The organism is Nitrospira sp. CMX1, assembly GCF_054902215.1.
Map to the genome: position 1 here is coordinate 1 of NZ_JBUBKD010000033.1, position 57,671 is coordinate 57,671.

Here is a 57,671-nt window from a genome sequence, read left to right on the forward strand (position 1 = left end):
CGATGGATTGCACGAGATTGGCCGTGTCGATGACGGGAATCCCTCCGGCTTGGGATTTCGGCTCCGGACCAACGACGACCATCAGGGCCAAGCTGATCGTGATCACTGTTCGTTTCGTGCGAGACATGTCTTACTCATTTCGCGAGACGCTGTTGCGTAACCGCTCCAATGAGGCCCGTTGATAGAGGTCGCTCCCTGGCTGGGGATTCCCGGCAGGCAGCGCGCTCAGTAGGCGGGCCGCCCCGGTTCGCGGCCCACTCAAAGATCCGCCGGTTGAGGCCACGGCCAACGGGACCAATCGACTCAGACCGGACGTGACGCTGTGCACCAGCAGCATTCCACTTCTGGTGGCATCGCCGCCTGGGTTTCCCAACGAGAGTCCTCCGGCCAAACTTGCCCCCAGCGACGCGACATGGAGCAAGACGTAGGCGGCCGTGATGGAGAGGAACAGCAGGCCGACGACATCTGCCAGGATCGACGCTGCGGAGTAGGCACTCAGGACATGCAGACAGGCGTTCCGCAGCAGACTCGCAAGAAATGTGATGACTGCCATGATGAGGACATTGGTGAAGACGGCGACCAGCGCACTGGACAGCCAATTCTCCGCATAGCGCTGTGTCACGGGAAACATCGCGCAGAAGATGAACGCTGGCCCGACTGCGAGTAGCAGGGCGAGGCTCACTTTTGCGACGAGAAAGAGCCCCATGGCGACGAAGGCCATCACGATCGAAGCCGTGGCACAGATGGCTCCCGCGATGAAGAGCGAGAATTGCGGGACCAGTCCCGAACTCGCTTCAGTGAACAGGGTCTCCATGAGCGTCGTGAAGGGGTCTGCCATCTGATCGATCGTTCCTCCCATCGAGAGTACTCCACCAAAGGCGGACGCGAAGGCTTCTTGAATCCCGTCCAACCCTTCCTTCACAAGGCTCCGATACTGTGGCCCGTTCAACGTCAGCCCGGTGATGAGCGCCACACGGAACCAGCGCCAGACAAGGGCCGTGACCGGTTCCTGCACGTCGCCGCGCATGACTTGAAAGCCGGTCCTCATCACATAGATCGTCATCGCCGTCACGGCGACCGGCATGAGCACTCCGATAACGGCATCGCTGGAGGTCACGACATAGTGGTCCAATGCGTTGTTCACCGACTGTTCGATGTAGGTCGCCATCCCCATAGGTTGCTCTACGCGACTCCTCTTCCGTTCTCGTGCCGGAGACGTTTCCGCGCCGCAATGCGCTCATGAAACAGCGGCAGCCAGTCTGTGGGATCGTCGCCTACTTCGGCTCTGATCTGGTCCAGCAACGTCACGTTGTCGGTCGTGCCGGAGAGGACATTCAACAAATCCGTCATGCCGCCCAGGTCGAATTGCACGATCGCAGAGCTGTGGCCCTGCTTCACCAGAAACAGACGGCTCGCTTCGCCGAGATTTTTGATGATGTGAAATTCCGCCTCCGTGACTTTGAACCCCTGGACATAGTCATCATGGTCGGCGCGAGGATTGGGCAAGAAGATCTGCGTCACGCTCTGTTCCACCATCGTTTTTCCAATCGGGTGTCGCAGCACGTCGGAGGGCGATTGCGTCACAAAGACGCCGAGGCCGGATTGTTTGCGGATGGTCTTTTGCTTGTTGAAGGCGAAGTCCGCGAACAGCGGGTCTTGCAGCGGCTTCCAGAATTCCTCCATGACATAGATGAAGGGCTCGCCCGTGATCAGCCGTTCGGTCAGATGGAGCAGATAGGCCATGATCGGCGTGCGCACTTCGGGATCGTCCAGAAAGTCCGTATAGTCGTAGCCAAATAATCGTGCGTCGCTGATCTCGTGGGTATCGTGTGGATTGTCGAAGGCCCAGCCCAGCGCGTGACCGCGGGTCCATCGCTTCAACCTGGCCCGCACACTCTGCTCGCCGGTGGCCGGGAGGTTCTGGCGGAGGAGGGACAGACCACGCAGGTCCGGTGAGACCGATTCACTCATCACGGTCCGCACGGCATGGCTGATCTCGCTCTGCTCCTTCGCGGTGAGCAATGGAATCTCGTCGCCGGGCTGCTTCAGGAGTTGGGCCACGAGCTGTTCACAGAATTGCCAGTTGTTGGGGTTCGGTTCGAGCTGCAGGGGATTGAAGCCGGTCGGCATGCCGCGTTTCAGGGACTGATAGGTCCCGCCCATCGCCCGGATGCCGATCTCCGCACCGCGATCTTTGTCGAAGACCACACAGCGGAGTCCCTGGTACTTCGTCGCGAAGGCCAAGAGGCTCAGTTCCAACGCGGTCTTGCCCACGCCGGTGCTGCCGCAGATAAAGGTGTTGCCGGGATACTTTTCATCGCGTGAATCCCGGTCCTCCGGGGACGCGTGAAAATTGAAATAGTAGGGCTGCCCGCTTGGCGTCTTGAACAGGGCGAGGGCTTCGCCCCAGGGATTCCCGGCTCGTTTGCCACGGGCGAAGTTGTGAAAGGGACTGAGGCAGACAAAGTTCCGGCTCGTGATGACGGCTTCGCGCGGCCGCAGACTCCAGTTGCCCGGGATCTGCGCGAACCAGGCACATTCGGGGATCACATCGACCCGCGCCATCTTGAATCCCGGCCCGTCCTGAAAGACGGCCCGGGCATCGGCGAGCGCCGTGCCCACCGATTCCATCGAGTTGCCGAAGATGGCGAGACTGTAATGGTACTGGCCCAGATCGATGAGTCCGCTCTGCAGATCGTCCGCGGCCTGGTCCATCTGTTCGATCTCACGTGTCGCTGCGTCTTCCGACGCGATCAAATGCCCTTTCTGGGTGGCGAGCGATTTGAGGGCTGCGCGCTTGTTGAGGCACGAAAAGCTCTGGGTCTCGATGTACTCGGCATCGCTATAGAGCAGACCGTTGTTCATGCCCGGCTCCGAGAACGGCGGATACTCCTGCATGTCGAGAAATCCTGCGAATTTCCGCTCACGCGGGTGCCAGATCTCCATCATCCCGGTCCGGTCGCCGAAGTGCAGGCGAGAAGAGGGGAGGTACGAGGCGAGCGGTGCCCGGCGCAGGGGGATTTCTTCCCACACGCCGTTGATGAGATAGCTCAGAAAGGCCAGCTGGTCGGAGTACACGATGTCCTGTTTCGTATAGGTGCCCAGGCGTGAGGGCCCATAGCGGCTCAGACTCGCTTCGAGCTGTTTGCCCATGTCTTCCAGGATGGTCAGCTGTCCGGTTTCGTGCGCTCGTCGTTGGGCCAGGGTGCGCGTGGACATGCGAGTGAAGAAGCTCGCGACTTTGGAAGGAAACGGTCGGTACAGCAGGGACAAGTACAACTCCGTCGCCATTTGTCGATGCTGGGTGAAGGACTGATAGTAGCGATCGCTCAAGCTTTGGCAGAACGGATTGGGCGAAGTCCCGTACAACCGCTCAGTCACGACTCGCCGAATTTTGTGCGACCAGAGGGCGAAGGACCCGCCGCCCAAGGATCGGAGAAACTGGTGTAGCGCTTCTTTGCGCAGCAGCACCTCGGAGCGGTCGGCTGTTTCGAATGTGATCCCTTCCATTTTCCAACAGGCCAGGTATTCGCCACCGGTCAAGGTGATGACGGTGGGGGTGATCGCCGTGCCCAGCGGGATATAGTCACTCGCGGGAATCTGCGCGGCTGCAGCTTTTGTGAGGGCAGCTCTGGTTCTCATGGTCATGGGTCTCTTGGAATACTTAGCCGTTCAATCCTTCCGCTGTGCCCGTCTGGTCTTCCAGGACAGGGGGCTATAGGAAATGGCGCCCCACGTCGCGCGACTTGGTCCGTGCCGGAATCGCATGCGCGCCCGCATCATCACTTGGCGCAAACGCTGATCGTCCGTCTTCGTTGTCTGGCGCATCCAGAGCACGATGGGAATCGTAATCAGGACAATCCCAAGCGAGACGTAGCCGCTCACGAGGTAGTACAGCCAGACCGCCATCAACAGAGTCAGGCCACCGATCAGAATCAGCGGCACGATCGGTACGCCACCCAACATCGCGGGCCTCGTGCAACCGGTGAAGATGGGATCGCGAAATCCGTCCATGTTAGTTGATCAACCAGGCCGCGATCCCCGCCGCGCCGCCCACCAAGATGCCGCCGATCACGACATTGCTCACGTCGGACCATTGGGCGTGGCTGAAGGCCATCTTGAACCCCGCCCACATGATGGCGACGGTAAAGAGGGTCACCGCCACACTCGTCAGGACGGTTTGCACGTTCTGCATCACCGTATTCACCTTGGTGATCTGAGCCCAGGCCGGGTCTGATTCCAATAGGACCGCCACACCGAGGAGCCAAGAGGCGGCGGCGATCAAACGTCCATTCCCTCGGCTGACCCCTCCCAAGGTTGTAGTCCCTGACGTACATTTCTGTGTCACATCCGCACCCGTCATCACCTCTTCCATCTTCCCTTCCTTTCTGTGAAGTGGCCTCTGTGGCGAGTTTGCAGAGCCTTCTGCTCGCACTCATCGCCAAACGGGGGTGACATGTAGTGAGGTTCAGTTTTTAGTGCAAGCCTGTTGGAAGTACGTAGGCGAGGAGATCACATGATTGAAGTGGGCTCGTGAGAACAAAGCGGCATGCCGGTGCCGTGATGGCAGAGAGCGTTCTCCGCCATCGAACGGTCAGCTCGCACTTCTTTCTGAGGCTGAACGAGGCAGCGCTGAAGGAAACGATGCGACGCACATTAGCACGTGACGATGTAGTGAGCCGCTCAGTGCCGCTCGTGCTCGAGAAGTAATGCCCGCACTATTTCCCATCACTCTAGAACAGGCGCGTTTATCGGTCATCGTTGGTCGGTCGGAATTGTTCTGCCATGTGAGGCCGCTGGCCTGCCGCGCATGGATCGTCTGAAGCAGCGTCCGCGCCAGCGCGAGTCTGTCATGGCCGCCGCTGAGTGCTCATCCACCCGTGCTTCTTCGGCAGTCCTCGTCCTGTCACCTCCGTTGTCCTGCCCTGGCGCTTCGGTTTCTGCGAAAGCGCCAGTTCGTTCAACATGCAGGAGGTGCCACCATGGCCAAACAATCCGTCAACCGACTTCCCGTTCCACAGTTCATTCCGCGCTACCGCGTCACGCTCGTCGCTGAGGGTAGTCATACCGCTCCATGCGGCGTTCTTCGCGATTCGGTTGCCGCAGCTGCGGCGTTGCGCCCATGCTTTGTCGGACTCGATCGCGAGCAGTTCCTGGTCTGTTGTCTCGATGCCAAGAATGCCAGTATTGGCGTGAACATCGTGTCGATTGGCTCGCTTACGCTCAGCATTGTCCATGTCCGCGAAGTGTTCAAATCCGCCATCCTTCTCAACGCTGCTGCGATCATTGCGGCCCACAATCATCCTTCCGGAGATCCCACGCCGAGCCCTGAGGATCGGACACTCACCACACGACTACGGGAAGCCGGAGACCTCCTGGGAATCCGGCTCCTGGATCATCTCATTCTCGGTAACGACAGTCTCTATAGTTTTGCCGATCAGGGCTGGCCGCTGTGAGGCGACTGCGAAAGTCCTGTCGCACTTTCCGTCGATTATTCTTTTGAGCAGATGACGCATGTCGAAGATTTCAGGTCCCTACCACAAGTGGTGGTCTGCTTCTGACGCACCCGACGCCTAAAGAATAGGCAATATGCTGAAGGGGCCATGATGCGCTGTCACTGGTGCGCTCAATGCGACTTGTGCACAAAGTTATCCCCAGAAGATGGGGACGACAAGCTGAGCGTGATGGCCTCGCTCTCGTGCTACTGGGTGCTGTATAGGCGAGTGGTGGCGACCGGGTGTTCGCGGCGCGGATCTGTATGGCTACGGAGGGTCTCCTCTTGGCGCGCGTGGAGAAACCGGGGATTGTGGTGCATAGTATGCGGTATTCGACTCCAACGTTTGCGCTGCTCAATGAGGCGAATCCAACGCGGGTGCAGAAGATGAAACGGCATCAGCACGATGCGACGACGGAGATGTATCTCGAAGAAGTGCAGCGGCTGCTCGAGATGGCTGAGGAGGCGGTCACGAAGATTTAAGGGGCAGCGTCCGTACTCGTTGGCGCAATGGGTGAAAGTGCAAAGCTCTACTCCCCAATAGGTATGACCTGCAGATCTTCCACTCGCGGACTCTCACCTCCGCCGCATTTTTCACTTGACTACCGGCAGGCACTCCATACTGTCGATGCAACGGCACGCCGCCTTGCGTGTATCACTTTGGAACAGGTCATCTCCCTCTGATCGCCGTATCTTTTTAGATTCAGCATGAATCGAATTGGATTCAGTGGAGCCTCTAGGCTCTTTACTTCAACAGCCATTACGTTGAATTCCACAGTAAATGCGGGCCGTCGTGAATAGAAATAGATCTGACGGCGTAGCATCAATCTTGCTGACAATCCTGCACAAGACAATACGGGGTTAGCTCGTGAAACGGACATTGACGTACGCCACGAGGTGATAATGCTCTGTTTTCACTCACCCAGCCAATGACATCGCGTCATCTTTGACGGCCGCTCGCTACGCTTGATGGAAGCGGTTGCAATGACCTGTGAATCGTATCGTTGCCGTACGTGGTACTCCGAATCTTGAAGAGACTCCACATAGACCCGTGGGATGTCATAGTTTTTGCCTCGCAGGCGGAAGTAGTGGAGGTGAACATCCGTCCAGCCGAAGACAATCTGGATCGTCCAGTGGAGATCGGCGAGGGTACAGTCCCTATGCACCCAGAAACGGGGCTAGCTCATTGGACTGATCTGCCGGATCAAGGCATGCGCTTGATAGATCATGCGGATCACGCCAGACGGCAATGCCCCCCAGCGGTTTGAAATGCTCCTATGGCATCTCCTGGCAAAGTTGACGAAAGACTCTATGCGCTATAGAGCCAAAAGGATCTGTCATGATGATCCGAACTCAATCAATATTATTGGCCAAATTCTCTTGCGATGCTAGGTCCGGTCGCAAGAAGAGACCTTGTCGCCTTCCCTGCAGATGAGGCGGACATGATTCAGGCCCTTGGACGATCACTTGGCTGGTAGACGAATGTGCAGGTTGGGGTCGTCCAGGTCGTAGCGGTACATAAGTCAATGTGTCAGGCCTGACATCATTCGGTTGGCAACGCGCGACAAGCAGACCGGATCATCGTGACAAATTGTTCGCCGCACATGGCATATTGCGATAGTGGTCACAAAAGACGGAACAATTTTGCCAGGTATCCGGTGGGGAATCGTTGAAATTTCGTTGGAGGATGGAGGGGCCAGACCGGTGTATAAAGCGGAATCTGGTTTGGCATCCGGCTTCCATCCCGATGATCAGTGACGGCGGTTGCCCAACGGGAATATGCTCGATTGCATGAGTCGCGGGAGCGGGTGATTCTTCAAGCTGAGGCAAGCTAGCTTCGTCTGGTTCACCGGCTTCGGTGTTAATCGAGCTCGCCTTGTTGGAGACATGTTGAACTTGTCTTCGGAGTACAGGATCGGATGGGACTTAACGGGTTGCTCGAAGAAGTCGGCAAACTGACGAGGGGGCAAGCTGCTGGCCCCCTTGCGCGACCTGCACGCGTCCTGGGTCCGCGCGCGTGGCCTGGACGAGGGCACGGCATTCGGGCACTTGACGATCTTCTGGCGCATCTGCGCATCGTGGAGAATTTTAGCGACCCTTTTCCGGATCCCCCCCTGCGGCCCGTGTCGCCCTTCACCCGCGAAGAGCTCGCGCATCGCCTGCGTCTGGTGGCGCGTCCGTTTCAATGGGGCACCCACTTCCTGAATAGCGGCGTGAGTAATACGTGGGCAGAGTCGCCCGAGTGGTACTGGGATCCGCCCAACCCCGACCACAAACGGGTAGAGGCGAGTGTGAGCTGGGAAGCGGTGGCGACAACGGGATACCTGGATATACGTGACGACGCAGCCCCTTCAGCCCGCGTCGGGGTGTGGCCGCTGTGGCTGATACTCGGAGTTCCCAAGCTCGACTTCCACAATCCGATACTCGGCAACTACGGGCCGTTACCTCCCGGTCTGCCCCAGCCCTCTGTACTGCCTGACGAAAACTTGCGGATCACTGTCCTCGGACTGGTTGCGCGCGCGTGGATTGATTGGAATCGGGTTCGCCGTGTTGCGCGTCGCGGCCTGCCGCTGTCCACGTGGGCATCTGAGGAGTTGGGCCCGTTCGATCAGCAGCCATTGCGCGCCGCCGTGGCGCGCGTCGCCCCACTCGAAGACGTCCACGGCTGCATTGACGCTGTGGTGATTGGCCGGCTCAAATCGAACAGCCCACTCAGCAGCTTGTTGCAAGGCTATTACAGCTCGGGTGGCCTGGCGGGAGCCCCCCCCCGTTCCTGGCACAACCGCATCCGCATGCAAGCGTTTTTCGAGACGTCCCCCGCTGGGAGTGCCTTTCACGGCCTTGCTCTGGGAAGCCCAGGTTTTGCCCAAAGTCTCAGGTCCACGCTGTATCCGCTGCTACACTGGACCTTGCGGCTGCTCAGCCTGCTCGAGCCCTGGTGGAACCATTCAGAAATCGAGACTCCCTGGGGCAGGGCTGCACTCGACATGCTGACCGACGAGTTGGCAGCCTTGCTTGCGGAGCAGCCCAGCTCTGGATTCGGGGCATGGCCCAGCGCGGGTTTCGGCGTTCGCCGGTTCGACGCCACGCACAGGCCTGAGCCAATGTACGGCCAGTGGGACTTGCAGTTTGGAGACAACGACGGAGAACGCCGGTATGCAGGGAGAGTCCGCGCCGGCGATCCCGGTGGTCACGTCGCCGCCCTCGTTGCCGATCTGCGAGAACTCGGATTCACCGCGCCGGTAGACGGCACCACACGCTTCGACGCCCGTGTGGCGATGGCCGTACGCGAGTTCCAGATCGAGGCCAACCAGGTGGACCTCTCCATCGACAGGGGTGGCGTGCAGAAAGTCCGCTCGCCGCGCCGCTACTTTGGTCGCGTGCACGGGATCGTCGATGGCGAAACCCGCCGCCTCATTCAGCTTTGGTTGAACCGGCCCAGGGTTGAAGGCGACCCACAGCCGCTTGGGCCCTCTGTCGATCACGCGCGCAACGGCCTCCTGGTGATCGCATGTGTTGCCCAACCCGGTCCCGATCCTTTAGCTGCTCGCCCAGTGCACCCGCAGGGAAGCGACGTTTGGGGGGCAATGGGTGAACCAGATCAACCACCACCCGGAGTGGCCGGGGTAGTGCAAGGAGACGACTTCGACTTCATGTTCTTGCATTGCCGCCACTGGGCTATTGATAGGCTCTCGCGCTGGGATCCCCCGGTGGCCGAGGAACCTCCAATCCTTGCCAACTTCGGTCCTCCGGTGCCCTTTGCAGGCGTCGATGCTGTGCCGCTCGGCCGCTACACAAATGCGTACATCGGTGGCCCTTCGATGGCGTTCTTTAGTCGGCGGGATCATTGGCAGTCCACACTCCTCACGTGGAATCGGTTCCAGGATTCGCCCTCCCCCGACCTGCCTCCACGCCCCGAAGACTGGAGGGTGCTGTATGGCATGACATATCCCGAGACCTTCGGATACGAAGACGTGATCAATGGATATGACCCTGCGCTGCTCTCTATCGGGTGGAGCCATTGGACTTTGGCGACGCATCGGTGGGAGGATGATCCTCCCCCTCTGCACCGAGAGGCGGATGTCCGCGAAATGGGTGCTATGCTGGCGTGGTATCGACACCGCGATCCCGAAGGGTTCCACCGAGATTTAGGCCAATTCGGCCTGCACACGCCTGCGTGGGGTACAGCTGCCGTGCAATTCAATGGCCCAGGCTTGCACAATGGGCGCATTTTGATGTGGGGCGCAGGCGACTCGAACAACCGCCTCAACTTGGTGCTGCCGCAGGAACCCGACGTCACCCAGTGGCATCTCGAACACACCTGGATGCGGTCGTGGCGTTGGGTTTATCGCTTCCTCCAGGTTGCACGGCTCTCCACGAGTTTTCGCCGTGCCAATCGCGAGTTCTTGCTGCGTCGCATCATCACATTCCTGGCTGCTCCTTATCGAGGTGGCGGCTTTGCAGGGGAGCCCCCTCCTTCGATTGGCGCGCTGGCCTGCAGTGAGCAGGCGGTGATCGCCCTGATGCGCTGGCACATAAACCTGCCCGGTTATGTGATTCGTCGGAACGGCCATCCCGGCGCCCGCCTGCGCGAAGCGGTTGACGCTGCGGCAAATGCCTATCGAAAACTCCCCGGTGTACCGGAACTTCCCGATGCCCACGCTATCGTAGTGGCAACGCTTGCAGATCCGGGAAATCCTCGAGCTGTCGCCTTTCAGGAAAAATTGATCGAAGGACTGCTTTCTCAAACCGAGCCTATACCCGACCCAGGCGAACCACATGACCCTGATCACGTGTGCCACCCCTACGAAGGTGATTTCGGCACGGTGCGTGCGTGCTACGCAGTTCACAACCCACCCGCTGGTGTGCCCATTTTTAGAAGGCTACCTGGTTCCTATGCGCCGCCTCCCTTGCCGGCGGCCTGGGCGTAAGGCTTCAAATGAGTAGTCCCAGCCCAATCGAAGAGCAGCTCGCACATGCCGCTGTTGAGATTGCGGCACCTTTGCGCGCTGCGGCCGAATCGTCTCAGGCTCTACGCGCATACGCTCAGAGCCTTGGGTGGCAGGTGACCGCCATCGATGGCCTCGACGACGCCCTCGCTCCGCTCGCCCGCAGCGTGATCGCACTCGGGGCGCTCGCGACACGCCTGCAGCAGCAGCCGCTCGACGCTCTTCCCACACTCACTGGCCTAGTGACACTGGGTGTCGAGTTGGGCGAGTCCGCCAAGTCACTGGCACGTGTGCGGTTCCCGGGGGCGACATCCGATGAGGCTGCGACCCTCGCAAGTGAACTCGCTCTGGATGTGACGGCGTCGCTCACATCAGCGTGGCTGCGCTGGCGCTGGCCGCTCCCGCGACTGGTGCTCATAGCACTCGGCGTGTTGGAGCGCCGCTCGCTGCCCGCTTTGATGATCAGCGGAACGGTCGTCCGCGATGCCCGCGTGCGCGAACAACCCAACTTCGAGCAACTGGGCCGTTGGCTCACCGACCCGCGGGCCGCGCTGAGAGCGCTGGGCGAACAGCATGCCAGCACGGGTGTTGGCGGTGCCGTGATGGCCGAGGAGGTTTGGAACGCTGTTGGCCCAACACTAGTTGATGCTCTGTACGCGGCTGGGCTGACGTCCTTCTGGCTACCGCCCGACGCAGTACGAGCAATTCCCGGCAGCCTGTGGGTCTTTACCGCGCCCGATCATCTGGGTACCGTCGGTGCATCCTCGTCCCCGGCACTCCCTGGCGAGAGCGGGCAAGCCGATGCATGGCTCGTGCTTGGCCTCGAAGCAGTGGGATCGGGCGTCGAACTGCACGTCGTGCCCGGTGGCCGTTGGCACCTGGACCAACAGAGTGAACGCTGGCGCGCCAATCTCCAGGCGTCAGCCACGGCAGCCATCACGTTTGCCGGCCCCGTTGTCCGTACAAACGGAACAGCGACGGCATCCGCCACGCTGGCCACTCGTACCACGCCGACCTTGCGGTTCGGGCCCGTGGGCGGACCCGGCTTGTCCGTTGGCAGCCTTGCGCTCGGTGTGGCGAGCACCATGCCGGACGCACAGGCTTGGACTCTTGAGCTGTCGCTCAACGTTACTGGCATCGCGGTACAGCTCGGCGCTGACGGCGGCGACGGCTTTCTCGCCAAGGTCCTGCCCAGCCTATCGCTGCCGCCGTTCGACCTCAGTCTGCGGTGGAGCCCGCAGAACGGGCTACGGCTGAGCGCCGGCGCCCACGCCTCGCGGGTGGTACTGGTCAGAAGTCTGTCTCTTGGGCCGTTGGAGGTGCGCGAACTAGGCCTTGCCGCCGAGGCCAGCGCTGGCGGTGTCGCGCTCACGCTGGACAGTATCCTGCGCCTGGCGATTGGCCCGGTGAACTGCACCGTCACCGGGCTTGGCCTACGTTTGGGCCTGGGTGCGAAACCTGGCGCAGCCGGCTTTGCCAGCCTGCAAGCCGGCGTTCAGCCGCCGTCTGGGGTCGGACTCAAGATTGGTACAGGTCCAGTGTCGGGCGGTGGCGACTTGTTCTTCGACTTCGCCACAGAGCAGTACGGCGGAATGATCCAACTTTCGATCAAGAAGAAGATCGCACTGAACGCGATCGGGCTGATTACGACGCGGCTGCCCGGGCTGCCGCCGGGGCAGAAGGGCTTCTCGATGTTACTGATCATCACCGCCGAGTTTCCGCCGCTGCCGCTGGGCTTCGGCTTCACGCTCAACGGTATCGGCGGGCTGATCGGCATCAACCGCACGATGATGCTTGAGCCACTTCGCGACAGCGTCCGCGACCGATCGATCGAGGGGATCCTCTTTCCACGGAATCCGCTCGCCAACGCCACGAGCCTGGTCGCGTCGCTGCAGCGCATCTTCCCGCCGGCCGAAGGTCGCTTCGTGTTCGGACCGATGGTCAAGGTCGGTTGGGGCCCGACGCAGCTCATCACGATCGAGGCGGCGCTGATCCTCGAGTTGCCCTCGCCTCTACGCCTCGCGCTGCTCGGGCGGATGCGCGCGGTCCTGCCCGACAAGGAGGAAGCGGCCGTCGATCTCCGGCTCGACGTTGTCGGCATTCTCGACTTCGACCGCGGCGAGGCGTCGATCGACGCTTCCTTCGTCGATTCACGCATCGGCGGCTTCACGCTCACCGGCGACATGGCGCTTCGCCTGGGCTGGGGGGCCACCAAGGCTTTTGCGCTGGCGGCTGGCGGTTTCAACCCACGTTTCTCGCCTCCGACGGGCTTTCCCGTGTTACGTCGCCTCGCGCTGGCGCTCGCCTCCAGCGACAACCCTCGCTTCCGACTGGAGAGCTATCTGGCGCTGACGTCGAACACGATCCAATTCGGCGCACGCGCCGAGATCTCGGCCAGAGTCGAGACCGAAATCGGTAATCTCGGCGCCACGGGGATGATTTGTTTCGATGCGCTCATTGAGCTCAAACCATTCGGCTTCATCGTCGATCTCGGCGCGACGATCGAGGTCACGCTCAACGACCAGCCACTGATCCAGGCGCAACTGATGGCGACACTTATCGGGACCAAGCCGTGGCATGCCATCGGCTTTGTCGAGGTCGTCTTCCTCGGCCGTCACCGCATTCCGTTCGAGGCGCGAGTTGGCGATCAGGAGCCGACGACCTTGCCAACGATCGACCTGCTGGAAGAACTCACCAAGGAAATCGCGCGTCCGGAGTCCTGGTCGACGTTGCCGCCGGAGGAGGCTGCAGATGTGATCGTGCTGCGACATACGGGGGCGAGCGGCGCGGGTCTGCTCCACCCGCTCGGGCGCGTCGCGCTGCACCAGCGCCTGCTGCCCTTCGGCAAGCGGCTCGCGCGCTTTGGCTCCGCCGTGCCGAAGGACGGGGCAACGATGTTCACACTCACGGGGATCGCGCTCGGCGCGCGTGCCGACTCCGTTGCGCCGTTGCTTGATGATTTCGCACCCGGCCAATACGAGGTTCTGAGCGAGGACGAGAAACTTACGTGCCCGGCCTTCGAGCGTATGCAGGCCGGCGGCGAACCGGTCGAGTCGCTCAACATCAGGCTTCCAAACGCTGACCCGCGGACGGGCCTCCGTGGTATGCAAGTCGCGATGGACTACGAGGAGGCTGTCATTGATCGGGTCACGCGGCCTTCGCGCAAGCCGAGCCGTGGCAAGGAATCCGTGATAGAGAAGGGCCTGATCGCCGCGATGGCCGATGACGGAGTCACGGGTGATCTTGAGTTCACCGGCCCGGAGGATCGCGCGATTGCGGTGCCAGGAGAGCGCTGGCGGGCGGCCGATGCCGATCATCTTGGCGCGCTACCGAGCGCGACGGCGGGCAGCGCCGCCGAGGCACGCGATCGCCGCGCCTTGAGTCGCCGGCCAGCGGATCAGACTACCGTGATCGCACTTCACGAGGTTGCCTGAGCGATGAGCAACCGATTCCTACGTCATCTGCGGCTCGGCGCCGGCACGCTGATTGGACAGCGTGAGGGGGAAGCTGTGGCCGTCGCGCGACCGTCGATGCCGGTTGCGGCGAATCTCGACCACGTGAGCTGGGTCGATCCCGTGGCGATGTCGGTAGCAACCCCAAGAACGCTGCCCGGGCCTGCGTTGTCTCTCTACGGACCCGGCGACGTCGTCGCGATCGACCGACGCCAGATTCTGCGCATGACGCCGGCACCCGAGGCGCTCGACGCCGATCCCGATCTGCTGTGCTCGATCGAGTTCCGTCACGCTGGCTTGCCGTGGCTGATGACGCCCTTCGCCCCCTCGGCGACGACCGACACGCTTCGACCATGGATCGCCCTGGTCGTGGTGCCCGTCGAAAAAAGCACGCTCACGCCAGCGACGCCACTGCCTCGTCTCGCGGTGGGCGATGTTGGCCAACTACCCAAGCTCCCCGAGGCTCATGCATGGGCCCATGTGCAGGTCTCTGGTGTCGCAGCAACCGATGACGTCGGCGCACTGATTGCGAGAGAGCCGACACGGGCCCTTTCGCGCCTACTCTGCCCACGACGCCTGGAGCCGCGCACGCGTTACCGCGCCTGTGTCGTGCCGACCTTCGAAGCAGGCCGTTGCGCCGGGCTCGGTCTCGATATCGATGCGAAGAGTGCGCTCGCGGACGCTTGGGGATCCAGCGGATCGGTCGAGCTGCCGGCCTATCATCATTGGGAATTCACGACCGGCGAGGGAGCCGACTTCGAGGCGCTGGTGCGTAAGCTGCAGCGGAGATCGGGCCTCACTGGCATCGGAACACGGCCGATCGATGCGACCGCCCCTGGTGGCGGCGTCATGCCCTCGACGACAAAGGTGTTGCTGGAGTTGGATGGTGCGCTCCGGCCGACGAAGCCGCCCGCACGCCCGCCGGTGCCGCGGACGCTTGAGCAGCAGATCACGGGCCGCCTCGACCAGGTTGATCGTGTCGGCCCACCGTGCTACGGTCGTTGGCACGCGGGCGCCAAGCCTGCCGCGCCTGGCCTAGCCTGGCTCGACGAGCTCAATCGCGATCCCGTGCGCCGCGTCGCCGCCGCGCTCGGCACGCGTGTCGTCCAACGCCAGCAAGAAGAGCTGATGGCGGCGTGCTGGGAGCAGGTTGGCGAGATCCTCCGCGCTAATCAAATCCTTCGCCAGGGTGAGCTTGCAGTGCTTGCCTCGGCGCGCCTCTACGCGAGGTGTGTCATGCCGCTGATGGCTGACGGCTCGGCCTTTGCCTTCGCAAGTCCCGCCGCGGCACGAGTGCGCATCAACCGGGCATTCACGCTGCGCGGGCTTGCGCGGAACTCCTGCCTGCCTCTGGAAGCGCTGACGGGTGCGTTCCGCAAGGCGATGCGCGCGACCGGGCCAGTCGGTCGCCGGCTGACTCGTGCGAACGACGTGTCGCCTCATATTGGAAAGGTTTTGAGCGCTCTCATGCAGGGCACGGCGCACGCCTTGCCGCGCCCACTGCCGCAAGGTACGCGGTTGCCCACCGCGTGGACGCAGGGTGTTACCCCAGACCAAGACCTGATGCCGGCCTTGCCGCCGGAGCTACGTGCGCGCGTCAAGGCCGCCGCTGCCGTTGCAGCGAAGCTCGCACGTCGAGCCCCACAGCCGGACTGCAATCCCCTCGATCCGATCACACTCGCGGCTCATCTCGCGACGTCGCTCGATCCACGTCGCACGATTCCCAAACGCGTGCGCGGCCAGCTCACCATCCCCACTGGCGTTTGGGAGCCAGTCGATCGCATCGATCCGGTGATCGCGGCCCCTCGCATCGACACGCCCATGGTGCGACCGCTGATGGAGTTCGGCACGCAATGGCTGATGCCGGGCGTCGACGGCGTGCCGAAGGAGAGTGTGGTCGCTGTCTCTGCCAACCGTACGTTTATCGAGGCCTACATGGTCGGACTCAATCACGAGATGACGCGAGAGCTGCTGTGGCGCGGTTTCCCGACCGACCAGCGCGGCACGGTCTTCGCGCGGTTCTGGGACACGACCGCGACCGCCATCCCCATGAACGCGCCCGCGCGCGACATCACGCCGATCCACACGTGGGGTTCCGCCAGCGCACTTGGTGCGCACCCCGACGGTGGGGCCGCGACCCAACTCGTGGTGCTCATCCGTGGGGAAATCATCCGTCGCTTTCCCAAGGCCACGATGTTTCTGCAGAAAGCGCTTGCGAGTGGGGGTGTACGCACGCCCGACGCGCTCATTGGCGGTCCGTCGAGCGAGTTCCCGGTCTTCCGCGGCGAGCTCGGCGACGACCTCGTCTACCTAGGCTTTCGCGTCACGCCCGACGATGCCAGGGGCAATACGGCAGCCGCGCCCAACGGCTACTTCCTGGTAATCCAGGAGCAACCGCGCGAGTTGAGTTTTGGCTTTTCGACCTCCGGGGGCAACGCAAAAGCCGAAGATGCCACGCGCTGGCAGAGCTGGAACGATATCGTCTGGGAATCACTGCAGTCGACATCGACCGGTCACATCGATCTGGCGGCGCTGGAGGCTGATGGCTTCGGCGGGAACGCGCAGGCGCGGCCGTCTGGCTTCACGTTCGAGCCTCGCTGGTTCGCATCGAGTGACGTGCTCGCCGCGATCGCATTGCGCCGGCCCTTTCGGCTGTCGATCCATGTCAGCGAGGTAATGGTCTGATGCCCATTGATCCTCTCACCGCAATCGCCACGGCGCGTGCTGCCCTGCAGGCGGCGGAGGACGGGCTCTCGAACGCGACGGCGCTGGGTGGCGGTCTCAGCGCCGCGCATAGGGCCGTGGACGTCGCTCGCGCTGCGCTCGATGAGGCGCGGCGCCTAGTCTTCGACGCCGATCCGGGCTTCGGCCTTGTCGATGCGGAGTACCCGCTCCTCCTGCTGCCCGTGCGCCTAGAAACGCGCTACGCATCGAACCCTCGTCGGCTATTGGTCCGCATCTACCCCGATGATATCCATGCCGACAGCCATGAGCCCCTGCTGACCCGCGAGGAGCGTGAGCTCCAGAAGAACTACCTGTTGGCGATCGAAACCGGAGGCGGTGAAAATGTCTGGCTGCCAGCCTGGCGAGAGCTCGCGCGACGCGTCGGTCCATTACGGGCACTGTGGCTCGCGACGGGCAAGTCATCAGCATATCGGCGGCCACCGGGCTGGACGCGTGCCGCCATCGCTCGGCTGCTGCCCGATCGCTTCGTGGTGTTTGCCTGGACACATCCCGACAACGCACCGATCCGCGTGCTGGCGCCGCATCCGGTGCGCGAGCCGCTGGCGCTTGGCTCCGACCCGATGCGCAACGATGCCGATAAGAACCAGCCATTGGGCGGCGACGCGCGCTGGCTGCACGACTTCGACGCGGCGCTTGCCGCTGGCATGGCGTTGGAGATCCCGCTGCAGCCCAACGAGAACGTGACGCGGCTGGTCACGCTGGGGGTGCGCCCGAGCGTCGATCCGGCAGCACAGGCCGCGGAGTTCGCGCGGCTGATCGATGCGCATCGCTGCACGAGCGGCGTATCGCTGCTCGCGCCGGGCGAGTCCACCAACGCACTTGGCGAGCAGCGCACCGCGTATCGCGCGTGGCCGGATACCGATCAGCTCTATCGCGACGAGCTTGCCTATTTCGAGAGCGGTGGCCCACCGACGCGCCGGCGCGCATCCTGGGAGCCTGGTGATCCGACACGCCACTTCGACGGCTGGGAGTCGGCCGGCTTCCGGCTCGATAGCGCACTCGGTCTAGCGCCCGGCACGCTCGGCCGTCTTGCTGGCTCGGACGACGAATGGGCGGGCCAGGAACGCCTCCTGCGCAACCTGCTTGCCCGCGTCGTCAATGAAGGGATCGAGCACATGCTATCACCGTCCGTCTCACCTGAGGCCATCGGTGACGCGCTGCTCAAGATGCGGCGGCAGGTCAGCGCCGGCGGCCCCTTCGCGACACTGCGAATCGGCCCGCAGCCCTACGGCGTGCTGCCGGTGCGGTTGCCTGATCGCACTCTCCTTCAGCCAGCGGAGGCGGGACTGTTGGATTTGCTCGACCGGCTGCGCACCCACGTCTTCGAGCCAGCACTTAAGGAGGTGCTGCGCGTGTCGGAGCGGCCGGGCAACGACTCGATCATGCGCGACCCCGGCCGACGCCTGCTTGAGATCCTACGCTTCGACGCACACACGCGCGCGCTCGGCGTCCGCGCTGTTCTCGATCCCGCTCTGCTCTCTGCGGTGCTGCCGAGCATGAGTGCCGACGATCGCGGAGCAATAGACTTGGCGCGTCAGCAGGTCCGCGGGCTGCTCACCGCCCTCGGTGACCCCGCGCCGCAGTCAACAGGAATCGGCAACGCCGGGCTGTTCGACGATGTGGCGCCCGTTACGCTTGCGATGGTTGGCGATACGGCTGCGGTGCAGCAGCTTCACGCGCTACGGCGGCCCGAACCGACAAACGGGAATCCGACGACGCCGATCCCACTGTGGACGCGTGAACTGCTCGAGGGCATCGATGGTCCGCAACGCCCGTTCACGTTGCTCTACGAACTTGCGCGTCAGGCGGTTTTGCGCACCGCCGATCGCGCGGCACGGGAGTGGTTGACGCAGGACGCTCGCGACAACGGCCGACCCTTACCAGACTTCGAAGACCCCACGGCGTCATTCGGAACTATAGAGAAGCGACTGCGCGCCACCGCCCCTGGTCCTGGTGAGCACCGCGTCAAGATTGCCACAGAGCTCGATTATGGTCCCGACTATGTCGTTATTGGGCAGCCCAGATCAGCGGTTTGGAAGATAGACGCCGCGTATGATTACTGGAATCTGCGAGAAGATCTTCGCCTCCTCGCCAGGTTGCCGCCAGCACGGATCGAGGCGATACTCGGCGCGGTACTGGGCCTGCTCACTCATCGGCTCGACGCTTGGTACACGGGTTTTGCTAATGCACGGCTAGACGACCTACGAGCGGATGGGCCTTCGGCGGGCGGAGCCCCTAGTATCAAACAAGGCCTCACCGTCGGCGCCTTTGGTTGGCTCGATGCGTTCCCAACGGGCGGCGCGAGCACAGTCGCGGGCTACGTGCATGCGCCGAGCACGCAGCATGCACTGACGGCGGCTGTGCTGCTCTCTGCCGACAAGGCCCATCGTGCACAGGGGCACGCCAACGCCTTCGCGGTCGATCTATCCTCGGCACGGGTGCGGGGGGCGCTGGAACTACTCGAAGGGTTGCGCGCCGGGCAACCGCTGGGCGCGCTCCTCGGCTATCGCATCGAGCGCGCTCTCGCGGCAGCCGCGCCCAAGCTGATCGCGCACGTGCGCGCCGCCGCCCCGCTGGTGGCCAACAAGCGAGAAGCGAGCGGCCTGCCGGCGGAGAGCGTCGCGGCTGACAACGTCGTCGACGGCCTCGCACTGCTGAAGCTCGCGGGCTACGACGGGACGAATCAGCCCAACGCAGGTAGCATCATCCCGAAGCTCGACCCCATAGAGCAGATTGCGATTACGCCCATCCTCGCCGACGCCGTAGACCGAATCGACGCACTCGCCGATCTGCTGCTCGCCGAGGCGGTGCATCACACGCTGGCCGGCACGCCGATGCGCGCGGGGGCAGTAGGCGATCTGCTTGCGGGCGGCCCGGTCGGCGTGCCCGATGAGATCGAGGTCGCGCGTATCGGACAGCGTGGCACAGCGACGACACACAAGGTCCTGGCGCTGTTCGAGGCGGATGCGACAAGGGCATCGCACTGGATGCGCACGCCTCGCGCGGCCGCCGAGCCTGCGCTCGAGGCATGGCTCGCACGCCAGCTCCCCGATCCGTCCTCGATCGCAATCGTCGCCACGTTCCCCCTGGCCGACGGGACCACGACACCGGTCACGACGACGCTCGCGGATCTACTTGCCAAGGCGAAGGCGCCTCGCAGTCTTAGCGCGATCGATCTCGTGCTGTTAAAGACACCGGCTGTCGAGCGACGCGTCGTAGCACTCCTCGAGCCGATGCGCCCCACTGGCAGCATCGGCGCCTTGACATTGCTGCCCGACGGGAAGCGCAAGGACACGAAAGGAGACTGGTCGTTGGCAGAGGTCGCCGAGCTGGCAGCGACCCTACGCCGTCTGCTCGGCGGTGCGCGCGGCCTCGTTCCGGCGGATCTCGACGCGCTGGGGCAGGCGGCGGGCGTTACGCTCGACACGCGCGAGCTCGAGACGCGGCTGGCCACTCTTCGCGGTCACGTAGTCGCGGTACGCGACGCCCTCGCGAAGGCACGCAACGACAAGGCGCGACTCGCGGCGCTGGAAGAGGCGGAGAGTCTGGGCCTCGACGCGATTCCGAACGCTGGACCACTCGACGCTGCCGTTACTTCGGTGCGGCGCACGCTCGATCGGCGGATCGCCGAAGGCGACGACACGTCGCGGCCGCTCGTCGAGCGAATGCGCAGCCTCGGCGGGCCCGAACTGGTGGTCGTGCAACGGGTTGTCTTCAGCAACACGGCCGTGGGCGGCGCCTTCGCGGCCAGCATCGGTGCGACGCCGCCGGAGATCCGTGCCTTCGTCGCCCGCGCCGCCGGGGTGCGCGATTCGGTGGCGCGGCTCGACGCCGTGCTCGCTCAGAACGAGGCGCTGGCCGGCACCAAAATCCCTTTCCACGCCTTGGCGGTGGCGCAGCATCCCATAGCGCCTGGCGAGCGCTGGACCGCGCTGCCTGGTCCAACCGCGCCAGCGCGCACGTCCTACGTTGTCGCCAAGCCCGCTACGTTCGATCTTGTCCGTGCCAAGCATTGTGCAGGCCTATTCCTCGACGCCTGGACAGAGGTCGTGCCGCAGGCCGAGCTCGACACCGCGATCGTGTTCGATGCGCCGGCAGCCACGCAGGCCACCCCCAACGTGATGCTGTTGCTGGTGCCCGAGAAGGGGCGCGAGGCGTGGACCGAGGAGGATGTGCTCGCCCATGTGCTCGAGGCGCTGGCGCTCGCCAAGCTGCGCGCGGTCGATCCCGACCTCGTCGTGCGAGCAAGCCAACTGTTGCCAGCGCTGCTGCTGCGAGACGGCGACGGACCGAGCAGCCTCGCCGACCTCTGGACCACACCGGTGGAATTATGAGCGACCTGTTCCTCCGCATTGAGCCACGCACGCGCACGGACGACCTGACGCCAGGCCTCATAGCCGCGGTGCACGATCCCGCTTGGCTGTTGGCGCGCCAATGGGTGATGGGCGAGTTTGACGGCGAGGATGCCGGTACACCGGTCCAGGTCCGTGCAACACTACGCACCCATGAGCTCGCGGATCTCGAACTGAGGGGAGGTCAGCGCGTGCGGCTCGATCCGGCAGGGCCCCCACTCGACACAATGATCGAGCGCGAACCGGGCTTTTCGGCTAAGCGCTGGACGATGCGCCGGCGCATCGATGCCGGACGCGAGCTCGTGCACCAGCTGCGTGAGGCCGGGCTGTCGGCTTTGATCGGCGACGTAGTGCGAGAGTATCCGCTTACCGTGCCGATGGAAGAGGAAGTACGTCTCGACCCAAACGCAGTGGTACTTGCGAGCGTGGCGGTGGGGCGGTTGCCAGACGGCCAGGCCTGCTATGACGACCCCAAAGCACCCTACTTAATGCTGAGCCGTCTGCAGCTTCATGATACCGACGTGCTGTCCCTGCGACCAGTGCTCAAGACGTGGCGCCTCTGGCTCGCCTCGGTACAGGCCGAGCCGGAGAAGGACCACGACACGTGGAACCCCGCGCGCTTCGAGCATCGTGCGCGGCTGCTCGCGCCGAGCTGGTCGCACGCCCTGATCGCGGAGAGCGAGCGCGGAGGGCGCATCGGCTGGTCGAGCTTCGATGCCGTCATGGGGGCCCCCAGCGCTCCGGCGCCAGCGCCCGTTACGATCACGACGCTGCCCACGCCGGTACGCTTCCGCGGCATGCCGCTTGCGCGCTTCTTCGAGATGGAGGATGCCGGCATCGATCTCGGCGCGGTCGACGCGTCTGCGGCCGATCTCGCGCGCATGGCGCTGCTCGAATTCGCGCTTGTCTACGCCAACGACATGTTCATGGTACCGGTGCGCCTTCCGATCGGTACGGTCACCGAAGTCGAGAGGCTTGAGGTCAAAGACAACTTCGGCATGGTCATCAGCATAAACAGCGCCACTCGCCCGCCGAACGTGGGCATGCCAGGCTGGAGCTTCCTTGCGCCGCAGACTCCGTCAGGTGGGCGGTTGAAAGCGCTTGTGCTACCGCATGTCGCCGGTCATCCGCTCGTCGGGCCGGTGATCGAGGACGTACGGCTGATGCGCGACGAGATGGCCAATCTCGTGTGGGCGATCGAGCACTCGACCGAAGGCGGCGACGGCCGTGCTCAGCGGCGTGCGGAAACAGCGCCGCCGGCATCTGAGCAAGTACCCTCGACCTCGGCGGCACTCGCCTACCGCTTGATGACGGCCGCGCCGCCGCATTGGTTCCCGTTGGTGTTGGAAACCGACTTGCCACGGCAGCTACGCCTGGCGCTGCTCGATCCTTCGACCGAGACGCCCCGAGGCCGCCTGCTTCCCGCCGTAGGCGGCCTCGTGTACGAGGAAGAGGTACCTCGCGAAGGCGTGCGGCTCCTGCGCGAGCGCGTGCTGGCACGCAGCAGCAACGGGAGTACGTATCTATGGACCCGGCGTCGCCGGATGGTCGGCCGTGGGGAGGGATCAAGCGGGCTCGAGTTCGACATGGCCGAGACGAAGCCATGACATTGATTCTTTGACCGATGAATCCCCCAGCTTGTCTGACGATAAAAAAACATTGGTCTCTGCCGCGCCAGCCAAAAGCGAAACCAGTGGGACACGGGGCAATGGAGGGGTGTCGTGCGCCGGCGAGCGTCTGCGCGAAGCCGACATGCTGAGGCGTTGGATCGGTGGCACCACCGCCAGCTGGCGCCGCATCGAGCGCACGGTGGGGCGAGGTGAAGGTTCGAGTGGATTTCAGTTCGATCTCGCTACGACGCAACGCTGAACGGCGACCTGCCTTCTCCGTAAGGAGCAACACAATGGCCCCAATAAGCGCAGGCAAGTGGGAGGGTGTCATCATGAGCGGAGCGAGTGTTGTTCTCCTGGAGTTTGATCCTGAACTCAATGCCTTCGGGAAAGACAAATCGCTGAGAGATGGGCTGTCCGTTGCCCTACAGATCGGGGATACCCTCTGGGTTGCCAACGACGAAACCATCAGTCTGGAACGGCTTTCGCTCGTCGCGGGAGGGAATACTGGTCCCTACAGCTATGCCCGCCATCATAAGCAATTCTCGCTCAATGACTACCTTCGATTGCCAGTACCGCCTCGAGATGGTGCAGACGTGGAAGAGGTAGATGTGGAAGGGCTGGACTACAAAGAAGGCTACCTCTGGCTGGTGGGTTCACACAGCCTGAAGCGCAAAACGCCGAAACTGCAGGATGGAGCCAGGAAGGCCCAGGTGCAGATGGCGCAGGTGAGCGGTGACGGCAACCGATACCTCCTGGCTCGCATCCCCGTGGTGGAACGCGACGGAACGTACACCCTGACGAAAAAAGAAACGCGGAACGGAAAGGAGCGTACCGCGGCCCAACTGCATGGTAATAACCAGAGTAACGACTTGGCTAAGGCACTACGAGAGGACGAGCATCTCGGGTCGTTCATCGGGATTCCAGGCAAGGACAATGGGTTCGATATTGAAGGATTGGCGGTGGCAAGCGACCGTCTCTTTATTGGGCTACGCGGACCAGTCCTGCGTGGCTGGGCGGTGATTCTGGAAGTGGAACTCAAGGAGGATAACGACCAGCCATCCACACTGAAGTTGAAGGCCATTGGACCGAATGACCGCCGGTATCGAAAACATTTTCTCCACCTGGGTGGTCTCGGAATTCGCGACCTGTGCATACAGGGCTCTGATCTGCTGATCCTTGCAGGGCCGACCATGGATCTCGACGGCCCGGTGACCATTTTCCGGTGGCCGAAGGGTACAGATCCGAAAGGGGAGAGCGTGGTTCCGGCCATCGAGTTGGAACGCGTGCTGGATGTGCCCTATGGCCAAGGTGTAGACCATGCCGAAGGCATGACGTTGTTCTCGCCGGAGGGGGGTGCAGCCCGCTCACTCCTAGTAGTGTACGACTCTGCGTCCAAGAACCGTCAGTCGGGAAGGAGCACAGTGGCGGCAGACGTGTTCCGCTTACCTCCAACTTCCGAGTAGGGTATGAGATCAACTCGGAGTGTAGGACAAACCGGGGGCAAATCGGTAGGACGTCAGCGGAGATGTTGGTTTGGGTAGCTGAAATGCTACGGTATCTCCATGGATGAGGTCATCGTCACAATCCACGTTTAACAAATTCACATCCTGTTGCGTGAAATCAGCCCAGAGATCTGGCATCAGGTATGGGTTCTTTTTGACAGTACGATCGCTAACCTGCACGACACGCTCCTGTTCGCGATCGGCTGGAGCAATTCGCATCTTATCGGTTCATCATCCATGGGAAAGCATACGGCGTCTCCACGTCGGCGAGATCGCTCCTCGAACGACCCAGGTATGGTTAGCTGATTTTCGCCTTCAGGACAAGCCCAAATGAAAGGGTCAACGCTTACTTCTCCGCGACTTGGAGCGCATTCCGCAGGGCTTGAATCGTCAGGGGCGCATTCCCTTCGCTGCGGTTATTCACCAGGACATACGCCTGTCGCTGCTCTCCCACCGCTTTTTTCACCAGGTCCACGGTATCTCGCCGCATCTCTGGAAGCTCTTCCACAATCTTGGTATACGGCTCCGCTCGTTTCTTCGCAGCTTCATAAGACATCTTGAGCGGCGTCAGGAGGCGCAGGACCGTGAAAGGCGTCGTGAAGCAATCCTCCATCCGTTGATGCTGCTCCCGTAATGGCGGCATGTAGGACCAATGATTATAGACATGGGCGACGCCATGATGCTCTAAGACCTTGCGATAATCAGGACCTAGCAAGCCCGCATTCCTGATCTCGACCGCATAGCGAAAATCCTTGGGGAGTTGGCTGAAGAAGGTATCCAGTCGCGAGCAGAACTCCTCGCTCGACATCCCGTGGCGTTGGAACTCAAACAAGAATGGGCCGGTGTGTAGTCCAAACTTCGCTTCTCGGTAAGGTGTGAGCACGAAATCATTAAATAGCTTCGCATCAAGAAATCGAGGATTCGGTTGTCCGGCCTTCACGCCGTAGCGCGACTGTTTTGCCCATTGAGGAACCGTGATCTCCTCCCAAACCTTGAAGCACATCTCGAAATCTTCAGGAATCTGGTTCAGATAGTGCCGAAGTTGATTCGCGGTCGGCGGCCGATAGAAGGTGGAGTCATTTCCGACCGTGCGAAAGCAAGGTTCACCGTTGTGGAGATACTGACAATATTCACCCAGACATTCTCGCGCAAAGGTCGTCTTGGCGTACTTCTTGAGATAGACCTGGCCTTGCCAGCCTTCATAGGTCCAGGTGGAGGTTCCAAAGCGAATCAGGGGTGAGAGGGGCATGGAACGGGAGTGTACTGGCTACACGCGTAGCTCCTCAAGAGGCTCACTCGGTGCCGGGATTCCACCGGTGGTCAGGAGTTGTAGTGTTCTCACGGTGACCGTAACGGTCGAAAAATGCTCTTCGACCAAGCCTCTCACTACATAGGCCTGATTTGTCGCCAGCAGATGGCAGTATTCCCGATAGGCGGCGGGAAACACGGTGGCATCATATATTCCGGTCTGATCCTCCAGGGTCATGAACTCCATCGGCTCACCTTTTTTCGTGGAGACGATCTTCTCCGTGAGGAGCCAGCCGATCAGGGTGACATGTTTCCCCACATACTGATCTAAATCCTTCGCGAGCATGTGTGGGGTCTCAGCCAGTGCTTCCGTGAACAGATCGAGCGGATGGCAGTGGAGTGGAAAACCGAAGAGGGCCAGTTCATGCTGCAATTTCTTCTGAGCTGAATACTGCGTGGGGATTGGGATGGAGCTCGGTGGCTTGGCCGCTTGCGCGGCAAAGACGCGCCAGAGTAGGGCCGGTCTGGTCAGTTCACCGGCAATCGAATCCAAGCAGCCGGCTTTGATCAACAATTTCGCTTGGGCGTAGTCCAGCTTCACGCGACTCAGAAAATCTGACAGCGATTGGTACGGACCATGCTTTTCCCGCTCTGCGATGATCCGCTTGGCGAGGTCTTTTTGAAGGCCTTTGATCTGCATGAGTCCCACCCGAACGGTGGTTCCTGATCCGGTGTAGGCCCACGCACTCGCATTGATGTCCGGCGGCAGGATGGTGAGGCCCATCCGTCGTCCCTCTGATAGATAGGCGAAGGCTGAATAATAACCGCCTTGATTACTCACCACGGCAGCGATGAACTCGGCGGGATAGTGCGCGCGCAGGTAGGCCGACTTGAAGCTCACTTGGGCGTAGCTGGCACTGTGTGGCTTACAGAAGCTATAGCCCGCGAAGCTCATGATCATGGCCCAGATCGCATCGATCACACGACATTCCACACCACGAGCCATGGCTCCCTGATAGAACTGGCGTTGATAGTCTCGCAGTTGCCGTTCCTTGTGTTTCTTGCTCAACACCTTCCGAAGCTGATCGCCGTCTTCAACCGAAGATCCACCCAAGGCAACTGCCACTTTCATGACATCTTCCTGATACACCATGATGCCGTGCGTCTCTGCCAGGACCTCATCGAGCAGCGGATGAAGCGACTGATATCGCTGCCCATGGGCTCGACGCACGAATTCATCGGCGAACACATTCGCAGCGGGACGGATGATCGACGATACCACCACGAGATACTCAAAGACATCGGCCACGGCACGTCGAGCCGGCGGCATCCCGCCCCAGAGCTTCTTGAGTAAGAGCCTCGTTGCGGGAGACTCGACGTAGAAGCAGCCCATCGTCTCGCCGCGCCGAATGAGGTCCTTCGTGGCTGGATCAGTGATCGGGTCCCAAGTCGCATAGTCGATGACCCGGCCAGTGTTGCGGGCGACGGCCGCGATCGCGTCACGGATGACCGCGAGCGAGCGATTGCCCAAGAGGTCGATCTTCACGAGCCCCGCGTCTTCTGTCTGATCCTTCTCCCATTGAATCACCGGTAATTTGGAAGCCGAGATTTCCACCGGCACATAGCGTCGGATCTCATCCGGGACCAGTACGACGCCGCCAGGATGGAGACCTAGATTCCTGAAGTGGCCGTCCAATTGTATCGACCAGTAGAGAATCTCCGGCCAGGGATTCCTGAGGTTCAACGCCCTGCAGACGTCCCGCGCCCAGTCTTGCACCGTCATCCCTGGCCGCACATCAACGAAGTCGGCTCGTCGCTGCAGAAAGTTCAGCGCCTTGCCGATTTCAGCGGCGGGCAGGCCATAGATCTTCGCGATCTCACGCAAGGCGGCGCGCGTGGCGAGGGTGTTTTGATTGGAGACCATGGCTGCGTGTTGGTGCCCATAGTGAGCGAACACCCAGTTGAGAATCTTCGGTCGCTCATCCCACGGGAAATCAATGTCGATATCCGGCGGATCGTGACGACCGGGATTGAGAAACCGTTCGAACAACAGATGGTGTTTGATCGGATCAACGTGCGTGAGGCCTAGACAGTAGGAGACGATTGATGCCGCGGCGGACCCTCGACCACATGTCCGTGGCGCTTGACGGACAATTTCATCCACCACAAGAAAGTAGTCGGCATAGCCCTTGTCACAGATCACGGTGAGTTCCTTCTCGATACGCTCTCGGACGACGGGAGACAAGGCACCATATCGCCAGATGGCGCCGTCATAGGTCTTGCGGCGCAGGGTTTCGAAGGCGGCGTCCGAGGAAAGCTGACGGAAGGAGGGAAAGATGGTCTGTTTAAAGTCCCAATCAGTGTGGCACTGCTCGGCAATCCGCCACGTGTTCGTCATCGCTTCCGGCACGTGAGGCAGATGTCGCGCGAGCACGGGTTCCGGCATGAGCCAGTGAGATGGGAGCGCACAGTGATCGGGCTTGAGTCGTGAGAGTGTCGTGTTTTCAGCGATCGCGCGTAGCAGCCGATGGGCCTGATAGTCGGCTGGGTGGAGGAACGCGGCACGGGTGGTGGCTACCGGCGGCAGTCTGAGTCGGCGGCTCAATGCCACCGTGACTTGTAAGGTGGGACCCGGTGTGAGTTCGACATAGAGATCCTCTCTTGAGTCTGTCTGCCAGGCGGTCAGGGCGACAGGATCATCGGATAGCAACACCAGTCCCGTGCGATGCTGAGCCACGGTCGCGATGAAGTTAAAAAACTCATCGCAGTGGCGGGCGGATAGAATCCGACAGAGATTGGCGTACCCTGTGGGGTTCTTCGCGAGTAGGACAGCCCGGTGCTGACCTGAGACAAGTTCTGCCCCTATGATGGGTTTGAGTCCATGCTCTCGCGCGACCTCCAGAAAGCGGATCGCGCCGTACAGCCCGTTGGTATCTGTGAGGGCGAGGAACTCCTGCCCTTGATTCCTGATCGCCTGGCAGAGGACCTCCACCGTCGGCACGCCCCACATCGGCGAAAAGGACGAATGTGTATGCAGGTGGACGAAGGCCACTCAATCACTCCTCCCATACCGAATGGCCTGCTCACCGAATCGAGCATGGAGCTGATCGAACGCGACGGAGAGCTTCTTAGCCCGCTCCTGCCGACGCTGTTCCTCGACAGGCCGAGCATCAAACAGCACGCCTTGCTCGGCAAAGCCAGTCAAGCCAGCCATGCTGAGGGTCATCGCGCGGAGTCGAATTCGCCGACGCATACATTTCTGAAAGAGCGACAGCACCACGGGGGACAGATCACATTCCCAGCAGGTCTCAGGCCTGACGCTCTCGTATTTGGTCACTTCAAGGCGGTCGCTGTACCGGATCGTCAGGGTGAGATGGCCACAGACGCGACCCTGACTCCGGAGCGTCCGGCAGAGCCGTTGCAGCGTGTCGAGTAATCGACCTGTGAGAATAGAATCATCGATCTCATCTGGATCGAGGAGGACCGTCTCTTCGAGATGGGGCTGACTCGCTGGTGGCAACACCGGCAATGAATCGATCCCTTGCGCCCAGCGGGAGAGTTGCCCAGCATAGTCTCCCAACGCCATTTCCAACGCGTCAACGGGACTCTCCGCCACGTCACCGAGCGTATCGAGGTTCAGATCATCGAGCCGCGTCAGCACTTGCCGCATGCAAGGCCGCTGCAAGCCCGGCAGGGTGCGCACCGACAGCGGTGCCATGAACATTGGCTCCGACCCTGGCCGGACATCATACAGTTCTGACGGCTGAATCAACGTGGCCGCAGTCTGAGCCACCAGCTTGTTGCTCCCCACACCAGCGACCCCATCAAGTCGATATTGAGCGAGGACTTCATGCTGGACCTTCGCCGCGACATCATACGCTGGTCCAAAGAGTCGTCCAGTGCCAGTCAGATCCATCACGAAGGAGCCAGACTGAACCGGTTCCCAGACCGGAGCATAGCGACTCACGATTTGAAGCAACGACGCTTCCGCCGTACGGATTCGAGAGAGATTCGGAGACAGGACGTGCAGGGAGGGACAGACCCGTCGCGCTTGCTCAACGGACATCCCGATCCCAAGGCCTGCTTGTTCAGCTTCGGATGAGACTTCACGCAGAAGCGCACGCGAAGTATTTAACGGGGCGATCGCCAGTGGTCGCGTCGAGAGGCTGGAATCATGCAACCGCGCGACAGCAACTTCGAAGGCAGGAATCGCAAAGCAGACAATTTGGCGGTCCATGGTGCCAACAGCCGAGGCCTCACTTTCGGAGATGACGGATGACGCCGACGACAATGCCTTCGATCTGGAAGCTGTCCGACGGCTTGATGATGATCGGCTGCATGGCGTCATTGGCGGGATGGAGTTCTACTGTACCGGCCTTACGGAGGTACGTCTTGATCGTGGCCTCGCCGTTTACCAAGGCGATCACGGTCTGGCCATTGCTGGCAGACGAGTGTTTCTGCACCACGACAATGTCACCTGGAAAGATGCCCTCATTCTGCATGGACGTGCCTTTCACACGAAGGGCGAAGGTCTCGCCACGACCGACCATGCTTTTCGGCACCTCGACGCGTTCCATCTGAGGAATCGGTTCAATGGGCGCCCCAGCCGCAACCACTCCCGCTAGCGGAATCTGGGCGGAGCTGAGCTGCATGAGGGCTAATTCCACCGTCATGGGAATCGGAACAGTGCCATCTTCATAGCGGATGATCGATCGGCGGGTGCAGTGCAGCGTCTGAGCGAGGGTCTCCTGAGTCATCCCAAGGGTCTTTCGGGCTTCCCGTAACGATCCAGGCCGCATGTGACATAATGTCACATGCTTTCGTGGATCTGTCAAGAGACGTGTCTCGTGGCGGATCTTGCCGCTGGGCGCGTCACCGACTTTGATCCGAGAAAAATTATGGCGCGAGGGAGGAAATTATTAGCCAAACCCTGACCCTTCGTCTCACGGACACGGCGGAAGCCGACCTTGCAGAAATCTGGGCGTACCTTGCAACGAAGGCGACAAATCTGGATTTGTCCAAGGTGGAGAAAAAATCGCACTTACCGCATGGCCACATTCCAGGGCATCACAAATGTATTGATGAGCTAACGGGGCAGCTCAAAGTGCCAAATAGTTCAACCTCGGACTAGTATTCCAGGCTTAGCGGACCTGCCCGAACAGACACATGGGCTGGACTCTCCGCTCCTACCGGTCTGCATGGACTCCTGGTCTGTAGCGCGTTCGTGGGTTGAAATTGGGGGGAATCCCGTTTGTAAGCGGTTCCGTGGCCATTTTTGTCCTGGTGGGGCAAACCCCAAATGGGACCGATTGCCAATGCCAGTGGGGGGGTGTGCCGGTTGTAAGAGAGCGGCATCGGAGTTAGAGGAAGAGAGGTAGGGAAGGTAGGATCAGCAGGTAAGAATGTACGTCGTTAGCGGGGTCCACTTGGGGCGCGGAAATGAGAACAGGATGAGCCACAGATGACCCATCCTGTCCAATCAGAAGCCGCTGTTTATGCGGTTTTCGGAGGTTCTTGAGGGTCTAAATCTGTTTTCAAGACCGGCACGTTCGGCCGCTCCGTCACCCCTCCAAACCGACCTTTGGTTGTCCTGGCGACTGTTCACCATTTTTTCGTTATGGCGTCGCCGGATAAAACCTAATTGAGTTCCTTAGAAGCGTACCAAGCTTGCTTACCCCAAAGACGATATTGCTCATCAACCCTTTAGGAGATCGCGCAGTATACGGTGTTCCGGTGGGTTTGGTAAACACCCATTCGCTTTTTGGGGGGAGTCGTCCCAACGCCTCGCGCACGAGTGAGCTCATCGGAATTGTTCGGGGCTTTGAGCTTTTCAAGTAGGCCACTTGGACGGATACCGTCCCTCGTCCAAAATCGATATCGCTCCACCGCAACGTCAATCCCTCGCTTTTAAGTCGCACGCCACAATAGATCCCGATCAATGCCATCGTTCGCAGCGGTTCCTCGCACTCGGCTAACAGACGGGTCTCCTCGCCGGAACCTGACGGTTAGATGGTCGATTTGGGAGGATGAGATGGGCGTGGGTCAAGCCTTCATTTCAAGATTCACGGTGAGAATGCACCCCGGCACGAGGGCTTCGACAATGTCTTGTTGCTCTGTTGGGAGGGCAACGGTTTCTACCTCGGGAGGCAGGACGATATCGGGGAACGGGAGAGCACGCCGGGAGACGTTCAAGCATATAAATCGCAAGTCTTCAGGTGCGACGGGATTACTCGCCAACTCCTCAATGATCGTCAGCAGCATTCGACTTGGGAGCAGGATTTGGTCGCTCGCAGTCCGACTGAATTGGATGGGTGACGGTTTCCGTCGAAGTTCCTCATCATACGGATCTGTTGGCAGCGGTGACACGAGCAATAAAGAGAGCTTCGGGCTTTGGGAAGGAAGCAGGAGAAATCGGCCTAGAATAACATCCCCAAGATCATTCACATGCCCTTGCGAGTGCAAAAGATCCATAATGTCCGCTGCGAAGGCTTCAGCATCGTCCTGAGGTTCGACCAGGCCATGTTCCAGCATAATGTCCGCGACGTGGGCAAACATCGCTTCCATGGCCGTGTCGCTATAGGGAATCATTTTCCGACCTGTCGTTGTCATCCTCAGCTCCTTGAACCTCGATCTAGCAAAGATCAAAAGAGGGTGTCAAGGGATCACGCCACGTCGCCAAAGTTTCCGGTTGGTAAGAATCTAGCCGGTGAGAACGTTCACCGCGAATAGGCGACGATCCACTTGGGTCAGGACGAGGGCACCGGCTGCGGCGTGAGTGTAGTCGTCGTGGCCACCCGAGCGTGCTGCTGAATCCACACACTGGCTTTGATGAGGATGCCGTTATAGTTATGCTCACCGCACGCGACATCGACTGACTTGGCGACCTACACGACACCACTCGGGCGATTGGGGGAGCCGTTGTTTTCGTGGATGTAGACGAACTGATGGAGTGAGACGTCACTCTTCGGAATGTGGATTCGTTTGTCCATAGAGTTGTTCTCCGCGATGTAGGTATCTACGGCTTCGGTAGCCAACAGCTTGCCCAATTCCTTGTGTGTAGGAGCGAGCGGTTTCATTCCAACACTCCTTTCTTCTTCTCATTGAAGTTGGAAGTCAGTTAAGCTGCATGAAAGATCTTTGTCTATTCTTGAACTGCTGACCGGAGGGAGTGTCTATGAAATGTCCACAATGTTTTACGGAAAACGATGCCTCGGCCACGAAGTGCTCAGTGTGTGAGCAGACATTGAATGCACCACGAGCAAAATCGGTGAGATACATGAGCTTCTATGCCGAGTATTTTGCCTTTCGGGAATTGGTGACTCCGCAGCTGATTAAAGTGATCTACTTTGTCGGAGCTGGCTTCATCACCGCTGCGGGGCTGTTGTCGATCCTGTCTCCTGATGCGCTGGATGAGTATGCGGCTGGTCCGATTTTCACTCGCCTTGGCGGAATCGCGGCCCTCGTGGTGGGCAATCTGGTCTGGCGCATCATGTGTGAAGGGGCCATCCTGCTCTTTAGTCTTCATGACCTGTTGGTCAGCATTGATACGCGGACAGGGTTGCTGGTGCAGCAGGGCAAACGCACTGAACCGTGAGACGACTCAACCGGCACGTCTCCTTGAATACGTTCAGGTCTCTTCTTGAATGCCACATGCTGGGATTGTGGTGGTTCAATGTAGAAGAACTTCGATGGCCGTGAGAGACACCAGCCGAATCGACGAGTATGAGGGATGGCGCTGCATCGTCCGAATCAGGTTGGGGTAGAGTTGGGTTTGTAACTGGCATGTGGAGATTTTTTCGATGCCATCGATGAGGTACTGACAAGAGGCGCTATCGAAAAGAGTTTGGGCGTCGGTCGGGCTGAGCTTGAGATAGGCGACGATGTCGGTTTTACTGATCCAGATGGGGGGTCGCTTACAGGGTGCTGGCTCGGTAAAATACGGGTCTGACCTCTTGAATGTGGGCGACGCGCAGAGCGTTTGCAGCTTGCGCGGGTTCAGGCGCAAATCCCAATATTGATGCAAGGGGTTGATGTGGTCTACGTTCATGTGGGATCCATCATGGACCGACGCGCCGCAGACGGCCAATTATCATAAATATGACAGCCCCTTCAGAGGAGTCCACGAAGATGCAATTCGCAGAATCGTTCTGCAGTTGTGAGGGTAGGACTCGATTAGACAAGCCAAATCGGATTCACTACATCCGCTGAGTCTGAACAGATGATTGACAGGCCTCGGGGCATTTTTTGTTCGTATCGGGGATCTCCTTCAATGGTGCCTCTTGAAGCGCATTGAGCTTTACTAGCCTTTTTATTTCGTGCCTTAACCGGTCATTCTCTTCCCGGAGAGATGCGATCCTGTCTGTTTTGAGTGCAAGGTTTGAGTGATAGAGTCCGTATTGCACGCCTCCAATCAAGAGAGAGAGCGTCAATAGGCTTATGCCAAACGATAGCGGTGCTTGCAAAACTACTTGCCACTCAACCTGCCACCACCTTTCGTTCCTCATAGCCTACACCCCCTCTTATGTAGAGAACGGTATGATAGAGTTTTCATGATGTAGTGTCCAGATCACCCGATTCCATTTTTGCGCTGGTACTGCAACCCCAATATGGGACCAAGGCTTCTCAACGGGGGTGGCATCGGGGGAGCAGATGATATTGCGACATGCTCTGATCCTTCTTACTAGATTCACCACGCGTTTGCCTCACACCTCTTTTGCCTCAGTTTCGTGTACCCCAGCTGTGGCATTGACCTCGTACCTTCCCACGATCTGAACCGGTCATTTCTCTTGGTCCTGCAAAACTCAATGAGTCTCAAAATCTATGATCAGGTGGGGGGTGTGCCGATTGTGGAGGGGGAGGTAGGAGCCGCACGTCAGGAGGTATAGTGTGATTGGGGTTCACTCGGAGTGCTGAAATGGAAACAGGATGGGCCGTAAAGGACCCATCCTATCCAATCAGAAGCCATGAATCCAGGATTTGGGGGGCTGAGGATCTGAAACTGTTTTCAAGACAGGCAGGTTCGACCGCTCCGTCACCCCTAATGTTGCGCTTCTGGTAGTTACGAGATCGCGCGGCCTTGGGTGTTTCGGTTGACCTGGTGATCAGCCATTCGTAAACAGAGGCCACTCGCGTGAAGGCGATTCGACAGTATTCGCGACGTGTCTTATTGTCTTTCTGGGTTCGTCGGTTCGCTTATCGAGATGTTCAAGACTTTTGGCTACCGCGTCTAGCATTGTATCGAGGATTTTCATATACCAACTCAGCCCGTTCATGCTCCGCCCATAATCGCACGCCATAGACTTCTTGTAGCTCCTGCTTGGCTTTCTCGTCGCCTTTTCTCGCCTTTCGAAACAAGCGCTGGCGATTCAGGTCTTCTTCTTCTTGACTCAAGGACCACGATGCTCCCATTTCGACTCCTTTTTTGTATACGAATATTTCCGTTAGGGGTCTTAGAGGAGGGGGGTTGTACACGAATTGGACGCCCAATTCAAGGTGGGAAGAGTCGGGGCTAGTTCTGAAACTGTCCAGGGCCGTATGTCCGGGCTTCGAGTGTGCCGGGGGTATTTCATGGCAGGGTCAGACCAGGTCGGAACTTGGTCAGCAACCCACATCGACTGCGTTTTTCTCCTGATGCTGCTGCCTCGAGCGAATATAGGAAGCTTGTGCCATAAGAGAAGACATCCATCGGTCAACAAATGCGCCATCTTTCATGAGAATTCATCATAGGATTAAGCACCTCGAGACTCACTGCCACGCAACAGCTCCAAACCCGGTCTTGCCAAGGAAGACATACAGAAGACTAATTGTTTCGACCGTCTGATCACGGAATTCGACATTGGGATAGTGCGCATCGCGGTGTGAGACGGCATAGCGGAGCGACACCCCGTGTGGACCAACAATGCGGAAGGTCAGAGATGTTTCACCGCGCAGGATGTTTTCTTGTCCGTGCGGCTCCGCAGAGAAAAGACCACTGGTATAGTACTCACGTCCTGTGAAGTCGAGCATGGCGTGATTTCCAACGATCAGCCGCAGCGCGAGAAGTCCTTGACCTGTGGTCCCATAGTGGTAGTCACGTTCCTCAGTACGTTGGATGCTGCCGGCCGCGCCATAACCCGAACCGGCAAGTACAACGCCTTGAAGAGCAATCGAGGGCGACAGCCACGATTGCCAGACGGTGCCAAGTGAAAGCGCGACGCTGGAGACCCGGAACACTTGCGGTGAAATATAGTCATAACTGCCGAACAAGCCCCATGCTCCGCGAGTCGATTCTCCGAACGCATAGGATGTGCCGATCAACAAGCCGCGTGTGTTGATGCTTTCCAGCGTATTGGTCGTGACCGCCGTGATATGAAAGTCAAAATAGTCAAACGGACGTGTGTAGCGATAACCCGGCTTGCCGGGCAAGCCATACGTAAACGTAACATCGCCGATGCCTCCATGCTCTCTCACACCTGAAGGAACGTGATGACTGCTTGTTGAAACTATACCGCCGAGTCGTAGGCGCAAGAAGGTAGCTGGTTGGCGACTGGGGAAGACCGTATCGAAACGGTCACCAAATATGAGGCGATTGAACCCCGTAGGAGGTGAGAGTACCGTTGCTCCAAGCGCTCGCCAGAAGCCAGGCCGTCCCTCGTTGGTTTCGAGCAACAGACTCGCCATACGAAAAAGCGGCTCTCCCAACAAGGATCCGCCGATAGGAGTGGCGATCATGTCGTTGATGGATGGCGGCGATGTCTCGCCCGCAATTTCCCAAAAGAAACTCCCCGCAGAGCTATAGAGCAACGACTCCCAGAAGTTCAGGCCGGCCGATCGCGCGAGCCCGTAGTACACACTGCCGCCGTATGGATGCAAGAATTGATTCACCGAAAACTGATCGTTGTCGAGCACCCATTTAGACTCGGTGAGTTGTTGCCAGATGGTATTTCCATCGGTGCGATAGACTGGCTTGGGGTCGACAAACTCCCGATCGTATCGATTGAGGAGGAAAATATAGGCGAGGATTTCGCTCATGGGAATGATGTAACTGCGACCGGCACCGGTCTCCCAATTAAGGACTGTGCTTCCACTGCTGAATGTTGTGTGGGGGGCGTGCGTGGCATGATCGGGAAGGGTCGGACCAATCTGCCCATCTGCGTGGCTCATTCCGGCTTGAGAGAGGGAGACATCAGCCGCCCCCGTTGTTGGCGCCAGAAGTGTCAATACTAGGACGATGGACAATAAGTAAGACATCCTTCCACGAGTGCGAATTACTGTAGGCTCTGGTAGGCTCAGGTGGTACTGGGCATTTCCCTAGGCCAGAACAACCGGTACGATGCATGGAATTGTTCTATTGTACGTACTGTACCTAGTTTGGGGAAGCTTGAAACGCACACATGCTGCGAAAGACGTTGTACGGATAACTCTCCGCCACTTTCAACTCAACACGCTCTTTCTCCGATTGACACTCCTCATCCATCAGAAAGTGTTTTAATGCTACTTGTTCGGTATCGGCAACGGGTAACAGAAGGACGATCACGAGAGGCCAAACTAATCTGCTTCCAGTGAACGTGGCACGAGAAAAGTGCATAGAGTGGGGTAGGGGGCGTAATTAACCCGGGTTGCAGTCAACCGAGCCGTGTTCACTTCTGCGATCTGCACTGTCGTCGGATCGAATCCACAAAGCATAATTATCCTCGTCGACATATGCCGTAATGTGGTTTCCTTTCTCAATGATCGGCTTGTCCGTCCTCTTGTCGGTAAGCAAGCTCACTTCTTTCCCACTTTCGTCCTTTACGACAAAATAATCTCCGTCCGCGCTTATGAGTTCACCGGAAATGGTACGAGTGCCTCTATCCTGATCTTGTTCGACCCGTAGGGCATTTTGCCCGGGTGGTATTTCACAGAGGGATCGCTTCGATTCGGTTGCTGCAAACACGACATCGCTCACCTGAAGCAGGGTAAACAGCCCAAGAAACAGCACACTACTGCCTGATGCTCCTCGAATAATTTGTGAAGTCATCATAAATCCATCCTGGGTTGAGATGTCTTGATTGAGATCTTTCGATGTGGTCTCCGGCACATCAACAGGTAAGAGCGTTTGCGGTTCTCTATCCTACCAGCCTCTGCTTGATTGGATCTCTAATGATAAAGATGCTACTCGCCTCAACGATATCCTAGAACTAGTAAACTCCCTGGCGTTAGGCAGGGCGGTACTTAACACATGAACGGTGGGATATGCTTTTACGTCCAGTACATATCGGTAAGCCCTGGAAACAGTGGCATGGTCCAGTCACGTCTGCTTCTCGACGCATATGCGCTTGTGCGAGAACTCTCGGTTTGCCTTAATGTCCTGCAGGTTTGAAGTCCTATCATGATTAGGGATAATCCCATGGTCGTCCATTGTCGATCGCCTATAGGTTACCGGACTGAATTCATATCAGAGGGTTTTCGCATGGCAGATCGCAAGGTTTGCAGCGCTGGTTTACCTAGGAGAGGCTATCATGGGGAAAATGGTTGAGTGCGCCACCGTTGATCCATCATCCGGATGCGAGCATGTTGTAGGAGGCAAGACCGAAGAGGAAGTCCTGAAGAATACGGTAGAACACGCGAAACAACATGGGATTCGGGAGATCCTCCGAATCACCAAGTCAAAGTAAAACCAGCAATCAGAGATGAGAAGCAGCGATGCCCTGATCAGTGCGTCTTGTACTGATGGAGAGAAGTTTGGACGCCGACAGATCATAGACGGAGGAACTGCTCGCATTGGAACCCATAAGGTTGATGGCTACGGATGTTTCACATCTTCCGCTCTCGTTTTCAACGTCTGTCACTGTGTTGATACCACGAGAGGGTACACTCGCTTGATCTCGCCATGTCGGGAACGGCCGACGTTATGATTTCATGTGGGGAGCGATAGCTTGTCCGAGGAAAGTCAGAAACAATTCGTCAACCGTATCTCGTCCTTTTAATTCGGGGTGATGAAGTGCGACGGGATAAACTCATTCTTTAGAAATTTTTTCCTGACCTCCCATATATGGCCGGAGTGCCGGTGGAATTTCAACCGATCCATCAGGTTGTTGAAAGTTTTCTAAGATGGCGACTACGGTTCGTCCGACGGCCAGGCCTGAACCGTTGAGCGTGTGCACAAAGTCGGCTTTCGCCTCTTTCTTTCCGCCAGCGGGTCGATATTTGATGCCTGCGCGCCTGGCTTGGAACGATTCGAAATTGCTGCAGGAGGAAATCTCCCGATACTGTTGTTGAGAGGGTAACCACACTTCTAGGTCATAGGTCTTGGCGGCGGAAAATCCCATATCCCCGGAGCAGAGTGCCATCACGCGATAGGAGAGATTCAAGTCTTGCAAGATCGATTCTGCGTGCCCTGTCAGGCGCTCAAGTTCCTCATAGGACCGATCGGGCGTGGTGAACGCAACCAGTTCTACCTTGTTGAATTGGTGGAGGCGTATGAGCCCTCTTGTATCTTTTCCATAGGATCCCGCCTCTCGCCGAAAACAGGGCGTATAGGCGGTATATCGTAGCGGTAAACGGTCTCCGCTCAGGATCTCTTCACGGTGCAGATTCGTGATCGGTACTTCTGCGGTGGGAATGAGGAAGTAGTCTTCGTCTTTCAGACGAAAGAGATCCTCCTCGAATTTAGGAAGTTGACCGGTGCCCGTCATCGTCGATCGATTCACCATGAGAGGAGGAATCACTTCTCGATATCCATGTTGGGTGGTGTGACGATCGAGCATATAGTTGATCAACGCTCGTTCCAGCCTGGCACCGGTCCCAGTCATGACGGAAAACCTGGCTCCGGCGATCTTTGCGGCCCGATCAAAATCCAAGATGCCGAGGCTTTCCCCGATTTCCCAATGAGGTCTGGGAGTAGAGGAAAAAGACGGGATGGCTCCCCATCGACGAACTTCAACATTTTCTGATGCATCACCCCCCGCCGGGACGGAGGCATGGGGGAGGTTGGGGATGCGAAGGGCGACATCGCTCAGCGCCTCTTCGACCGTTCGCAACGCTCCTTCGGCTTCTTTGATACGGTCTCCCAGCTGCTTCATCGCGGCCATGGCGGTTTCAGCCGGTTCTTTGGCTCGGCGTAGACGAGCGACCTCTTCAGAGCCTTTATTGAGTTCGAATCGGAGCTGCTCAACCTGCGTCGTGATGGTTCGTCGTTGTTCGCTCAACTGCTGGATGTTGCTCCATTGGACGTCGTTTCCGCGTCGTCCCAGAGCGGTGCGGATGTGGTCGAGATTGTCGCGAAGCTGCTTGAGGTCGTGCACAGGGTATCCTTTAAAAAGCGGATGGAATCTAGCATCTAGGTTTCTGAGAGTCAACGAAACGGTCAAGGTGTTTCAGCAGGCTCTGCTCGCCAGGGCTGGAGTTTGACATCAATCGAGCATAGAGCAGAGGATAGGCCGATGCGCCGGATCTCCAATCCCCCCAACCCCTTCGAGTCTCAGCATCGTGATCTCCTTGAGCCGGCGGCTGTCGCGAAGTTAATGCTTTATTCAGACGAGAGTCGGGAGATCTTGAGTCATAACGACAGCCCAGATTTACCGTTTCGCTGGAGTGTGAATCCCTATCGCGGCTGCTTTCATGCCTGTGCCTATTGTTATGCACGTCCTACTCATGAGTATTGGGGATTTGGCGCTGGAACCGACTTTGACAGTAAGATCGTGGTCAAAGAAGATGCGCCGCGGCTGCTGCGGCAGGCTTTTGAGAAGACTGCGTGGCGGGGAGAGCTGATTCTGTTTTCTGGAAATACGGACTGCTATCAACCGCTTGAAGTAAACCATCGATTGACCCGTGCCTGTCTGCAAGTTTGTGCCGAGTATCGAAATCCAGTGGTGATCATCACGAAGGGGGCGTTGGTCCTGCGTGATGTCGATGTACTTGTTCAACTGCAACGAGAAGCGTGGGTGCTGGTGTATTTCAGTATTCCATTTTCGTCCGATGAGGTGGCTCGTAGGATAGAACCACAAGCCCCGTCGATCACTAAGCGGTTTGCCGCCATGCAGGCGCTTTCTGCTGTCGGCATTCCCACCGGCATTTCGATCGCACCCGTCATTCCTGGTCTCAATGAAGAGGATATTCCGGATTTGCTTGAGCGAGCGCAGCATGCCGAGGCCTGTACGGCGACTTACAGTCTGTTGAGATTGTCAGGAAGTGTGGAGTCAGTGTTTGTTGATCGGATTGCGGAGGCGTTCCCGGAACGGATTGGAAAAGTCACCAACCGTCTCCGTGAAATTCGAGGCGGGGCATTAACAGAGAGTCGATTTTTTAAGCGACAAAAGGGGCAAGGGCCCTATTGGAAATTGATCGAACAGCTCTTTGAGCTTGCAAAACGGAAGGCGGAATTTCCTGAAGACGGCTTGCGTCCCGTTCCACAGACATTTCGACGGCCAGGACGCGAACAACCGTCTCTGTTTTGAGCAGGGAGGAATGGATGAAGCATAACCCAGGCTTCTTGAAACTTGTCGACCAAGCGAAGCAACGGGTGAAGGAATGTAGCGTGGTTGAGGTGAAGGCGCGTCTCGACCGGGGTGAGCGGTTCCATTTCATCGATATCCGTGAGGACCATGAATTCGCTCAGGACCATGCCAGAGGCGCCCGGCATCTTGGGAAAGGAATTATTGAGCGGGATATCGAGTCGGTGGTTCCTGATAAACAGGACTCCATCGTGCTGTATTGTGGAGGAGGCTATCGATCGGCGCTGGCTGCCGATGCGTTGCAACAGATGGGGTATGAGAATGTGATGTCGATGGGTGGGGGCATCCGCGCATGGCGGGAAGCAGGGTTTCCTCTGGAATGAGCGAAGACCTGTATTGCCCGGACTACTTGTTGACTCGATCGAACTCCTTAATGACTTGCTCCGTGAGATCAATTGTATCCTTGTTGTAGATCACGATTTTGACGGTCTGCTCACTGCCTTTGTCGACGACGAGGGCCACGCCACCTTTTTCTGCGACAGTCTGGGTGGCGGTTGAGATCTTCTTCATATACTCGTCAACTAATTCTTTTTGTTTTTTCTGAAGTTCCGCATTGAATTCTTGCGCGCGCTTCTGGAAGTCCTGAACCTTCCCTCGGAATTGCCCCTCCTTTTCCTTCTTCTCTGTGTCGGTCCACTTGTTGAGGGTTTGATCTTTCAGTTGCTTCTCTGTATTGCGAAGCTCCTCCTCATCCTTGGCCAGGAGCTTCTGCCTGGTCGACACATATTCTTTCAGCCCTTCGAGCGCCCGCTTTCCTGCCTTGGACTTTTCTAACACCGATTGCGGGTCCACGACCCCCATCTTGAATTCCGCCGCGTGACTGAATGAGGCAACGAGGAGAGGGATGGAAACAAACAGCACGGCAAGCAACAGTGCCCGAAAAGCAGAAATGGACATGGCGTCTCCTGTATGTGGTCACTAAACCGAGGAAGCCTCGGCAGAATAACTGTGGATCAATTGCTCTGTCAAGCGAATGACCGGTTACCAGGAATCAAAACTGATGGGCTCTTCACGAATCCAAATTTCGATCCCGTGTTGCCATTTCAATCGTCGTGCGACTGCGTTCAGCGCGCGTTCATCCGCGTGATTGGGATCGAACGGATCATGAACTTTCTGCAGTTTTTCTTTTTTGAGAGGCGGCTTCAATCCAAGGTCCTTCATGGCAAGGGCTACCAGGTTCAATTGGAAGAAGCGGGGTATTTGATTCAGCTCGACCATGGCTGCTTCCATGGTGCCATCCGCAGCACGATAGGTGTGATAGAGCTCAACGACACGGCCTTTCAGCTGGGTCCGCTCTGACTCTGTAAATTCAAGCAAAGCCAACTCGACGAGGAGCGCGTTGGTCGCGCCATTGAACGACGGCATATCCAGAAGTTTGCTGAGAAATCCCATGGAAATCCTCGCGACAAGATCATGAAGTCGTGATGCGGCACCCCTTTCCTTTCAGGAAACGAGTGAAGGTTTCGGGAGAGTGTACTGAAACAGGCGGTGTTTTTCTAGGCCGCAAAAAGAGGGGGAAGGCGGCCTTGGATCAGGCGAGACTTGACCAGCATCCGGCTACTTGAAGAGATCCTTGATGGTCTGAGTCGCGGAGTCCACCGCGTTCTGGATGGTTTTGCTCGTGGTATGTACACCAACTGCTACCATCGCCGTGCTGACTCGCTGAATGATCGGGCCGAGGATCTGTTTGGTGACTTCACCGGCTGTGACTCCGTCTGATTTCCTGCCGATGTCTTGTAGGTGCAAGTCAGGGATCGGCACCGAGACGGCTTCGCCACCAGGCAGCTCGGTACTCATGCGGGCTGTCGCGTTCTTCACGTGCACATGTTTGATGATGAGTTTCTTGCCGGATTCCGAGTCCCGACGGTTCTTCCTGGTGTCTTGCTCTTGGCCGATTGAACGTTCAATGTTTTGTTGCAGTACATCGAGGTTGCTTTTGCCCGAGGCGTACTCGTACGTGATCTCCGGTTTGATAAGGGTGAGTTCTTTGATCCGGATCACGTCCGTCGTGAGCGAACCAATATCGAGTGTTACACCGACTTCGCCGAGCGACAGAGCCTGTTTGGTCTTGAAACCATCCGGATTACCGAGCACCACACCATACAAAGCTGCTTTGCCGTCGAGGGGATTGATCTTAGCGTTTGAGAGCGTGACCGATACGCCAGTGATGTCGGGTCCGTAGTAACGAATTGCCGAGCTAATGTGTCTCTCGTGGGCCAAGAAGTGGTAAGCCTACACCTTCCTGACCGGGGACTGACTTGACGAATCCGAGGGAGGTGCCTAAAAATACAAAAATTTTGTTAGCCAGGAAGGTCACTATGAAGTTTCATCATGTGAGAAGGGTGGTGTGTGCGATTGGGCTTGTGTTGGCTGGGCTAGTCGTAGTACCTGCATTTGCCCATGAAGATCGGACGCCAACAGGCTCGTGGGAAGGAGTCGCCCGCTCAACTACGGCATCGCTTCCTCCGTTGACGACCCTCTTGACGTTCGGTGCAGACGGCAATCTCGTCGAGTCACGTCGACTCTATCTGCCGGAGTCTCCGCTTGGCCCTCTGCTGGCCACCACAGGTCATGGGGAGTGGCGCCGTTCGAAGAACGGCGGATTCGAGGCCACGATTGTGCTGCTCTACCAAGGTGCTCCTGATCATCCCACCTCGCCGGGCATTGTGATTGGTAAGGAAAAGGTGCGGTATCAGTTTCAATTGATCCGCGGTGGTGAACAACTTCAAGGAACCATTTTGGTAGAGATTCAAGATGCTGCGGGCAACATCGTCTTCTCCGGCCCAAGCACCATCGACGCCACGCGCATCTGGTCAGCGCCCTTACCGTAACTGCGGTGCAGAGGTCTGGAGTTGCGGCCTACCATTTCTATCGAGCGGATCTCACGGCTTGGCTCCGAAAAATGAGCCAATGATCATGCATGACACGGATGTAATCCGCCTGACTCATCGATGCAAGCATCTGTCGTGTATCTGCCGTATGGGCTGCCCACTTCAGGCCAGAATTCGGCAATAGATTGCTGTCTGCCATTGGCTTGACCTTCATTTCTGGCGGCACCTATAATCCCGTAATCCTGCTACCGGTTAACTGTAACGTACTGATTCAACGGATAAAATGGCTGAATTCACCCACTTTAACGAATCTGGTCGGGCTAGGATGGTCGACATCAGTGCCAAGAAGCAAACTGAACGGTCAGCCACTGCTCAAGCCAAAGTCTTCTTACTTCCTGAAACTCTTGAAAAGATTCAACGAGGCAAGATCGCCAAGGGCGATGTCTTGGCTGTCGCTCAGGTTGCTGGTGTAATGGGTGCGAAGAAGACGCCGGACTTGATTCCCATGTGCCATCCCATCTTGCTTACCAGTGTCGACATCGTCTTCAAAGAAGAACCGCAACCAGATCCAACAGGCCGCTGTTCCATTGCCATTACGGCCACGGCCAAGACGACGGGACCGACGGGAGTTGAAATGGAAGCCATGACGGCCGCGACGGTTGCGGCGTTGACCATTTATGACATGTGTAAGGCAGTCGATCGGGGCATGAGTTTTAGTGAGGTCTGTCTCCTGTCAAAGTCGGGTGGGAAGTCAGGGACCTATACCAGGGAAGGTTGAGGTGAAGGCGAAGCCATGATGGTGACGATCACGTTATTTGGTATGACGAAAATGCTGGCGGGAAATCAGGCTTCCCTGTCGTTGAATGTGGCGAACGGCCGGTTGGTCAAGGATTTAGTCGGGGCAATCGAGATCAGCCATCCCGCTATCGGAGAACTCATTCAGAAGAAGAAGGTGTTGGTGTCGGTGAATCAGGACATTGCGCACGAGGACACGATCATCAGTGATGGTGACGAGATCGCGCTCTTGCCGCCATTTGCCGGAGGATCAGGGAGTGAACGAGGCGGCGACGATCAATTTGTCCGTGTGCAGCGGGAGAATTTTTCCCTCGATGAGGAACTCGATCGAGTCCGAGGCCGATCGAAACGGATTGGTGGCATTGCCACGTTTTTGGGTATTGCTCGCGATCGATCCCGCGGGCGAGATGTCGATGGGATTACGTTTGAGCATTATGAGGGTATGGCGCAGAAGAAACTGCGCGAGATTCGTGAGCGGGCCCTGAAAGAATTCGACATTCTCGAGTTGTTGATTATTCATCGGTATGGTGAGATCACGATCGGTGAGAATATTGTGCTTATCATCGCCGGGGCGGAGCACCGCGCCGACGCGTTCACGGCCTGTCGGTGGGCCATCGATGAACTCAAACAAATCACGCCGATTTGGAAGCTGGAACATACGCCGGAAGGGGAAGTCTGGGTCGAGGAACATCCTTAGGACTGGGTAAAGCGTCAGTGGTGAGAGGGGTAAAAAGTTTTCAGAGGGAAGAGGAACGCTGTGAATTCAGGATCTATCGGTGCCGATCTTCCAGCTGTGGTCGATACATTCGGTCGCCCGCTTGGCAGCCTGCGATTGTCCGTGACGGATCGCTGTAATCTCCGCTGCAGCTACTGCATGCCGGAGCCTGAGTATGTTTGGTTGCCACGAGAGGATATCTTAAGCTTTGAAGAGATGGCGACGTTGGTCGGCTATTTCACCGACTTGGGCGTCGGCAAGGTCAGACTGACAGGTGGGGAGCCTCTGCTGCGAAAGGATCTGACGCGGCTCGTTCGTTTACTGCGACAGAATCGCAGGATCACGGAAGTCGCCTTGACGACCAATGGCATTCTCTTGGCAGAGCAGGCGCAAGAGCTGTATGAAGCGGGGGTTGATCGGGTTACCGTCAGTCTCGACACGCTTCGACCAGAGCGGTTTCGCCAGTTGACCAGGCGGGATGAATTTTCACGTGTGGTCGAGGGAATTGAATCGGTCGGGAGAGTGGGATTCCCGAATCTGAAGCTGGACACGGTGGCGATTCGTGGATTCAATGACGATGAGCTCATTCCATTGATTGAGTTTGCCAAGCACTACCAGGCTGAGGTGCGGTTTATCGAGTATATGGATGTCGGAGGGGCAAATGAATGGAATCCAGAGAAGGTCTTGTCGCAGGATCGCATTCTTGATCTCCTAGGTCGATGGTACGGCCAGATCATCCCCATCCCGGAGCGTGGCGCGGCTCCAGCGCAACGATTTCGCTTGCCGGATGGGACGATCTTTGGGATTATTTCCTCGACGACGCAGCCCTTCTGTGTCCATTGTGATCGTAGTCGTGTGACCGCCGACGGGATTTGGTACTTGTGCTTATATGCTGCGTCGGGTGTGGATCTACGAAAACCACTTCGGCGGGGTGCCAGTTCCGCAGAGATGCGAGAGTTGGTTCGATCGGTGTGGACGGCTCGTCGTGAGCGCGGGGCTGAAGAGCGAAAGGCGCTGGAGCGTTTCGGGTTGCGATCAAGAGAACTGATCGATATTGACCGGCTTCGTGAAGATCCACACTTGGAAATGCATGCTCGGGGCGGATGAGATTCCATCCAACAGATCTGCTACAATGGCGGCCTATCCTCATCAGTGTACTCGTCAGCTAATCGCGCAGGAGCAAACAGGGGCTCGTCATGGCCGCCTAGGAGAGGTAAGTTGTGTGACTGTTTGAGTGGGGGCTGTGGATGCCACTGGAGCTAGGTTTATCGACGGGAATGCAGTGAGATGATGCGGCACAATCCTTCCGGTTTGATGAGGGGAGACGACATGATGGGAAGCGATCTCTGGTTGAAACGTGGTCTCAGAGTGGTTTCTCAGTGCATCGGTTCAGAGACGAGGGGGTAACGATGGCCTGGTTTAAGAAAGAGAAGCCCAGCGATTCCAGCCCTCCCCCACGCTCAAAAGGCAGCGAGGGGATGTGGCTTAAATGCAACCATTGCCGTGAGATCGTCTATCGGAAGGAAGTTGACCGTAACAACAAGGTCTGCCCAAAGTGCGAGTATCATTTTCCGATTTCCGTCACGGAACGGATCGGGTTGCTCATCGATCTTGGTACGTTCAAGGAATGGGACGCGGGATTGGAAGCACAGGATCCCTTGGTGTTTCAGGACACCAAACCCTATCGTGAGCGTGTGAAGGCCCACCAGGAAAAGACGGGCCGTAAAGATGCCTTGGTGATTGGAGAAGGGTTGGTGAATGGGAACCGTGTGGTGTTGTGCGTGTTCGATTTCAGTTTTATGGGTGGGAGTATGGGCTCGGTCGTCGGTGAAAAACTCTGCCGCGCGGTCGATCGCGCGTTGGAGTTGAAACTGCCGGTGATCTTGGTGACCGCATCAGGCGGGGCTCGGATGCAAGAGGGCATTCTCTCGTTGATGCAGATGGCTAAGACGTCGACCGCCGTGGCGAAGTTGGGTGAGGCCAAGCTGCCGTTTATCTCCATTCTTTCCGACCCGACATTCGGCGGGGTGACGGCCAGTGTGGCGATGTTAGGTGATGTCATCATTGCGGAGCCCAAAGCCCTGATTGGGTTTGCAGGTCCTCGTGTGATCGAGCAAACGATTAAGCAGCAATTACCCGACCAGTTTCAACGCGCCGAATTTTTGCTTGAACACGGCATGATCGACATGATCGTTGAGCGTCGGCGTCTGAAGGAGACGGTCGGTACCCTCGTGAATCATTTTTAGGTTTCTGTATCCCTCCGGTTGTTGATGAACTATTCATCAGTCCTTGAATATCTCTATGGTCTTCAGAAACACGGCATCAAGCTGGGTCTGGAGACGATGCGTCTTTTATTGGATAGGGTAGGGAATCCGCAGGATTCGCTTCAGGTATTTCATGTTGGGGGTACGAATGGGAAGGGATCCACGGCCTCGATGGCGGCAGCCGTCCTGCACTGCTCCGGCCGACGAGTCGGGCTCTACACGTCTCCCCATCTTGTCGACTTTCGAGAGCGGATTCGTGTCAATGGCCTGATGATCACGGAAGAACGAGTCGAGGCGTTACTGGCACGATTGCGAGCGGTGTTGACGGATGATCTGCATCCGACATTTTTTGAAATGACGACGGCTCTGGCCTTCCTGCATTTTGCGGAGTCGGCAGTGGATGTCGCGGTCCTGGAGGTCGGCTTGGGAGGACGGTTTGATGCGACCAACGTGGTCAAACAGCCACTGGCCTGTGCGATCACAACGATCGGCATGGACCATCAGGAGTATTTAGGAAACACGGAAGAGGCTATTGCCTTTGAGAAAGGTGGGATCATTAAAGCTGGTGTCCCGGTTGTGATCGGCCGGATGAGGCCAGAGGCAGAACAGGTGTTGTCCCATATTGCCCAGGATCGTACCGCACCACTCTGGCGTCTTGGTCGAGAATTCAGTCTTGAACATGATCGCTCAGGGCGACTGGTCTATCGAGGGGCCACGCATGTGGTCGAGGGGGTGGAGTGTGGCTTGGTCGGTCGCCATCAATGGGACAATGCTGCCTGCGCGTTGGCCCTTCTGGAAACAGCGGGGCAACGAGGGATCACTATAGATGAAGGGGCGGCGCTGGAGGGAGTACGGACGGTCTCTTGGGAAGGACGCTTGGAAACGATCGACGAGGAACCTCACGTGGTACTGGATGGAGCGCACAATCCTGCCGCGGCGGAGGTACTCGCTCGGTACTTGGCAGATTATGCCGTCCAACACCCGGCCTCTCGAATTATCCTCGTCTGGGGCATGATGCGGGACAAAGATCATCGTGGATTTATCACTCCACTCTTGCCGGTGATCTCAGAGATCGTCTTGACTCAAGCGGCTCTCTCGCGATCCGCTCTGGTTCACGAACTCCGTGCAGCGTTGGATGAATGGTCGGGTCCCGTACGAGAGGCGATTCTTCCGACAGACGCGTTGGCTCTTGCTAGAAGTCGGGCGATGTCGCAAGACCTCATCTGTATCGCAGGATCGCTCATGCTCCTGGGAGACATCAAAGCGTCAGTGCGTGGCTGTGGTCTTTCCCCAATTCGCGGCTAACATGGGGGATCCTCTCGCGTGGATCCGTCAAGGGGGCATGCTTATCATCGTCACGCTCCTGTTTCCATCGCTGACTGTGTCAGCAGCTGATCACTCGCCGGGGAGACACGACGCATCTTCTTCTGGGGCCGCTCCTCTGGATATCACAGCAGAACGTATCGACTACCAACAAGAACAGGAAATCTACGAGGCGAATGGGGCCGTCGTCATTCGTCAGGGAGGGATCACGCTGACGGCAGACCACGCGACCATTCAGACTCTGCCCGGGATACTCACCGCCGTAGGTCACGTTCATTTAACCGATGTGCAGGCGGATGTGACAGCCGAGCGATTGGAGTTGAACGTGAATACCGAAGCAGGTGTTGCGACTCATACGCAGCTTTTCGTTCCTACTCGTAACACGCTCGTGTCGGGTCGGTACCTACAACGGTTGTCCGAATACCACTATCGTGCGAAAGACGGGAGCTTTACCAACTGCGATGCTCAGGAAGGAGAAGTGCCGGCCTGGCGGTTTCGGTTCAAGGATGTGGATATGACGATGGGTGATATGCTGGCTTTTAAGGGCGGATGGTTTTGCATCTTAGATGTGCCCACGATTCCACTTCCGACCTTCTCCTATCCGATGGCGAGACGACAAACCGGGTTTTTGATTCCTACTCCCAAGTACAACAGTCGGTTTGGGTTCGGTGCACAGGCGCACTTTTTTTGGGCGATCAGTCCGAGCCAAGATTTAACGATTTCCCCGTCTTACTACGATCGATTGGGATATGGATCTGATTTCGAGTATCGATACGTGTTGGATCGCCGATCGCGAGGAAAATGGTATCTGAGCTATTTGCAACAGACACAATTGCCGGATGCTGGTGGTGTAGTGGGAAACAGTAACGATGCCGAACGGGCACGTGCGACCGTAACGGGTACTCATACACAATATCTCACGGAGACTCTGTTATTGCGGGCCAATGCCAATTTAGTCACAGATCCAAACTTTTATCAGCAGTTGAGCAATTCCGGCGTACTCCGAGCCCTCCCGAGTACCGAATCGAATCTCTTGCTGTCTCAACGTCTTCCTTACGGCAGTCTCTATCTCTTGGGATTGTATTTGCAGCCGTTACAGGCCGGCGGTAAGGACACCTTCCAGCGCCTTCCCGAAGCCGGATACAACTTGCCCTATGTATCTCTGTTTCGTTCGCCTGTGCTATACGGCATGGAAGGAAACTACGTCAATTTTTACCGAGAAGACGGGTTTGCTCTCAACCGATTCAACCTCGTTCCCGGTATTGCCACGGAAGTGATTCAGTTTGGCCATATCCTTGGAATTCGTCCGCAGGCAAAGTTCCGAGAAGCCTATTATACAAGGGGTGCGCAGTCAGAAGGCGGTCAACATCGAGAAACGTTTTGGTTGGGAGTTGATGCGACATCGAAACTCACACGCCGCTTCTCGCTGGCTGATGGGAGTAGTCTTTTACACACTATTGAACCGACGGTGACGTATGAATATGTGCCCAACACCAGACAGTCCGAACTGGCACAAATCGATCAAGTCGATGATCTGCCGAAAAAGAATCTCGTGACTTATATGTTTCGCAGTCGTGTATTGGAATCAGGTAAACGGACGGCCTTCAACTGGCTGGATCTCACCGTTGCTCAGAGCTATCATGTTGGAGCTGCGCAAACACTGGCGCGTGAGTTCACACCTGGTATTGCTCCTTTTCTCGGTTCATTCACCCAGCCAATCCTGCCGGCTACGGTGCCTATCCAAGGCAAGAAGTTCTCTGACATTTGGATGCGAGCCGTGATTGGGAATAATCTTCCTCCCCTGAGTGGGATGTCACAGTTAGATACTCCCATTTTTGGTCAGGCGGCCCAAGCCTGGGCGCTGCGCCCCCCCATCAATCGGTATGTGACCATGGACGCGTTTTTTGATCCGTATCAGCTGACCGTGAGCCAATTCAATACGGATCTGCGTTTTCAGGAGGGAACCAATTGGTACCTCGAAGTTGGGCAGCGATATACGAGGGATGGCAATCGGGTGAGGCGAGGGGATATCTGGAATCCCATTTCCTTCAACGAAGTCTTTGCACCGACAAAAGAGATTCAATTCGTGACGCTGGGTGGTGGGGTCCGCACGCCCTGGGGTTGGACATTCGGCGCCAAAGCGTATTATGACGTCAAGCAGGGCAGAAGTCCGGAGCTGGACGTCGTTGCCTTATATCAGAACCCATGCAAATGTTGGTCATTGGGGTTACATTACATCAAATTTCCAGACCGGGAGCAGTATGGCTTTATGTTGAATTTCACCGGGGTCGGCGGTGTGGGCAATGCGGAAGCTGCCCTCATGCGAACGCTGTTGAATCCGCTTGTGTACGGAGAACGTGGCCTGCCCTGGCCAACCCCCGGAGGACCTTATGGATTGCCACCACCGGCCTCCGAGGCCAACGGGACTCAACCCACCGTTCAAGCCGGACGTTGATCCGTATTTGACTCTAAAAACCGTGGTAGGGTACCATATTCCGGTTGTTATAGGGGCTTGCTTCTAACGCTGTAAGGAGGGGGAACACGTGGCTGGTGATGCCTTGAAAGTAGAAGATTCCACATGGGATGCAGAAGTCATGAAGGCTTCTGAACTTGTAATGGTTGATTTTTGGGCCGTATGGTGTGGGCCTTGTCAAATGGTGGCTCCGATCGTCGACGAATTAGCCAAAGAATATGCTGGGAAATTGAAGGTTCGAAAGCTGAACACCGATGAGAATCCTGAGGTGGCGGGTCGGTATCAGGTGATGAGTATACCCACGATTCTCTTTTTTAAAAACGGTCAGCCAGTCGAGAAGCTGGTCGGGGCTCGGCCAAAGCGTCAATTCAAGGAAATGATCGACTCACTTCTTGCACAACATGCTGGGACTGCCTAACGCGTCTCCTCGCAGCGATGCTCACTGAGCTGCGTATTACGAATTTTGCCGTCATCGAGCGACTGAGTCTGGAAATTGACTCGGGCTTTACTGTACTGACCGGTGAGACCGGGACGGGAAAGTCCCTGTTGATTGATGCCGTCCAACTCCTTGTTGGCGGGCGCGTCTCAAGCGAGCAAGTTCGTTTCGGTGAGGATGAAGCGCAGCTCGAAGCGGTTTTTGAGATACCGCCAACCCATTCCATCCTTCCTCGTCTGCGGACTCAAGGGATACTGGGCCCGAATGATTCAGAACTTATCATCCGGCGTACGATCGCTCGATCGGGGCGAAACCGAGTCTATCTGAACGGAATCCTCAGCCCGGCTCATACATTGGAAGAGTTCGCCGGTACTCTGATCGATATCCATGGTCAACATGATCAGCAGTCGTTACTCTCCAGCGCGGCCCAACTGGAGGTGTTGGATGCATTCGGCCGTCTGCAAGATCTACGAAGTCAATATCGGGCGAGTCATCAAGAATGGACCAAGACTCGTCACAAGCGGGCTGAATTGGCTGCCGCAAACGACCAGCGGATGCAGCAGCGCGATGTGTTGAGCTTTCAGCAACAGGAGTTGGATCAAGCAGCCTGTCGGCTTGGGGAGGAAGAAGGGCTTCAAGCTGAGCGTCAGAGGTTGGCGTCGTCCCATCGTCTGGCGGAACTTGCATCGGAGGCTCAAGCACAACTGCAGGCGGATGGGCAGGGAGTCTTAGCCAGTCTGGCGTTGATCGAGCGAGCGGTAGAAGAACTGGTTCAGCTTGATCCAGGGATGAAAGGGACAACGGGTCTGGTATCAGAATCCCGCGTTCTGCTAAAGGAAGTTGCGGATGGGCTTCGGAGGTATGTGGAAGGGCTCGAGGCTGATCCATCACGATTAGCAACGATCGAGGATCGTTTGGCAGTCATTCAGAAAATGAAGAAAAAATATGGAGGGACGATCGAGGCCGTGCTCGAGACTCAGAGTCGGGTGAAGGAGGAGTTGGAACGACTGAGTCGCTCGGGCAGTGAGCTTGATCAGTATGATCGTCTGATTCGTGAACAACAGCGAGTTGTTGCCACGTTAGCGTGTCAGCTTTCGGAAAAGCGCGCGGACGCTGCCACGTCGTTGACGAGACAGGTCGGAAAGGATCTCGAAGCGTTGAAGATGGGGCCCGTGAGATTTCTCGTTCAGGTCGAGTCAGTCGAGTCAGGCGAAGAGTATGGCCAGGATGGGGTCGATCGGGTTGAGTTTCTGTTATCGACGAACAGTGGTGAGCCTCTCAAACCGATGGCTCGTGTCGCCTCCGGAGGGGAACTCTCGCGGGTCATGTTGGCACTGAAATCTGTCCTTGCAGATGTCGATCGGGTGCCGGTACTCATTTTTGACGAGATTGATACTGGGGTTGGAGGAGCCGTCGCTGCCACGATTGGCAAGCGGTTACGAGCCTTGGGGCACTACCATCAAGTGTTGTGTATCACCCATCTCCCGCAAGTGGCTTCTCAGGCCGAACACCATTTCTGCGTTGAAAAGTCCGAGATCAAGGGGCGGACGGTGGCCAAGGTGCGCGCCTTAGCCGGTGCTAGCCGGGAGAGCGAAATTGCCCGCATGCTTGGCGGGGAGCGAGTGACTCAAAAGACACGAGCAACAGCTGCGGAATTGATCGCTGGAGCACAGGAGTAGCTTAGCAGGTGTTAATTAATATAACCCCCGTCGCTTTCCCAAATGATACGGGGCTCATGGTGGCTGCCCCAGATCTAGTTGTCCAGCAGGTTGTCCCAAAAGGCCATCTGGCAAGGCCGAAAGGAGCGAAGGGGGGAGTCGTATGCCATTTTCACCCACCCATCGCTTGTGTCAACAAACCTTTGCCAAGACCGTACGGTGAGTCCCTGAACAATGTGGGGCCGCCACCGGCAGCTTTGGTCAGTAGTCTGTTAAGCAGCTGGAACAGCAGCCATGGCCGGGTTCGAGACAGTCGACTCCTTGACAACATCGATGAACAGTTCCAGGAGCTGCGGGTCGAATTGCATCAGTGATGGGTCTGCGATCTGTCGAATCGCCTGTTCAACGGAAAGAGGAGAACGTCCTGGAGCATCTGCAGTCAAGTGGTCAAACAATTGCGCCATACCGACAATACGGGCCAGGAGAGGAATCTCTGCACCCTGAAGTCCCTGAGGATAGCCGTGTCCATCCCATCGTTCATGGTGAGCGGCAATAATCTGTCCGACCTCGGTTGGTAGCCCTAGAAACTCAAGCATTCGAGCCCCGTTGACCGGATGTTCAGGGCACACGACTGGTTCTCGCGATGGGAGGACTTGATCCTCAGCAAACTGATAGTGAGGAAGGCTCGTTTTCCCAATGTCATGGAGAAATGCTCCCAGTGCCAAGGCCTTTTGGTCAGCAAGGGGTAAATTGAGTCGAGCCGCCATTAACGTGGCATAGAAACTTACACGACTGGAATGATTCAATAATTGACGGTCGGTTGCTTCAAGGATGTCGGAGAATAACGGAAGCAGTCTCATATCATCGTGCGAGGGCATTGCAGCAACGGCTTCATGGGTGGGAGAGAATGAGAGGTGTTCTGTTTGGAGAGTATCCCACGCAGAGATCCGCTGTTCCGGAGGCCCCCACAGCTTCGGTGAGCTGTGGAGATATCGCCGAAGAAAATCTAGTCGGCGTTTCTTTTCGATCGTCTGCTGAATGAGTGTGGTCAGTTCGTGTGCGTTAAACGGCTTGAGTAAGTAACCTGCCGCTCCGTGGCGAATGCCTTCCATCGCAGATTTCAGGCTGCCGTATCCTGTCACAATCACAACCTCTATGGCGGGATAATTGAGCTTGATCTCTTGAAGGAGCTCTAGGCCTTGGCAATCAGGCAGTTTTTGATCGAGGGTAATAAGGTCAATCGACTCTTTTCGGAGGAGGTCAAGTGCCTTTCTGGCATTCTCGGCACAGTGAATGGTGAATAATGGGCTAAGAACGACTTTCAATGCGTCTCGCGGGCCCACCTCATCATCAATGATGAGAACCGTCGGTCTTGTAGGAGGTTGGGTAGAGGCTGTCATCCGACCTATACTAGAAGTATCTAGAAAAAATAAGCAAAAAGTGTTCCTTATCAATAATTTATACGTGAATCCATATATGCGGCATCGATTTTATTGACATACTATATATATGAACTAAAGATAAATTTTTGAAATATTGAATACTTATCCATGGTTATAGCATGTGTAAAACTGTGTCGTTCTTGTAGAGGTGTGTGTCATTCTTGCTGTTGAGGTTCTGAATCCTTACTAGTTGAATTGTCTGGTCGTCCGATCCCAAGTGTATCCATTCGATATTTGAGCATTCGACGACTGATTCCCAGTAGATGAGCAGCATGAGTCTGGACATAGTTGGTTCGCTGCAAGGCATCCAGAATAATTTCTCGTTCAAACTCCATCACAGCTTTCTCGAGCGACATTCGGCCAGCAAGGGTATCGTCGCGGAGGGATGGTGAACGCGAGGTGTTTTTCATCGAAGTCGGCAAATGCTCTGGGGTAATTTCCGTGGCATGTTGAGACCAGATGAATGCCTGCTCAATAAAATTTTCCAACTCACGCACATTGCCTGGCCAGGGATAATGAGCTAGGAGTTCCAACGCCTCTTTCCCGAATTCAATGGGGGGGCGCTGTGCTTCCTCTAACCGTTTCTCCAGGAAATGGTTGGCGATCAAGGGAATATCTTCGCCACGTTCACGAAGAGGAGGAAGGTAGAGAGAGATGACGTTGATTCGATAGTAGAGATCTTCCCGAAATAGCCCCTTTCGGACAAGTTCATCAAGGTTCTTGTTTGTTGCCGCGACGATACGGACATCAACTTTAATTGGTTGGACTCCGCCGATTCTCGTAAACTCTCGTTCCTGAATGACACGCAATAACTTGGCTTGTGTGACTGGACTGAGATCGCCGATTTCGTCAAGGAACAAGGTTCCGGTATTGGCAAGCTCAAATTGTCCGACGCGTCGGGCAGTGGCGTCCGTAAACGCTCCTTTTTCGTGGCCGAACAGCTCGCTTTCAATCAGCGTCTCGGGGAGCGCGGCGCAGTTGAGTGCAACAAACGGACGCTCTCGGCGGGAACTGTTGTAGTGCAAGGCTTTGGCGACCAACTCTTTGCCGGTTCCACTTTCCCCGGTAATGAGTACGGTGGTTCGGCTGTCAGCAACTTGCTCGATTTTTGAGTAGATCTCCTGCATGCCCGCACTTTTTCCAATCAGATTGTGAAACGCGTATCGCTTGGCGACTTGGGCACGCAATTGGGTGACTTCCTGCTCCAACTCCGAAGAGTTCAAGACACGGTCGATTATGATTCGCAGCTCATCGACATCAAACGGTTTTGAGAGGTAGTCAGCTGCCCCCAACTTCATCGCATCTACAGCTGTTTTTACGGATTTTGTGCCGGTGAGCATAATCACAGGAGTAGATTTCCGCTCTGTCCTGAGCATCTGGAGTACTGCGAGACCGTCGGTGCCCGGCAGTACGATGTCGAGCAGGACCAAGTCAGGGTCCTCTTTACGGAAGATGTCGAGGCCCTCAGGACCGTCACCCGCTTGGGCGATGTCGTAGAGCGGTTCCAGCACCATTTTCAGTGAGGCGCGCACACGGGCCTCGTCGTCGATCAATAACAGCCGCTTTTTTGCAATGACGCTTTCCACAAAGGTTCCTCTTGGGTGCTACTGACGAAGTGCGGGAAGAGTAATGCGGAACGTCGTTCCTTGACCTACGGTACTGGTTACGTGGATATCGCCGTGATGCTCATGGATGATCTGGTGTGCGATGGTTAAGCCCAGTCCGGTTCCAGCGTTCATCGTGCTTGTATGTCTGGTCGTAAAGAATGGATCAAAAATGTGCTCAAGGTTCTCGGGCGCAATTCCATGTCCAGTATCTTCGATGTCAATCTGCATGAAGAGGGGGCCCGCAGGTTTTTGGAATTGATGTGTCCGTACCCGAATACTCCCAGGTCCCTCACCAATAGCATCGAGGGCGTTCAATAGGAGATTCAAAAGCACCTGTTTGATTTGCTGCCGATCCAGCATGCCACGAGGAAGCTCGGGCGCCAACTGTTTTTCAATCTTGATCCCTCGACTGTCTGCCTTGACTTGGATGAAGTAGAGGCACGAGGTGACGATGTCATTCAAGTCCTCGTCGGTCATCTGTGGTTCCATGTAGCGAGCGTAATCAAGAATTTCTTGGATCAATCGTTCGATCCGATTGACGTCCTCAAGGACAATGAGGCTGAACTCGCCGATAAATTGGCTATCATCCTTCCGCTCGGGAGCCAGCTGAATAAAGGTCTTAATCGACGTTAACGGGTTCCGGATTTCGTGAGCAAAACCGCCAGCGATGATTTCCAGTGAGCGCAACCGGTCGGTTCGGCGCATGAGGGATTGGGATTGGCGGAGATCTTCATAGATCAGGAGTGAATCAAGTGCATTGGCAGCACCTTGAGCCATCGCGGCAAGGAGTTCGCTGGTTAGGGGTGAGAGTGTCGGGTGTGCGGTCGGAGCATGAAGTAATGCGAACGCGATCAGCATTCCATGCGTGATGAGCGGGACTGCGAGGGTATGGGGACCTGGTAGGGCATCCGTCATGTCATCTGAGTGTTTCGAGCGTGGGACAAGGGTTGGTGTGAGCCTGTCGAAAATGTGCTGGTGTAGGGCAAGAGTTTCGACCAAGGGATGGTCAGCATCCATGACTGAAGGAGCCACAGTGGTTTCCACCTGTCCGAACGTATGCGTCTGACGAAAGTGGTGATGCTCGGGTTCTGAGAGGAACAGTGAGCCCTGTGGATAGCCAGCGATCTCAGAGAAGTTCAAGAGAATTTGGTCGGCCAGGCGCGTCAGACTTGTCGGGTGTCCGATCTCTTGTAGAAAACGTGTCAGTGTCTGAATCGACTGTTGACGGGCTGACGCGGAATTGGTTTGAGCTGATGTAGGTGTTATCATCACTTGAAAATAGTAGGTATGAAACCTAGG

At 57.6% G+C, this 57,671-nt stretch carries 47 protein-coding genes; 23 read left to right on the forward strand and 24 right to left on the reverse strand.

The features are described from left to right. Positions 1–130 precede the first annotated feature (130 nt). The 4 genes from ACYX34_RS08880 to ACYX34_RS08895 are packed head-to-tail and all read right to left on the reverse strand — an operon-like array spanning position 131 to position 4,375. Entirely contained in the window at positions 131–1,174 is a 1,044-nt protein-coding gene (locus ACYX34_RS08880) for a TrbL/VirB6 family protein (protein ID WP_462076198.1), read from the reverse strand. 8 nt (positions 1,175–1,182) lie between these two features. Beyond that, entirely contained in the window at positions 1,183–3,642 is a 2,460-nt protein-coding gene (locus ACYX34_RS08885; RefSeq protein ID WP_462076199.1) for a VirB4 family type IV secretion/conjugal transfer ATPase, read from the reverse strand. 30 nt (positions 3,643–3,672) lie between these two features. Continuing rightward, positions 3,673–4,014 (reverse strand): VirB3 family type IV secretion system protein, encoded by a 342-nt coding sequence (locus ACYX34_RS08890; RefSeq protein WP_462076200.1) that lies wholly within the window; start codon positions 4,012–4,014, stop codon positions 3,673–3,675. A gap of 1 nt (position 4,015) precedes the next feature. After that, on the reverse strand, positions 4,016–4,375 hold the full coding sequence (locus tag ACYX34_RS08895; protein ID WP_462076201.1) for a TrbC/VirB2 family protein: 360 nt from the start codon (positions 4,373–4,375) through the stop codon (positions 4,016–4,018). A gap of 607 nt (positions 4,376–4,982) precedes the next feature. Between ACYX34_RS08895 and ACYX34_RS08900 the strand changes: the two genes are divergently transcribed. Together ACYX34_RS08900 and ACYX34_RS08905 are read left to right on the forward strand one after the other, a co-directional pair. After that, positions 4,983–5,456, forward strand: a complete 474-nt coding sequence (locus ACYX34_RS08900) for a JAB domain-containing protein (protein ID WP_462076202.1) — start codon at positions 4,983–4,985, stop codon at positions 5,454–5,456. A gap of 302 nt (positions 5,457–5,758) precedes the next feature. Continuing rightward, positions 5,759–5,977: a hypothetical protein gene (locus ACYX34_RS08905; protein WP_462076203.1), complete on the forward strand. Its 219-nt coding sequence runs from the start codon at positions 5,759–5,761 to the stop codon at positions 5,975–5,977. Between the two features lie 431 nt (positions 5,978–6,408). On the opposite strand, the gene ACYX34_RS08910 is transcribed toward ACYX34_RS08905, so the two are convergent. Together ACYX34_RS08910 and ACYX34_RS08915 are read right to left on the reverse strand one after the other, a co-directional pair. Further along, on the reverse strand, positions 6,409–6,660 hold the full coding sequence (locus ACYX34_RS08910) for an IS1096 element passenger TnpR family protein (protein WP_462076204.1): 252 nt from the start codon (positions 6,658–6,660) through the stop codon (positions 6,409–6,411). A 1,275-nt stretch (positions 6,661–7,935) separates the two neighbouring features. Next, positions 7,936–8,274, reverse strand: coding sequence for a hypothetical protein (locus ACYX34_RS08915; RefSeq protein WP_462076205.1), 339 nt, complete (start codon positions 8,272–8,274; stop codon positions 7,936–7,938). Positions 8,275–8,286: 12 nt separating this feature from the next. Here ACYX34_RS08915 and ACYX34_RS08920 point away from each other — a divergent pair, with 12 nt between their 5' ends. From ACYX34_RS08920 to ACYX34_RS08955, 8 genes are all read left to right on the forward strand, one after another. Next, positions 8,287–10,425: a peptidoglycan-binding domain-containing protein gene (locus ACYX34_RS08920; protein ID WP_462076206.1), complete on the forward strand. Its 2,139-nt coding sequence runs from the start codon at positions 8,287–8,289 to the stop codon at positions 10,423–10,425. Between the two features lie 134 nt (positions 10,426–10,559). Further along, positions 10,560–13,877, forward strand: coding sequence for a DUF6603 domain-containing protein (locus ACYX34_RS08925; RefSeq protein ID WP_462076207.1), 3,318 nt, complete (start codon positions 10,560–10,562; stop codon positions 13,875–13,877). A 3-nt stretch (positions 13,878–13,880) separates the two neighbouring features. Continuing rightward, complete coding sequence (locus tag ACYX34_RS08930) at positions 13,881–16,580, forward strand: hypothetical protein (RefSeq protein ID WP_462076208.1); 2,700 nt, start codon at positions 13,881–13,883, stop codon at positions 16,578–16,580. Next, entirely contained in the window at positions 16,580–20,974 is a 4,395-nt protein-coding gene (locus ACYX34_RS08935; RefSeq protein WP_462076209.1) for a hypothetical protein, read from the forward strand. The genes ACYX34_RS08930 and ACYX34_RS08935 overlap by 1 nt, the downstream gene beginning before the upstream one ends. Continuing rightward, positions 20,971–22,599 carry a hypothetical protein gene (locus tag ACYX34_RS08940; RefSeq protein ID WP_462076210.1) on the forward strand — a complete coding sequence of 543 codons (1,629 nt, stop codon included), beginning with the start codon at positions 20,971–20,973 and terminating at the stop codon, positions 22,597–22,599. Before ACYX34_RS08935 ends, ACYX34_RS08940 begins: the two co-directional genes overlap by 4 nt. A 31-nt stretch (positions 22,600–22,630) precedes the next feature. Continuing rightward, on the forward strand, positions 22,631–22,861 hold the full coding sequence (locus ACYX34_RS08945; protein ID WP_462076211.1) for a hypothetical protein: 231 nt from the start codon (positions 22,631–22,633) through the stop codon (positions 22,859–22,861). Positions 22,862–22,934: 73 nt separating this feature from the next. Beyond that, positions 22,935–24,068, forward strand: coding sequence for a DUF3616 domain-containing protein (locus ACYX34_RS08950; RefSeq protein WP_462076212.1), 1,134 nt, complete (start codon positions 22,935–22,937; stop codon positions 24,066–24,068). A 144-nt stretch (positions 24,069–24,212) separates the two neighbouring features. Then, positions 24,213–24,413, forward strand: coding sequence for an IS1096 element passenger TnpR family protein (locus tag ACYX34_RS08955; RefSeq protein ID WP_462076278.1), 201 nt, complete (start codon positions 24,213–24,215; stop codon positions 24,411–24,413). A gap of 40 nt (positions 24,414–24,453) precedes the next feature. Here the strand turns inward: ACYX34_RS08955 and ACYX34_RS08960 are convergent, their stop codons facing one another. The 7 genes from ACYX34_RS08960 to ACYX34_RS08990 form a co-directional block, all read right to left on the reverse strand. Then, positions 24,454–25,356 carry a DUF72 domain-containing protein gene (locus tag ACYX34_RS08960; protein WP_462076213.1) on the reverse strand — a complete coding sequence of 301 codons (903 nt, stop codon included), beginning with the start codon at positions 25,354–25,356 and terminating at the stop codon, positions 24,454–24,456. Positions 25,357–25,374: 18 nt separating this feature from the next. Continuing rightward, a complete protein-coding gene (locus tag ACYX34_RS08965) occupies positions 25,375–28,407 on the reverse strand; it encodes a DNA polymerase III subunit alpha (RefSeq protein WP_462076214.1) in 3,033 nt (1,010 codons plus the stop codon). Continuing rightward, positions 28,408–29,592, reverse strand: a complete 1,185-nt coding sequence (locus tag ACYX34_RS08970; protein ID WP_462076215.1) for a DNA polymerase Y family protein — start codon at positions 29,590–29,592, stop codon at positions 28,408–28,410. It lies immediately after the preceding gene. Positions 29,593–29,611: 19 nt separating this feature from the next. Then, a complete protein-coding gene (lexA, locus tag ACYX34_RS08975; RefSeq protein WP_462076216.1) occupies positions 29,612–30,169 on the reverse strand; it encodes a transcriptional repressor LexA in 558 nt (185 codons plus the stop codon). Positions 30,170–30,970: 801 nt separating this feature from the next. Then, positions 30,971–31,333 carry a tyrosine-type recombinase/integrase gene (locus ACYX34_RS08980; RefSeq protein WP_462076279.1) on the reverse strand — a complete coding sequence of 121 codons (363 nt, stop codon included), beginning with the start codon at positions 31,331–31,333 and terminating at the stop codon, positions 30,971–30,973. A gap of 64 nt (positions 31,334–31,397) precedes the next feature. Beyond that, positions 31,398–31,964 (reverse strand): hypothetical protein, encoded by a 567-nt coding sequence (locus ACYX34_RS08985; protein WP_462076217.1) that lies wholly within the window; start codon positions 31,962–31,964, stop codon positions 31,398–31,400. Between the two features lie 275 nt (positions 31,965–32,239). Further along, entirely contained in the window at positions 32,240–32,431 is a 192-nt protein-coding gene (locus tag ACYX34_RS08990; RefSeq protein WP_462076218.1) for a hypothetical protein, read from the reverse strand. Positions 32,432–32,631: 200 nt separating this feature from the next. Between ACYX34_RS08990 and ACYX34_RS08995 the strand changes: the two genes are divergently transcribed. Beyond that, positions 32,632–32,949 carry a DUF4282 domain-containing protein gene (locus ACYX34_RS08995; protein ID WP_462076219.1) on the forward strand — a complete coding sequence of 106 codons (318 nt, stop codon included), beginning with the start codon at positions 32,632–32,634 and terminating at the stop codon, positions 32,947–32,949. A gap of 75 nt (positions 32,950–33,024) precedes the next feature. Here ACYX34_RS08995 and ACYX34_RS09000 read toward each other — a convergent pair whose 3' ends face one another. From ACYX34_RS09000 to ACYX34_RS09015, 4 genes are all read right to left on the reverse strand, one after another. Beyond that, on the reverse strand, positions 33,025–33,402 hold the full coding sequence (locus ACYX34_RS09000; RefSeq protein ID WP_462076220.1) for a hypothetical protein: 378 nt from the start codon (positions 33,400–33,402) through the stop codon (positions 33,025–33,027). 1,157 nt (positions 33,403–34,559) lie between these two features. Next, the gene (locus ACYX34_RS09005) at positions 34,560–34,763 is read right to left on the reverse strand and encodes a hypothetical protein (RefSeq protein ID WP_462076221.1); all 204 of its coding nucleotides are present in this window, start codon (positions 34,761–34,763) and stop codon (positions 34,560–34,562) included. 336 nt (positions 34,764–35,099) lie between these two features. Continuing rightward, entirely contained in the window at positions 35,100–36,584 is a 1,485-nt protein-coding gene (locus ACYX34_RS09010) for a DUF3943 domain-containing protein (protein WP_462076222.1), read from the reverse strand. A gap of 358 nt (positions 36,585–36,942) precedes the next feature. Continuing rightward, positions 36,943–37,356 carry a hypothetical protein gene (locus tag ACYX34_RS09015; RefSeq protein WP_462076223.1) on the reverse strand — a complete coding sequence of 138 codons (414 nt, stop codon included), beginning with the start codon at positions 37,354–37,356 and terminating at the stop codon, positions 36,943–36,945. 478 nt (positions 37,357–37,834) lie between these two features. On the opposite strand from ACYX34_RS09015, the gene ACYX34_RS09020 reads away from it, so the two are divergent. Beyond that, positions 37,835–37,990: a DUF1059 domain-containing protein gene (locus tag ACYX34_RS09020; protein ID WP_462076224.1), complete on the forward strand. Its 156-nt coding sequence runs from the start codon at positions 37,835–37,837 to the stop codon at positions 37,988–37,990. 342 nt (positions 37,991–38,332) lie between these two features. Here the strand turns inward: ACYX34_RS09020 and serS are convergent, their stop codons facing one another. After that, positions 38,333–39,619 carry a serine--tRNA ligase gene (serS, locus tag ACYX34_RS09025; protein ID WP_462076225.1) on the reverse strand — a complete coding sequence of 429 codons (1,287 nt, stop codon included), beginning with the start codon at positions 39,617–39,619 and terminating at the stop codon, positions 38,333–38,335. A gap of 138 nt (positions 39,620–39,757) precedes the next feature. Between serS and ACYX34_RS09030 the strand changes: the two genes are divergently transcribed. After that, positions 39,758–40,771 carry a PA0069 family radical SAM protein gene (locus ACYX34_RS09030; protein ID WP_462076226.1) on the forward strand — a complete coding sequence of 338 codons (1,014 nt, stop codon included), beginning with the start codon at positions 39,758–39,760 and terminating at the stop codon, positions 40,769–40,771. A gap of 14 nt (positions 40,772–40,785) precedes the next feature. Beyond that, positions 40,786–41,151, forward strand: coding sequence for a rhodanese-like domain-containing protein (locus tag ACYX34_RS09035; protein ID WP_462076227.1), 366 nt, complete (start codon positions 40,786–40,788; stop codon positions 41,149–41,151). Positions 41,152–41,173: 22 nt separating this feature from the next. On the opposite strand, the gene ACYX34_RS09040 is transcribed toward ACYX34_RS09035, so the two are convergent. From ACYX34_RS09040 to ACYX34_RS09050, 3 genes are all read right to left on the reverse strand, one after another. Beyond that, positions 41,174–41,725, reverse strand: coding sequence for an OmpH/Skp family outer membrane protein (locus ACYX34_RS09040; protein WP_462076228.1), 552 nt, complete (start codon positions 41,723–41,725; stop codon positions 41,174–41,176). Positions 41,726–41,809: 84 nt separating this feature from the next. Continuing rightward, complete coding sequence (locus ACYX34_RS09045; RefSeq protein ID WP_462076229.1) at positions 41,810–42,220, reverse strand: hypothetical protein; 411 nt, start codon at positions 42,218–42,220, stop codon at positions 41,810–41,812. A gap of 165 nt (positions 42,221–42,385) precedes the next feature. Then, positions 42,386–43,048, reverse strand: a complete 663-nt coding sequence (locus ACYX34_RS09050) for a hypothetical protein (RefSeq protein WP_462076230.1) — start codon at positions 43,046–43,048, stop codon at positions 42,386–42,388. Positions 43,049–43,146: 98 nt separating this feature from the next. On the opposite strand from ACYX34_RS09050, the gene ACYX34_RS09055 reads away from it, so the two are divergent. The 9 genes from ACYX34_RS09055 (at position 43,147) to recN (ending at position 53,344) form a co-directional block, all read left to right on the forward strand. Then, positions 43,147–43,659: a hypothetical protein gene (locus ACYX34_RS09055; protein WP_462076231.1), complete on the forward strand. Its 513-nt coding sequence runs from the start codon at positions 43,147–43,149 to the stop codon at positions 43,657–43,659. Positions 43,660–43,942: 283 nt separating this feature from the next. Then, positions 43,943–44,437: a cyclic pyranopterin monophosphate synthase MoaC gene (moaC, locus tag ACYX34_RS09060; RefSeq protein WP_462076232.1), complete on the forward strand. Its 495-nt coding sequence runs from the start codon at positions 43,943–43,945 to the stop codon at positions 44,435–44,437. Positions 44,438–44,452: 15 nt separating this feature from the next. After that, positions 44,453–45,151, forward strand: coding sequence for a molybdenum cofactor biosynthesis protein (locus tag ACYX34_RS09065; RefSeq protein ID WP_462076233.1), 699 nt, complete (start codon positions 44,453–44,455; stop codon positions 45,149–45,151). Positions 45,152–45,211: 60 nt separating this feature from the next. After that, on the forward strand, positions 45,212–46,276 hold the full coding sequence (moaA, locus tag ACYX34_RS09070) for a GTP 3',8-cyclase MoaA (protein WP_462076234.1): 1,065 nt from the start codon (positions 45,212–45,214) through the stop codon (positions 46,274–46,276). A gap of 302 nt (positions 46,277–46,578) precedes the next feature. Continuing rightward, a complete protein-coding gene (gene accD, locus ACYX34_RS09075; RefSeq protein ID WP_462076235.1) occupies positions 46,579–47,415 on the forward strand; it encodes an acetyl-CoA carboxylase, carboxyltransferase subunit beta in 837 nt (278 codons plus the stop codon). Positions 47,416–47,439: 24 nt separating this feature from the next. After that, entirely contained in the window at positions 47,440–48,738 is a 1,299-nt protein-coding gene (locus ACYX34_RS09080) for a bifunctional folylpolyglutamate synthase/dihydrofolate synthase (protein ID WP_462076236.1), read from the forward strand. 37 nt (positions 48,739–48,775) lie between these two features. Next, positions 48,776–51,211, forward strand: a complete 2,436-nt coding sequence (locus ACYX34_RS09085; RefSeq protein ID WP_462076237.1) for an LPS-assembly protein LptD — start codon at positions 48,776–48,778, stop codon at positions 51,209–51,211. Between the two features lie 88 nt (positions 51,212–51,299). Beyond that, positions 51,300–51,647 (forward strand): thioredoxin, encoded by a 348-nt coding sequence (gene trxA / locus ACYX34_RS09090; RefSeq protein WP_413936284.1) that lies wholly within the window; start codon positions 51,300–51,302, stop codon positions 51,645–51,647. A 17-nt stretch (positions 51,648–51,664) separates the two neighbouring features. Continuing rightward, on the forward strand, positions 51,665–53,344 hold the full coding sequence (recN, locus tag ACYX34_RS09095; RefSeq protein ID WP_462076238.1) for a DNA repair protein RecN: 1,680 nt from the start codon (positions 51,665–51,667) through the stop codon (positions 53,342–53,344). A gap of 251 nt (positions 53,345–53,595) precedes the next feature. On the opposite strand, the gene ACYX34_RS09100 is transcribed toward recN, so the two are convergent. The 3 genes from ACYX34_RS09100 to ACYX34_RS09110 all read right to left on the reverse strand — a co-directional run bounded on the left by ACYX34_RS09100 (position 53,596) and on the right by ACYX34_RS09110 (position 57,641). After that, complete coding sequence (locus ACYX34_RS09100; RefSeq protein WP_462076239.1) at positions 53,596–54,723, reverse strand: HD-GYP domain-containing protein; 1,128 nt, start codon at positions 54,721–54,723, stop codon at positions 53,596–53,598. A gap of 197 nt (positions 54,724–54,920) precedes the next feature. Then, positions 54,921–56,351 (reverse strand): sigma-54-dependent transcriptional regulator, encoded by a 1,431-nt coding sequence (locus tag ACYX34_RS09105; RefSeq protein WP_462076240.1) that lies wholly within the window; start codon positions 56,349–56,351, stop codon positions 54,921–54,923. Positions 56,352–56,369: 18 nt separating this feature from the next. Next, a complete protein-coding gene (locus ACYX34_RS09110) occupies positions 56,370–57,641 on the reverse strand; it encodes a two-component system sensor histidine kinase NtrB (protein WP_462076241.1) in 1,272 nt (423 codons plus the stop codon). Positions 57,642–57,671 lie beyond the last annotated feature (30 nt).

What these genes read in the sequence shown, in the direction of transcription:
- accD (WP_462076235.1), top strand. Translation starts at nt 46,579, where the DNA reads ATGGCCTGGTTTAAGAAAGAGAAGCCCAGCGATTCCAGCCCTCCCCCA.
- moaC (WP_462076232.1), top strand. Translation starts at nt 43,943, where the DNA reads ATGGCTGAATTCACCCACTTTAACGAATCTGGTCGGGCTAGGATGGTC.
- ACYX34_RS08920 (WP_462076206.1), top strand. Translation starts at nt 8,287, where the DNA reads ATGCAAGCGTTTTTCGAGACGTCCCCCGCTGGGAGTGCCTTTCACGGC.
- ACYX34_RS09110 (WP_462076241.1), bottom strand. Translation starts at nt 57,641, where the DNA reads ATGATAACACCTACATCAGCTCAAACCAATTCCGCGTCAGCCCGTCAA.
- ACYX34_RS08890 (WP_462076200.1), bottom strand. Translation starts at nt 4,014, where the DNA reads ATGGACGGATTTCGCGATCCCATCTTCACCGGTTGCACGAGGCCCGCG.
- ACYX34_RS09020 (WP_462076224.1), top strand. Translation starts at nt 37,835, where the DNA reads ATGGGGAAAATGGTTGAGTGCGCCACCGTTGATCCATCATCCGGATGC.
- ACYX34_RS09000 (WP_462076220.1), bottom strand. Translation starts at nt 33,402, where the DNA reads ATGAACGTAGACCACATCAACCCCTTGCATCAATATTGGGATTTGCGC.
- ACYX34_RS08885 (WP_462076199.1), bottom strand. Translation starts at nt 3,642, where the DNA reads ATGAGAACCAGAGCTGCCCTCACAAAAGCTGCAGCCGCGCAGATTCCC.
- ACYX34_RS09015 (WP_462076223.1), bottom strand. Translation starts at nt 37,356, where the DNA reads ATGATGACTTCACAAATTATTCGAGGAGCATCAGGCAGTAGTGTGCTG.
- ACYX34_RS08895 (WP_462076201.1), bottom strand. Translation starts at nt 4,375, where the DNA reads ATGGAAGAGGTGATGACGGGTGCGGATGTGACACAGAAATGTACGTCA.
- ACYX34_RS09065 (WP_462076233.1), top strand. Translation starts at nt 44,453, where the DNA reads ATGATGGTGACGATCACGTTATTTGGTATGACGAAAATGCTGGCGGGA.
- ACYX34_RS09035 (WP_462076227.1), top strand. Translation starts at nt 40,786, where the DNA reads ATGAAGCATAACCCAGGCTTCTTGAAACTTGTCGACCAAGCGAAGCAA.
- ACYX34_RS09085 (WP_462076237.1), top strand. Translation starts at nt 48,776, where the DNA reads ATGCTTATCATCGTCACGCTCCTGTTTCCATCGCTGACTGTGTCAGCA.
- ACYX34_RS09005 (WP_462076221.1), bottom strand. Translation starts at nt 34,763, where the DNA reads ATGGGAGCATCGTGGTCCTTGAGTCAAGAAGAAGAAGACCTGAATCGC.
- ACYX34_RS09040 (WP_462076228.1), bottom strand. Translation starts at nt 41,725, where the DNA reads ATGTCCATTTCTGCTTTTCGGGCACTGTTGCTTGCCGTGCTGTTTGTT.
- ACYX34_RS08995 (WP_462076219.1), top strand. Translation starts at nt 32,632, where the DNA reads ATGAGCTTCTATGCCGAGTATTTTGCCTTTCGGGAATTGGTGACTCCG.
- ACYX34_RS09010 (WP_462076222.1), bottom strand. Translation starts at nt 36,584, where the DNA reads ATGTCTTACTTATTGTCCATCGTCCTAGTATTGACACTTCTGGCGCCA.
- ACYX34_RS08970 (WP_462076215.1), bottom strand. Translation starts at nt 29,592, where the DNA reads ATGGACCGCCAAATTGTCTGCTTTGCGATTCCTGCCTTCGAAGTTGCT.
- ACYX34_RS09030 (WP_462076226.1), top strand. Translation starts at nt 39,758, where the DNA reads ATGCGCCGGATCTCCAATCCCCCCAACCCCTTCGAGTCTCAGCATCGT.
- ACYX34_RS08930 (WP_462076208.1), top strand. Translation starts at nt 13,881, where the DNA reads ATGAGCAACCGATTCCTACGTCATCTGCGGCTCGGCGCCGGCACGCTG.
- ACYX34_RS08880 (WP_462076198.1), bottom strand. Translation starts at nt 1,174, where the DNA reads ATGGGGATGGCGACCTACATCGAACAGTCGGTGAACAACGCATTGGAC.
- ACYX34_RS09045 (WP_462076229.1), bottom strand. Translation starts at nt 42,220, where the DNA reads ATGGGATTTCTCAGCAAACTTCTGGATATGCCGTCGTTCAATGGCGCG.
- ACYX34_RS08990 (WP_462076218.1), bottom strand. Translation starts at nt 32,431, where the DNA reads ATGAAACCGCTCGCTCCTACACACAAGGAATTGGGCAAGCTGTTGGCT.
- ACYX34_RS08940 (WP_462076210.1), top strand. Translation starts at nt 20,971, where the DNA reads ATGAGCGACCTGTTCCTCCGCATTGAGCCACGCACGCGCACGGACGAC.
- ACYX34_RS08905 (WP_462076203.1), top strand. Translation starts at nt 5,759, where the DNA reads ATGGCTACGGAGGGTCTCCTCTTGGCGCGCGTGGAGAAACCGGGGATT.
- recN (WP_462076238.1), top strand. Translation starts at nt 51,665, where the DNA reads ATGCTCACTGAGCTGCGTATTACGAATTTTGCCGTCATCGAGCGACTG.
- ACYX34_RS08950 (WP_462076212.1), top strand. Translation starts at nt 22,935, where the DNA reads ATGAGCGGAGCGAGTGTTGTTCTCCTGGAGTTTGATCCTGAACTCAAT.
- ACYX34_RS08960 (WP_462076213.1), bottom strand. Translation starts at nt 25,356, where the DNA reads ATGCCCCTCTCACCCCTGATTCGCTTTGGAACCTCCACCTGGACCTAT.
- ACYX34_RS08935 (WP_462076209.1), top strand. Translation starts at nt 16,580, where the DNA reads ATGCCCATTGATCCTCTCACCGCAATCGCCACGGCGCGTGCTGCCCTG.
- ACYX34_RS09100 (WP_462076239.1), bottom strand. Translation starts at nt 54,723, where the DNA reads ATGACAGCCTCTACCCAACCTCCTACAAGACCGACGGTTCTCATCATT.
- ACYX34_RS08900 (WP_462076202.1), top strand. Translation starts at nt 4,983, where the DNA reads ATGGCCAAACAATCCGTCAACCGACTTCCCGTTCCACAGTTCATTCCG.
- ACYX34_RS09080 (WP_462076236.1), top strand. Translation starts at nt 47,440, where the DNA reads ATGAACTATTCATCAGTCCTTGAATATCTCTATGGTCTTCAGAAACAC.
- ACYX34_RS08985 (WP_462076217.1), bottom strand. Translation starts at nt 31,964, where the DNA reads ATGACAACGACAGGTCGGAAAATGATTCCCTATAGCGACACGGCCATG.
- ACYX34_RS09055 (WP_462076231.1), top strand. Translation starts at nt 43,147, where the DNA reads ATGAAGTTTCATCATGTGAGAAGGGTGGTGTGTGCGATTGGGCTTGTG.